Annotated in this window: 73 protein-coding genes and 1 CRISPR repeat array (2 of these 74 only partly in view); of the genes, 35 read left to right on the forward strand and 38 right to left on the reverse strand. The window is 49.8% G+C overall.

Going from position 1 to position 53,608, the window contains the following annotated elements; translation table 11 throughout:
• The 5 genes from cas1 to NG795_RS18615 all read left to right on the forward strand — a co-directional run.
• Positions 1 to 386 carry the end of a CRISPR-associated endonuclease Cas1 gene (gene cas1, locus NG795_RS18595; protein WP_367290139.1) on the forward strand. The gene continues 607 nt to the left of window position 1, outside the view, so the window shows 386 of its 993 coding nt (coding positions 608-993); its start codon lies beyond the left edge, outside the window; its stop codon occupies positions 384 to 386.
• A gap of 119 nt (positions 387 to 505) precedes the next feature.
• On the forward strand, positions 506 to 787 hold the full coding sequence (gene cas2, locus NG795_RS18600; protein WP_367290140.1) for a CRISPR-associated endonuclease Cas2: 282 nt from the start codon (positions 506 to 508) through the stop codon (positions 785 to 787).
• A 244-nt stretch (positions 788 to 1,031) separates the two neighbouring features.
• A CRISPR array of direct repeats spans positions 1,032 to 4,173; the repeat unit is 36 nt; unit sequence CTCCCCACTCGCTGGGGAAACTAATTGAATGGAAAC.
• Positions 4,174 to 4,933: 760 nt separating this feature from the next.
• Positions 4,934 to 5,071: a hypothetical protein gene (locus NG795_RS18605; RefSeq protein ID WP_367290141.1), complete on the forward strand. Its 138-nt coding sequence runs from the start codon at positions 4,934 to 4,936 to the stop codon at positions 5,069 to 5,071.
• A 469-nt stretch (positions 5,072 to 5,540) separates the two neighbouring features.
• On the forward strand, positions 5,541 to 5,720 hold the full coding sequence (locus NG795_RS18610; RefSeq protein WP_367290142.1) for a hypothetical protein: 180 nt from the start codon (positions 5,541 to 5,543) through the stop codon (positions 5,718 to 5,720).
• A gap of 115 nt (positions 5,721 to 5,835) precedes the next feature.
• The gene (locus NG795_RS18615) at positions 5,836 to 6,348 is read left to right on the forward strand and encodes a hypothetical protein (RefSeq protein ID WP_367290143.1); all 513 of its coding nucleotides are present in this window, start codon (positions 5,836 to 5,838) and stop codon (positions 6,346 to 6,348) included.
• 207 nt (positions 6,349 to 6,555) lie between these two features.
• Here NG795_RS18615 and NG795_RS18620 read toward each other — a convergent pair whose 3' ends face one another.
• The 4 genes from NG795_RS18620 to NG795_RS18635 all read right to left on the reverse strand — a co-directional run bounded on the left by NG795_RS18620 (position 6,556) and on the right by NG795_RS18635 (position 9,348).
• Positions 6,556 to 6,699: a hypothetical protein gene (locus tag NG795_RS18620; RefSeq protein ID WP_367290144.1), complete on the reverse strand. Its 144-nt coding sequence runs from the start codon at positions 6,697 to 6,699 to the stop codon at positions 6,556 to 6,558.
• 147 nt (positions 6,700 to 6,846) lie between these two features.
• Positions 6,847 to 7,596, reverse strand: a complete 750-nt coding sequence (locus NG795_RS18625; RefSeq protein WP_367290145.1) for an SDR family oxidoreductase — start codon at positions 7,594 to 7,596, stop codon at positions 6,847 to 6,849.
• Between the two features lie 2 nt (positions 7,597 to 7,598).
• Complete coding sequence (locus NG795_RS18630) at positions 7,599 to 8,480, reverse strand: hypothetical protein (RefSeq protein WP_367290146.1); 882 nt, start codon at positions 8,478 to 8,480, stop codon at positions 7,599 to 7,601.
• Positions 8,458 to 9,348 carry a hypothetical protein gene (locus tag NG795_RS18635; protein WP_367290147.1) on the reverse strand — a complete coding sequence of 297 codons (891 nt, stop codon included), beginning with the start codon at positions 9,346 to 9,348 and terminating at the stop codon, positions 8,458 to 8,460. The genes NG795_RS18630 and NG795_RS18635 overlap by 23 nt, the downstream gene beginning before the upstream one ends.
• Positions 9,349 to 9,661: 313 nt before the next feature.
• Here NG795_RS18635 and NG795_RS18640 point away from each other — a divergent pair, with 313 nt between their 5' ends.
• The 9 genes from NG795_RS18640 to NG795_RS18680 all read left to right on the forward strand — a co-directional run bounded on the left by NG795_RS18640 (position 9,662) and on the right by NG795_RS18680 (position 15,809).
• Complete coding sequence (locus tag NG795_RS18640; RefSeq protein WP_367290148.1) at positions 9,662 to 11,500, forward strand: hypothetical protein; 1,839 nt, start codon at positions 9,662 to 9,664, stop codon at positions 11,498 to 11,500.
• A 94-nt stretch (positions 11,501 to 11,594) separates the two neighbouring features.
• The gene (locus NG795_RS18645) at positions 11,595 to 11,957 is read left to right on the forward strand and encodes a DUF6876 family protein (protein ID WP_367290149.1); all 363 of its coding nucleotides are present in this window, start codon (positions 11,595 to 11,597) and stop codon (positions 11,955 to 11,957) included.
• A 66-nt stretch (positions 11,958 to 12,023) separates the two neighbouring features.
• Entirely contained in the window at positions 12,024 to 12,746 is a 723-nt protein-coding gene (locus NG795_RS18650; RefSeq protein WP_367290150.1) for a hypothetical protein, read from the forward strand.
• Positions 12,747 to 12,885: 139 nt separating this feature from the next.
• A complete protein-coding gene (locus NG795_RS18655; RefSeq protein ID WP_367290151.1) occupies positions 12,886 to 13,185 on the forward strand; it encodes a hypothetical protein in 300 nt (99 codons plus the stop codon).
• Complete coding sequence (locus NG795_RS18660; protein ID WP_367290152.1) at positions 13,182 to 13,559, forward strand: DNA cytosine methyltransferase; 378 nt, start codon at positions 13,182 to 13,184, stop codon at positions 13,557 to 13,559. Before NG795_RS18655 ends, NG795_RS18660 begins: the two co-directional genes overlap by 4 nt.
• A 51-nt stretch (positions 13,560 to 13,610) precedes the next feature.
• The gene (locus tag NG795_RS18665; protein WP_367290241.1) at positions 13,611 to 14,036 is read left to right on the forward strand and encodes a DNA cytosine methyltransferase; all 426 of its coding nucleotides are present in this window, start codon (positions 13,611 to 13,613) and stop codon (positions 14,034 to 14,036) included.
• A gap of 83 nt (positions 14,037 to 14,119) precedes the next feature.
• Positions 14,120 to 14,476 (forward strand): hypothetical protein, encoded by a 357-nt coding sequence (locus NG795_RS18670; RefSeq protein WP_367290153.1) that lies wholly within the window; start codon positions 14,120 to 14,122, stop codon positions 14,474 to 14,476.
• 264 nt (positions 14,477 to 14,740) lie between these two features.
• The gene (locus NG795_RS18675) at positions 14,741 to 15,229 is read left to right on the forward strand and encodes a hypothetical protein (RefSeq protein ID WP_367290154.1); all 489 of its coding nucleotides are present in this window, start codon (positions 14,741 to 14,743) and stop codon (positions 15,227 to 15,229) included.
• Positions 15,174 to 15,809: a hypothetical protein gene (locus NG795_RS18680; protein WP_367290155.1), complete on the forward strand. Its 636-nt coding sequence runs from the start codon at positions 15,174 to 15,176 to the stop codon at positions 15,807 to 15,809. The genes NG795_RS18675 and NG795_RS18680 overlap by 56 nt, the downstream gene beginning before the upstream one ends.
• A gap of 40 nt (positions 15,810 to 15,849) precedes the next feature.
• On the opposite strand, the gene NG795_RS18685 is transcribed toward NG795_RS18680, so the two are convergent.
• On the reverse strand, positions 15,850 to 16,059 hold the full coding sequence (locus tag NG795_RS18685; RefSeq protein ID WP_367290156.1) for a hypothetical protein: 210 nt from the start codon (positions 16,057 to 16,059) through the stop codon (positions 15,850 to 15,852).
• A 33-nt stretch (positions 16,060 to 16,092) separates the two neighbouring features.
• Between NG795_RS18685 and NG795_RS18690 the strand changes: the two genes are divergently transcribed.
• From NG795_RS18690 to NG795_RS18735, 10 genes are all read left to right on the forward strand, one after another.
• A complete protein-coding gene (locus tag NG795_RS18690; protein ID WP_367290157.1) occupies positions 16,093 to 16,353 on the forward strand; it encodes a hypothetical protein in 261 nt (86 codons plus the stop codon).
• A 23-nt stretch (positions 16,354 to 16,376) separates the two neighbouring features.
• Positions 16,377 to 17,342 carry a hypothetical protein gene (locus NG795_RS18695; protein ID WP_367290158.1) on the forward strand — a complete coding sequence of 322 codons (966 nt, stop codon included), beginning with the start codon at positions 16,377 to 16,379 and terminating at the stop codon, positions 17,340 to 17,342.
• Entirely contained in the window at positions 17,342 to 18,850 is a 1,509-nt protein-coding gene (locus NG795_RS18700; protein WP_367290159.1) for a P-loop NTPase family protein, read from the forward strand. Before NG795_RS18695 ends, NG795_RS18700 begins: the two co-directional genes overlap by 1 nt.
• A gap of 72 nt (positions 18,851 to 18,922) precedes the next feature.
• On the forward strand, positions 18,923 to 19,501 hold the full coding sequence (locus NG795_RS18705) for a hypothetical protein (RefSeq protein WP_367290160.1): 579 nt from the start codon (positions 18,923 to 18,925) through the stop codon (positions 19,499 to 19,501).
• A 70-nt stretch (positions 19,502 to 19,571) separates the two neighbouring features.
• Entirely contained in the window at positions 19,572 to 19,862 is a 291-nt protein-coding gene (locus NG795_RS18710; RefSeq protein WP_367290161.1) for a hypothetical protein, read from the forward strand.
• The gene (locus NG795_RS18715; RefSeq protein WP_367290162.1) at positions 19,859 to 20,764 is read left to right on the forward strand and encodes a M23 family metallopeptidase; all 906 of its coding nucleotides are present in this window, start codon (positions 19,859 to 19,861) and stop codon (positions 20,762 to 20,764) included. The genes NG795_RS18710 and NG795_RS18715 overlap by 4 nt, the downstream gene beginning before the upstream one ends.
• Positions 20,761 to 21,894 carry a hypothetical protein gene (locus tag NG795_RS18720; RefSeq protein ID WP_367290163.1) on the forward strand — a complete coding sequence of 378 codons (1,134 nt, stop codon included), beginning with the start codon at positions 20,761 to 20,763 and terminating at the stop codon, positions 21,892 to 21,894. The genes NG795_RS18715 and NG795_RS18720 overlap by 4 nt, the downstream gene beginning before the upstream one ends.
• The gene (locus NG795_RS18725; RefSeq protein ID WP_367290164.1) at positions 21,891 to 22,157 is read left to right on the forward strand and encodes a hypothetical protein; all 267 of its coding nucleotides are present in this window, start codon (positions 21,891 to 21,893) and stop codon (positions 22,155 to 22,157) included. The genes NG795_RS18720 and NG795_RS18725 overlap by 4 nt, the downstream gene beginning before the upstream one ends.
• A gap of 35 nt (positions 22,158 to 22,192) precedes the next feature.
• The gene (locus NG795_RS18730; protein WP_367290165.1) at positions 22,193 to 22,543 is read left to right on the forward strand and encodes a hypothetical protein; all 351 of its coding nucleotides are present in this window, start codon (positions 22,193 to 22,195) and stop codon (positions 22,541 to 22,543) included.
• Between the two features lie 93 nt (positions 22,544 to 22,636).
• Complete coding sequence (locus tag NG795_RS18735) at positions 22,637 to 23,527, forward strand: hypothetical protein (RefSeq protein ID WP_367290166.1); 891 nt, start codon at positions 22,637 to 22,639, stop codon at positions 23,525 to 23,527.
• A gap of 55 nt (positions 23,528 to 23,582) precedes the next feature.
• Here the strand turns inward: NG795_RS18735 and NG795_RS18740 are convergent, their stop codons facing one another.
• Both NG795_RS18740 and NG795_RS18745 read right to left on the reverse strand, forming a co-directional pair.
• Entirely contained in the window at positions 23,583 to 25,052 is a 1,470-nt protein-coding gene (locus NG795_RS18740) for a WD40 repeat domain-containing protein (RefSeq protein ID WP_367290167.1), read from the reverse strand.
• Positions 25,053 to 25,238: 186 nt separating this feature from the next.
• Positions 25,239 to 25,568, reverse strand: coding sequence for an ArsR family transcriptional regulator (locus tag NG795_RS18745; RefSeq protein ID WP_367290168.1), 330 nt, complete (start codon positions 25,566 to 25,568; stop codon positions 25,239 to 25,241).
• A 63-nt stretch (positions 25,569 to 25,631) separates the two neighbouring features.
• Here NG795_RS18745 and NG795_RS18750 point away from each other — a divergent pair, with 63 nt between their 5' ends.
• The gene (locus NG795_RS18750; RefSeq protein ID WP_367290169.1) at positions 25,632 to 25,817 is read left to right on the forward strand and encodes a hypothetical protein; all 186 of its coding nucleotides are present in this window, start codon (positions 25,632 to 25,634) and stop codon (positions 25,815 to 25,817) included.
• 358 nt (positions 25,818 to 26,175) lie between these two features.
• Here the strand turns inward: NG795_RS18750 and NG795_RS18755 are convergent, their stop codons facing one another.
• Positions 26,176 to 26,565 (reverse strand): tautomerase family protein, encoded by a 390-nt coding sequence (locus NG795_RS18755; protein ID WP_367290170.1) that lies wholly within the window; start codon positions 26,563 to 26,565, stop codon positions 26,176 to 26,178.
• A gap of 143 nt (positions 26,566 to 26,708) precedes the next feature.
• Here NG795_RS18755 and NG795_RS18760 point away from each other — a divergent pair, with 143 nt between their 5' ends.
• Positions 26,709 to 26,948, forward strand: coding sequence for a hypothetical protein (locus NG795_RS18760; RefSeq protein ID WP_367290171.1), 240 nt, complete (start codon positions 26,709 to 26,711; stop codon positions 26,946 to 26,948).
• On the opposite strand, the gene NG795_RS18765 is transcribed toward NG795_RS18760, so the two are convergent.
• The 17 genes from NG795_RS18765 to NG795_RS18845 form a co-directional block, all read right to left on the reverse strand.
• Complete coding sequence (locus tag NG795_RS18765) at positions 26,927 to 27,505, reverse strand: hypothetical protein (protein ID WP_367290172.1); 579 nt, start codon at positions 27,503 to 27,505, stop codon at positions 26,927 to 26,929. The two genes, NG795_RS18760 and NG795_RS18765, sit on opposite strands and share 22 nt — an antisense overlap.
• Before the next feature lie 11 nt (positions 27,506 to 27,516).
• The gene (locus NG795_RS18770) at positions 27,517 to 27,729 is read right to left on the reverse strand and encodes a hypothetical protein (protein ID WP_367290173.1); all 213 of its coding nucleotides are present in this window, start codon (positions 27,727 to 27,729) and stop codon (positions 27,517 to 27,519) included.
• Between the two features lie 47 nt (positions 27,730 to 27,776).
• Positions 27,777 to 28,217 carry a hypothetical protein gene (locus NG795_RS18775; protein ID WP_367290174.1) on the reverse strand — a complete coding sequence of 147 codons (441 nt, stop codon included), beginning with the start codon at positions 28,215 to 28,217 and terminating at the stop codon, positions 27,777 to 27,779.
• A 57-nt stretch (positions 28,218 to 28,274) separates the two neighbouring features.
• Positions 28,275 to 28,826: an HD domain-containing protein gene (locus NG795_RS18780; RefSeq protein WP_367290175.1), complete on the reverse strand. Its 552-nt coding sequence runs from the start codon at positions 28,824 to 28,826 to the stop codon at positions 28,275 to 28,277.
• A gap of 99 nt (positions 28,827 to 28,925) precedes the next feature.
• The gene (locus NG795_RS18785; RefSeq protein ID WP_367290176.1) at positions 28,926 to 29,309 is read right to left on the reverse strand and encodes a hypothetical protein; all 384 of its coding nucleotides are present in this window, start codon (positions 29,307 to 29,309) and stop codon (positions 28,926 to 28,928) included.
• 93 nt (positions 29,310 to 29,402) lie between these two features.
• Complete coding sequence (locus NG795_RS18790; RefSeq protein ID WP_367290177.1) at positions 29,403 to 29,861, reverse strand: hypothetical protein; 459 nt, start codon at positions 29,859 to 29,861, stop codon at positions 29,403 to 29,405.
• A gap of 24 nt (positions 29,862 to 29,885) precedes the next feature.
• Positions 29,886 to 30,254 (reverse strand): hypothetical protein, encoded by a 369-nt coding sequence (locus tag NG795_RS18795; protein WP_367290178.1) that lies wholly within the window; start codon positions 30,252 to 30,254, stop codon positions 29,886 to 29,888.
• Between the two features lie 143 nt (positions 30,255 to 30,397).
• Positions 30,398 to 30,616: a hypothetical protein gene (locus tag NG795_RS18800; protein ID WP_367290179.1), complete on the reverse strand. Its 219-nt coding sequence runs from the start codon at positions 30,614 to 30,616 to the stop codon at positions 30,398 to 30,400.
• A gap of 13 nt (positions 30,617 to 30,629) precedes the next feature.
• On the reverse strand, positions 30,630 to 31,295 hold the full coding sequence (locus tag NG795_RS18805) for a hypothetical protein (protein ID WP_367290180.1): 666 nt from the start codon (positions 31,293 to 31,295) through the stop codon (positions 30,630 to 30,632).
• A 113-nt stretch (positions 31,296 to 31,408) separates the two neighbouring features.
• A complete protein-coding gene (locus NG795_RS18810) occupies positions 31,409 to 32,881 on the reverse strand; it encodes a hypothetical protein (protein WP_367290181.1) in 1,473 nt (490 codons plus the stop codon).
• A 343-nt stretch (positions 32,882 to 33,224) separates the two neighbouring features.
• On the reverse strand, positions 33,225 to 33,548 hold the full coding sequence (locus NG795_RS18815) for a hypothetical protein (protein ID WP_367290182.1): 324 nt from the start codon (positions 33,546 to 33,548) through the stop codon (positions 33,225 to 33,227).
• 164 nt (positions 33,549 to 33,712) lie between these two features.
• Positions 33,713 to 33,841 (reverse strand): hypothetical protein, encoded by a 129-nt coding sequence (locus NG795_RS18820; RefSeq protein ID WP_367290183.1) that lies wholly within the window; start codon positions 33,839 to 33,841, stop codon positions 33,713 to 33,715.
• 32 nt (positions 33,842 to 33,873) lie between these two features.
• Positions 33,874 to 34,134: a hypothetical protein gene (locus tag NG795_RS18825; RefSeq protein WP_367290184.1), complete on the reverse strand. Its 261-nt coding sequence runs from the start codon at positions 34,132 to 34,134 to the stop codon at positions 33,874 to 33,876.
• Between the two features lie 162 nt (positions 34,135 to 34,296).
• On the reverse strand, positions 34,297 to 34,461 hold the full coding sequence (locus tag NG795_RS18830; protein WP_367290185.1) for a hypothetical protein: 165 nt from the start codon (positions 34,459 to 34,461) through the stop codon (positions 34,297 to 34,299).
• Between the two features lie 49 nt (positions 34,462 to 34,510).
• Positions 34,511 to 35,005, reverse strand: a complete 495-nt coding sequence (locus NG795_RS18835; RefSeq protein ID WP_367290186.1) for a prepilin-type N-terminal cleavage/methylation domain-containing protein — start codon at positions 35,003 to 35,005, stop codon at positions 34,511 to 34,513.
• 183 nt (positions 35,006 to 35,188) lie between these two features.
• Positions 35,189 to 35,719, reverse strand: coding sequence for an SLOG family protein (locus NG795_RS18840; protein ID WP_367290242.1), 531 nt, complete (start codon positions 35,717 to 35,719; stop codon positions 35,189 to 35,191).
• Positions 35,720 to 35,766: 47 nt separating this feature from the next.
• Positions 35,767 to 37,062 carry a DUF4326 domain-containing protein gene (locus NG795_RS18845; RefSeq protein WP_367290187.1) on the reverse strand — a complete coding sequence of 432 codons (1,296 nt, stop codon included), beginning with the start codon at positions 37,060 to 37,062 and terminating at the stop codon, positions 35,767 to 35,769.
• Positions 37,063 to 38,489: 1,427 nt separating this feature from the next.
• Here NG795_RS18845 and NG795_RS18850 point away from each other — a divergent pair.
• The 3 genes from NG795_RS18850 (at position 38,490) to NG795_RS18860 (ending at position 40,781) form a co-directional block, all read left to right on the forward strand.
• Complete coding sequence (locus NG795_RS18850) at positions 38,490 to 39,116, forward strand: DUF4417 domain-containing protein (RefSeq protein WP_367290188.1); 627 nt, start codon at positions 38,490 to 38,492, stop codon at positions 39,114 to 39,116.
• A 25-nt stretch (positions 39,117 to 39,141) separates the two neighbouring features.
• Positions 39,142 to 40,128: a hypothetical protein gene (locus tag NG795_RS18855; protein WP_367290189.1), complete on the forward strand. Its 987-nt coding sequence runs from the start codon at positions 39,142 to 39,144 to the stop codon at positions 40,126 to 40,128.
• A 131-nt stretch (positions 40,129 to 40,259) separates the two neighbouring features.
• The gene (locus NG795_RS18860) at positions 40,260 to 40,781 is read left to right on the forward strand and encodes a class I SAM-dependent methyltransferase (protein ID WP_367290190.1); all 522 of its coding nucleotides are present in this window, start codon (positions 40,260 to 40,262) and stop codon (positions 40,779 to 40,781) included.
• Here NG795_RS18860 and NG795_RS18865 read toward each other — a convergent pair.
• The 13 genes from NG795_RS18865 to NG795_RS18925 form a co-directional block, all read right to left on the reverse strand.
• Positions 40,745 to 40,945 (reverse strand): hypothetical protein, encoded by a 201-nt coding sequence (locus NG795_RS18865; RefSeq protein ID WP_367290191.1) that lies wholly within the window; start codon positions 40,943 to 40,945, stop codon positions 40,745 to 40,747. The two genes, NG795_RS18860 and NG795_RS18865, sit on opposite strands and share 37 nt — an antisense overlap.
• A gap of 27 nt (positions 40,946 to 40,972) precedes the next feature.
• Entirely contained in the window at positions 40,973 to 41,890 is a 918-nt protein-coding gene (locus tag NG795_RS18870; RefSeq protein ID WP_367290192.1) for a methyltransferase domain-containing protein, read from the reverse strand.
• Positions 41,865 to 42,065: a hypothetical protein gene (locus NG795_RS18875; RefSeq protein WP_367290193.1), complete on the reverse strand. Its 201-nt coding sequence runs from the start codon at positions 42,063 to 42,065 to the stop codon at positions 41,865 to 41,867. The genes NG795_RS18870 and NG795_RS18875 overlap by 26 nt, the downstream gene beginning before the upstream one ends.
• Positions 42,066 to 42,147: 82 nt before the next feature.
• On the reverse strand, positions 42,148 to 42,534 hold the full coding sequence (locus NG795_RS18880; RefSeq protein ID WP_367290194.1) for a hypothetical protein: 387 nt from the start codon (positions 42,532 to 42,534) through the stop codon (positions 42,148 to 42,150).
• A 114-nt stretch (positions 42,535 to 42,648) separates the two neighbouring features.
• Positions 42,649 to 43,584 (reverse strand): hypothetical protein, encoded by a 936-nt coding sequence (locus NG795_RS18885; RefSeq protein ID WP_367290195.1) that lies wholly within the window; start codon positions 43,582 to 43,584, stop codon positions 42,649 to 42,651.
• 66 nt (positions 43,585 to 43,650) lie between these two features.
• A complete protein-coding gene (locus NG795_RS18890) occupies positions 43,651 to 44,121 on the reverse strand; it encodes a hypothetical protein (protein ID WP_367290196.1) in 471 nt (156 codons plus the stop codon).
• 86 nt (positions 44,122 to 44,207) lie between these two features.
• Complete coding sequence (locus tag NG795_RS18895) at positions 44,208 to 44,732, reverse strand: hypothetical protein (RefSeq protein WP_367290197.1); 525 nt, start codon at positions 44,730 to 44,732, stop codon at positions 44,208 to 44,210.
• A gap of 130 nt (positions 44,733 to 44,862) precedes the next feature.
• On the reverse strand, positions 44,863 to 45,207 hold the full coding sequence (locus tag NG795_RS18900; RefSeq protein WP_367290198.1) for a hypothetical protein: 345 nt from the start codon (positions 45,205 to 45,207) through the stop codon (positions 44,863 to 44,865).
• Entirely contained in the window at positions 45,204 to 45,854 is a 651-nt protein-coding gene (locus tag NG795_RS18905; RefSeq protein ID WP_367290199.1) for a hypothetical protein, read from the reverse strand. The genes NG795_RS18900 and NG795_RS18905 overlap by 4 nt, the downstream gene beginning before the upstream one ends.
• Before the next feature lie 131 nt (positions 45,855 to 45,985).
• Positions 45,986 to 46,333, reverse strand: a complete 348-nt coding sequence (locus NG795_RS18910) for a GIY-YIG nuclease family protein (protein WP_367290200.1) — start codon at positions 46,331 to 46,333, stop codon at positions 45,986 to 45,988.
• Between the two features lie 181 nt (positions 46,334 to 46,514).
• Positions 46,515 to 46,949, reverse strand: coding sequence for a hypothetical protein (locus NG795_RS18915; RefSeq protein ID WP_367290201.1), 435 nt, complete (start codon positions 46,947 to 46,949; stop codon positions 46,515 to 46,517).
• A 302-nt stretch (positions 46,950 to 47,251) separates the two neighbouring features.
• Entirely contained in the window at positions 47,252 to 47,515 is a 264-nt protein-coding gene (locus NG795_RS18920) for a hypothetical protein (RefSeq protein ID WP_367290202.1), read from the reverse strand.
• Between the two features lie 47 nt (positions 47,516 to 47,562).
• Entirely contained in the window at positions 47,563 to 47,913 is a 351-nt protein-coding gene (locus NG795_RS18925; RefSeq protein WP_367290203.1) for a hypothetical protein, read from the reverse strand.
• A gap of 185 nt (positions 47,914 to 48,098) precedes the next feature.
• Here NG795_RS18925 and NG795_RS18930 point away from each other — a divergent pair, with 185 nt between their 5' ends.
• From NG795_RS18930 to NG795_RS18955, 6 genes are all read left to right on the forward strand, one after another.
• Entirely contained in the window at positions 48,099 to 49,139 is a 1,041-nt protein-coding gene (locus NG795_RS18930) for a hypothetical protein (RefSeq protein WP_367290204.1), read from the forward strand.
• The gene (locus NG795_RS18935; protein ID WP_367290205.1) at positions 49,126 to 49,554 is read left to right on the forward strand and encodes a hypothetical protein; all 429 of its coding nucleotides are present in this window, start codon (positions 49,126 to 49,128) and stop codon (positions 49,552 to 49,554) included. Before NG795_RS18930 ends, NG795_RS18935 begins: the two co-directional genes overlap by 14 nt.
• A complete protein-coding gene (locus NG795_RS18940; protein WP_367290206.1) occupies positions 49,541 to 49,879 on the forward strand; it encodes a hypothetical protein in 339 nt (112 codons plus the stop codon). Before NG795_RS18935 ends, NG795_RS18940 begins: the two co-directional genes overlap by 14 nt.
• Before the next feature lies 1 nt (position 49,880).
• A complete protein-coding gene (locus NG795_RS18945) occupies positions 49,881 to 52,481 on the forward strand; it encodes a hypothetical protein (RefSeq protein ID WP_367290207.1) in 2,601 nt (866 codons plus the stop codon).
• 58 nt (positions 52,482 to 52,539) lie between these two features.
• Positions 52,540 to 53,091 (forward strand): HAD-IIIA family hydrolase, encoded by a 552-nt coding sequence (locus NG795_RS18950; RefSeq protein ID WP_367290208.1) that lies wholly within the window; start codon positions 52,540 to 52,542, stop codon positions 53,089 to 53,091.
• A gap of 87 nt (positions 53,092 to 53,178) precedes the next feature.
• Positions 53,179 to 53,608, forward strand: partial view of a 3'-5' exonuclease gene (locus NG795_RS18955; protein WP_367290209.1) — the 5' portion only. It continues 371 nt past the right edge of the window; 430 of the gene's 801 nt are visible here — the first part of the coding sequence; the start codon lies at positions 53,179 to 53,181; the stop codon falls past the right edge of the window.

Genomic DNA, 53,608 nt, shown 5'->3' on the forward strand with positions numbered 1-53,608 from the left:
ATCATCTGCTGACGCTGATTGAACTGCAAGGACTTGACCCATATTCCGGTTGTCTACATGAGGGCAGCTACCGTCATGCGGCCCTAGCTTCGGACTTGATTGAAGAGTTTCGCGCCCCTTTGGTGGATTCGCTGGTTTTATATCTGGTAAATCGGAATATCATGGATGTGCGGGATGATTTTGTTTACAAAAATGGCGGCTGTTACCTGAATGAGTCCGGACGACCCAAATTTTTGAAAGCGTTTTTGCAACGTATGGAAGAGACGATTACCGATGATTTTGGGGAAACTCAACCGAAATGGGATTTGCTTCATCAACAAGTTAAGGAATACAAGCAATTTGTTTATGAACCTGTCAACGGATATTCCCCTTATCAGATTCGCTAAATTTTTGCCAAAGTCATAAATTGTGTTCCCCTTTTATCATAGAATGGGAATAGAGGTAGTCGGGAAACGAGGGGTCTTATATTTTCAATGGAAAACTCTGGATTTAAGCCAAATCGCTGATGTTGTTTTATGTGGTGGTTTACGATATTCCTGACAACAAACGCCGTAAAAAAGTCCATGATTTGCTGGAAGGCTACGGAAAATGGGTGCAGTATTCCACTTTTGAATGCGTCCTGACTCGTTCTAAATTTGATGAACTCAAGAAACGACTGGGCGAGCGGCTCAACTTACAGGAAGACAGCATCCGGTTTTATCCGCTTTCCCGGCATACCTCCGCCCGAGTTGAAACCTGGGGAGTGGGTCCAGTGATTACCGAATATCCCAGTTCCGTAATTGTTTAATGGGCGGAGTCCGTTCATTGGCTCCAGTCCTTCGACAGTTGGCTCCTTCCGTTTTGGCAATTTCTGCGAGGCTCAGTCAAAACCGCTGAAATGACCCAAACTCGTCCGGAGCCTCGCAGCCTTACTGGGCAAGACTTTCAGGTTTTAAGTGGAGGTGTTATCTTGACCCCTGTAGCAACAATTTTCCTGAGCCTCGCAAATTGCCTCTGGACTTCCCAGCCGGTGAGGGTTACAATCGGGGTACCTCCCCACTCGCTGGGGAAACTAATTGAATGGAAACTCGTAGCTCTGGTTATTGTAGAGAAATCTTTCCACTATCTCTCCCCACTCGCTGGGGAAACTAATTGAATGGAAACTAGTTTGAACATTGGTTTGAATTGAAGTTGATGAAATAAACTCCCCACTCGCTGGGGAAACTAATTGAATGGAAACCCAAAGCTGACCGCAGTAAGCCGGAGTTTACTCCTAACTCCCCACTCGCTGGGGAAACTAATTGAATGGAAACAACAGGACGGACAGGCTTATTGACTAAAGTTGTAGTAGCTCCCCACTCGCTGGGGAAACTAATTGAATGGAAACTTTTAGTTTCTTATCTTTTAGTTAAGAACAAGTTCTCCCCACTCGCTGGGGAAACTAATTGAATGGAAACAGGAAGTTCTTGAGAGAGGGCTTGATTTGGGCGAGTTTCCTCCCCACTCGCTGGGGAAACTAATTGAATGGAAACTTAGAAGTTTTACCTTCCAGTATTTGCTACCCTCTTTCTTCTCCCCACTCGCTGGGGAAACTAATTGAATGGAAACGGTAGTACCAAGAACCCCAACAAACGGTTGTAGAGTCTCCACTCCCCACTCGCTGGGGAAACTAATTGAATGGAAACTAACGTAGGCTTTCCATTTGTTATTAACCAAGGACTCCCCACTCGCTGGGGAAACTAATTGAATGGAAACACTGTCCATTCACTGGGGTCATACCGAATGGCATAGACTCCCCACTCGCTGGGGAAACTAATTGAATGGAAACGTAAACCTTCCTCCTTTAGTTAATACTTCTTGAGTACCTCCCCACTCGCTGGGGAAACTAATTGAATGGAAACTCATGGAGGATAGGAACTTGAGCTTTTTTCTCCACTAACTCCCCACTCGCTGGGGAAACTAATTGAATGGAAACTCTCAAGTATCCGGAGTGGTCCCCAGTGTCAGCAGAAAGGTCTCCCCACTCGCTGGGGAAACTAATTGAATGGAAACGGTGAGCCTGGAGCGGGCCAATATGCCGTCCGGGGCCTCCCCACTCGCTGGGGAAACTAATTGAATGGAAACTGATAGGTTTTAGGGTAAGGAAGTGGGAGCAATTCCTCCCCACTCGCTGGGGAAACTAATTGAATGGAAACGGTTATTCGTAATGGCGAGGACATTGGTATTCCCATTACTCCCCACTCGCTGGGGAAACTAATTGAATGGAAACACCTCACGCCGGGTTAGGTCGGCAATGTGGAATGTAAACTCCCCACTCGCTGGGGAAACTAATTGAATGGAAACATGGCGTTATATGCAGTCTCCATTTTCTTGTGGATAACTGCACTACTCCCCACTCGCTGGGGAAACTAATTGAATGGAAACACCTAAAAGGTTAGGAAGTATTTCAATTGCTTGAGTAGAAAACTCCCCACTCGCTGGGGAAACTAATTGAATGGAAACAATATGTTACATTATAAATGTAGTTCAAAATAACTAAAGAAATCTCCCCACTCGCTGGGGAAACTAATTGAATGGAAACAGGTAACGCTGCTCCAGAGAACTGAACGCTTCGTTTACTCCCCACTCGCTGGGGAAACTAATTGAATGGAAACCTAAAGAAGAAGCGAAGGCCATAGCTACTCTATTGATCCTCCCCACTCGCTGGGGAAACTAATTGAATGGAAACTAAGCATCTTGAGGTGAATAGATATTGATAATCAATCAGGTTTGCGCTCCCCACTCGCTGGGGAAACTAATTGAATGGAAACGAGTAATGACCTCTTCCATCTCGATATATACCGAGACTCCCCACCTCCCCACTCGCTGGGGAAACTAATTGAATGGAAACGCGGTGAAACTGTCCTCGACTGCATTCCTACAAGACTCGTGAGCTCCCCACTCGCTGGGGAAACTAATTGAATGGAAACGTATTCATGACCTTGATTCTCCTAAGTATTTACACTCAGACTCCCCACTCGCTGGGGAAACTAATTGAATGGAAACAGGTAGATAAGAAAGTAAAGCTTTAACTTCTTCTCCAGACTCCCCACTCGCTGGGGAAACTAATTGAATGGAAACAAGCCTTTGCTAAGTAGTTTAGCCATGATAGTTTCCTCTCCCCACTCGCTGGGGAAACTAATTGAATGGAAACATAGTTTTGACAATCTGGAAGAGTTTTCCTATAGGTAATCTCCCCACTCGCTGGGGAAACTAATTGAATGGAAACTCTTGAGTAATCACATAGTCACTTAGAGACTGAAACCCTACTCCCCACTCGCTGGGGAAACTAATTGAATGGAAACGGGGTAGACTGTGCATTGGGATACACTACATGATAAGCCCTCCCCACTCGCTGGGGAAACTAATTGAATGGAAACCTTAAGATTGTTCCACTGGCAAACCAGAACTGATACTCCTCCCCACTCGCTGGGGAAACTAATTGAATGGAAACGTGGAGGTGGTGAGACTCGTAAGGGTATTAATACCCGTCAGGCATGGCTCCCCACTCGCTGGGGAAACTAATTGAATGGAAACACCACGTTTAGCAGGAGTTCTACAGCTAATTTCACAGCCTCCCCACTCGCTGGGGAAACTAATTGAATGGAAACTTTCGCCGACGCCGAGGCGGACCACGCCCGCCTGCGCGCCGCCGTCTCCCCACTCGCTGGGGAAACTAATTGAATGGAAACTGAAGTGTTTGAACTGCATCAGGACGGACGGGCTTGTTGACTAAAGTCTCCCCACTCGCTGGGGAAACTAATTGAATGGAAACGTATCTATAAATCTATTGAGATTAATAAAGAACGACTCCCCACTCGCTGGGGAAACTAATTGAATGGAAACAATGACCTCTACCAAAGAAGCACCTGTATTCTCCAGACTCCCCACTCGCTGGGGAAACTAATTGAATGGAAACTGGAAGTCTAGTGTGGCAGCGCCGGAGTTGGATGAGCACTTAAAGCTCCCCACTCGCTGGGGAAACTAATTGAATGGAAACGAACGCCATAGTTGGTGCTATTTCCGTAGTAGCGCGGGAAAGCTCCCCACTCGCTGGGGAAACTAATTGAATGGAAACGGTATTATGAAGCCGAGGCTCATTGGTATATGTTTCGATATCTCCCCACTCGCTGGGGAAACTAATTGAATGGAAACGTTAAGACAAAGTTCTGTCGAAGTCTTAGATTAATGTGAGACCTAACTGAGAGCATCTCAATTTGTTCAAGAGACCTCACCTCCTTCCTTCTTATCGAAGAGGGAAGGAGGGGCAAGAGGTTGAGGAAGAGAGAGAGAATAATCCAAATTTTTTATTGCTGTACGGGAGAAAAAGAAGTCAAATCGGTATTTTAGGCAAAATGGAGATACTGCCAACGTAACTATTGACAAAAGAGGAGATTTCGAGTAATATAACTTTGGGGGACACCTCTACCGCATAGACTACGGTCCCCAGCCTGATACTCTAGTAGTAAAGGCATTCCCCCCGCCGAAGGGTTACGGCAAAATCTGTTATCGTGACCTAGACTTGGGTCATTAAAACAAAGTTCTTTAGTCGAAGTCTTAGATTAATGCGGAACCGAAAAGACTTCGGCTCCCCCTCGACTTCGTAGATAAGAACTTGAAAGAATTAGGAGTTCGGTAGCGACAAAAGGTCTAAGTCTTCACCTTTTAGAAAACTCCAAAGACACTTTTTTAAAACTCAAACTTATACAACAGGCTTACTTTCCCCACTCGCTGGGGATATTAATTGATTGGAAACTTTTCAATGATGGTGGTCGCCTCAAAAATTCTGGCTAAATCCAGATGACTCTCGCCACTCGCTGGAGGAATTAGTTGATTGGAAACAACAGCAGTTTTTAGAAATTTAATGCATCCTCCGGATGCATTATGATAGAAATATATGGGCAGGTATAAACTCATGACTTGGAAAACAAAGGTCTTAGCAGGAATTTTACTGCTACTACTGGCAGGGGTATTTGGCAACATTTACGAAACTGCCACCATTGGCAAAGGCAGTGATTTGGAGCGTTTAGCGGACGAGTTAAATAACAAATGAGTAACCCGTCCGTCCCTAGCTGGGGAAATTAATTGATTGGAAACTTCAACGATTATGTTAGTTAGTAGAACCCGCTTATTATGGCTGCTCTCTACTCGTTTCGGAAAGTAGCCAATTCCACTACTGCTTGTACTGTTAATAAGGTATCGTTCCGTGAAATATAAAGCCGTCAAGTACCTATTTTCGTTAGGATTAACAATCGCCCTTCTAATAGTAGGCTTGTATCCTCTAGCTGTCGCGTGGGTTAGCTTTGAAGTTCAAATTCCCTTAATTGATTATTATCATCAAGAGGGTAAAAAAAGAGCTTACTTCGTGATGATATTAGGTTCTATACTAGCTATCCTGTGTTACATGATGGGGTGGAAATTAGCGCTAATTATATGGTGTCTTAGTGTAATTGGAACTGGAATGTTTCTTTTTTCCTTCTAAAATTAGTTTTTTCTCACTTTCTTTTCTCTATTATGTACCAGTGGCGAGAGAGGAAAAGCTGTCTGTGCGATCGCCCACGGTTGACGAAATTGGCCGCATTGCGATCGCACCTGAAGAAAGATGCGGTGCGACGGATGCTGCTGCCCTCGTTATTCGGCTTCAACCCAAGGGGGCTGATCCAGGATGGAAGCCACGGCCAACCTACGGCAAAACCAACTAGGTCTTTGCCACCAAGCGCATCCAACATGAGCCGATCTAGTGCTTGAACCTTGCCCCTATTTCATCGGTGGAATGTAGCGATGGTAAAATTAAGCTCAAGCGATGGAGGAGATTTTATGGCGAGAAAATCTAAAGGCTTTGGTAAAATTTCCCAACCACAAAGGGCAGACAAGATTCAGCAAAAAAGACTGAAGAAGTTGCACAGGAAAATCCAGACAGGTCTTTTTAGTGACAAATTCGCAGGCATCGCAATGAATAAAGGCGAAGTCAAAATGTCCGAGGTGTTGGAGGCATTTGTTGAACCTTACCTAGACCTTGTCCCGAGTATGAGTCAGCGGCAGCAATTGTTAGACCTTGCAGTGATTGCCTGGAACTTAGCCTTTATGCCAGAGAATGAGTTGCCATCTACGCTGGACTATTTGCTCCAAGATATCTCGAAAGACGATGACCCGTTTTTTTACAAAGAGATTCGGAGTGTTATTAATGATTTAATTACGCGGAAAAAGGAAGTATTTGCCGAGCATAAACGGTATATTGTTGCTTGTGAACTGCAAGATGCAGGTAAGGAATTTCACCTTTCTGTTATATCAACCTTATTAAATCCTTTCGTTGCAAATTTGGCTGACTGACCGAATTAGTTCCACGGGTAGACATATTCCAAGGGTTCTCACGAGTGAATCGTCTCGCTCCGTCTATAGTCATGCCTCATCCGCTTCAACTCGCTCTATCCCTGACCATCTAGTTTCGGTTCAGTCTTGGAGCCATTCTGCCGCCGATAGTCCATGTTTGAGTCCGGGCAACTTCGTAAATCCCAGCTTGAGGTAGAATCCATTTCCTCAGAGAAGTGTTTCCCCCAACTGCCCCAGAACTCCAAAGTGGTCCGATTGGCGATGAAAAGAATGGCTCATTCCGTTAAGGCGATCGCTTAACTCCCACGACCGATCGCTTAATAAGAAGGACCCACCTAGCTGCTGTTGCATTGTCTGGCAATTCCCCCAAAACTGAGACAGTTGACTCAGCAAAATCGCTGAAGTTACTACGGGTCAAGAGTTTTGCAGGGTGAACACAAGTCCCGGTGAAAACGTTGCTCTTATAAATATGCCGACTTGTGTTCACCCCCGTTGCCCCTAGTTCACCTGTCCAGTCGGTCGCAGTAAAATCTCGTTCACATTGACCCGCTGCGGCTGAGACAACGCAAACCCAATCGCCCCCGCCACATCCTCCGGCAGCAGTGGCTCCCCAATACTTTCTTGCCAGCGCGCAATCCGCTCCTGCATCGCCCCACTCGCAATCTCGTCATAGAGTGGCGTCTCGACCCATCCAGGCTCCACCACCGTGACGCGCACCCCGCTCTGGCACAGTTCCTGCCGCAACGCTTCCGAGAACGCGCCCACGCCCCACTTGCTGGCATTGTACGCGGCCACCCCAGCCGAAGCCGTCCGACCCGCCACCGAGGAAATGTTCACGATATGGCCCTGCTGTTGTTTTTGCATCACCGGAGCAACGGCATGGCAGCAGTACATCGTCCCGAGCAAGTTCACCTGAATCAGTTCTTGCCAGCGCTCCACACTCGCTTCGACAGTCGGAGCCAGGTCAATCAGTCCCGCAGAGTTCACGAGGATATCGATGCGTCCAAACTTGTCCAGGACCGTTTGCACCATTGCTTGGACTTGTTGGCAATCGGTAATGTCCGTGGGAACTGTGATAGTTGTGCCGCCGCTGCTTCCAATTTGGTCACCAAGTTGTTGCAGTGAATCGCTATTTCTCGAAACCAAAGCGACCTGAACGCCAGATTCAGCCAGCAGCAGAGCAGTGGCCCGTCCGATGCCAGAAGAAGCGCCAGTGATGATAGCAGTTTTTTGGTCAAGGTTGGTCATAGTTAGGCAGCCGAGCGAGTTGGGTTCGGTTCAGGCAGCAGTTCCCAGTTATCGGGACGAGACACCACAATCCGCATAGGAATTCCCAGATGGTCTTCCACGAAATAGAAGTCAGCCCAGACGCCCGCGAACGAGCCATCCACGCGCCGGATTTTGTGGTAGAACTCGCCAATGAACTTGTCCCGGTGGAGCAGGCTATAAAGTTGTTCGTGATAGTCCCAAGAATCTCGCCACAGCGCCCGATTATCGAACGAACGCGGGTCAGTCATTTGGTGCGCTGGGACAATCACCCGAGCGCTCGAATACAAATCGTTGGTGTAGATTACCCGGTCATCGACCATGCTGGCTGCCATTACCGCATAACCATCGGCCCGTTTGGTCCGCATGAAGTCGATAACGCGCAGGTAGTTGGCATTAGCTAGGACTGAGTTATTTGGATTATCTTGTCGCATAAAATACCATCCTTGAGTTTTCAAAATTTCGAGCAAATGAGTCGCAGCGGGTTCAAACTCGTTCGGCGAGAAACAGCGGTTAAACGTCAGCAATTTGAGGGGGTCGAAAATCGGCGCGACGGGCTGGAGTTTGTGGCGGATGCAAACATGAGGAATCGGACGCAGCGATAAACAATTGGACACCATCACCACACAGACGCACAACTGTTCTACATTCGCCAGCAACCTATCCGCAACCGCTACTGAAGCACAATCGATGGATAACCCGCAACGAGCGCGAATCACCACATCCGCTTGATGTTCGACCAAACCCGAGCGCACCAGCAACTCAGAAAAAACTAGCTCCACCAACCGGCTGCGGAATTCGCGAGTCAGCCGCCAGGTGCTGCTGGCCGTGGTCCGTAACGCCTCAATCCAACGACTTGATTCCATTGTCCCCCTTGGCTTCCAAATCCCGATCGCATTCTAAAGCTGGCTCGTCTGGTTCCTCCTGTGAGCGATTGCCACTGAAGAAATCGACATTGCCCGCTCGAAGTGCCAACAACTCATCGTGGCTGTAAAACTCGCCTCGGTCATTCTTGAGCAAACAGCCCACCCACAAGACCTCGCCATTATCGGGCAGCAGCTTCCCCGCCGCAATTGCCGCCGCCGTCTGTTTATCGAAGCGCCCGCCAGACTTGAGGTAGAGTTGTTCGCTCAGTTGCTCCCGGGATAACCCCGCCTCCAGCCGGTATTCTTCGAGCTTGCGAAACAGTGGATTATGCTCAAACGGACGCGATTCGAGCAACCCCAACTCTTGCATTCGTCGGTCTAAAGCGCTGATGCGATCGCCTAACATCGTTTTCACCCGTTCAGTCATTTGCATCAACGAGTCGATGTCGAGCAACGATGCCAGAGCCTCGACCACCTCCACGATAGGCCGAGGTCCATGCAGACTCATTTCGGTCTGGAGTGTGGTCAGGCGCTTGACAATCGCCTGCAATGCTTCGACAGCTTCGAGCCAAGTCAGTTGGTCAATCCGTTTAAAAAAGCTTTCCTTCGAGGCGGCAGGTTCTTCCTGGTTCAACTCGTGAATTGACTCCGAGGAGCAGGTCGCCTCAAACTCATCCCAGGATAGCGCCCCACTCAAGAACTCCTCCAACGACGCTTGTGGACATCCTAGCAACGAGACGATGCGGGCTTTGGTTTCTTCCTTGAGCGTGTTCGTCTTGCCCTTGGTCCACTTGCTAATGGCAGCCGGAGTCAAGCCCAAAACCCGAGCTAGAGCCACATTAGACTGCTCTGGCAATAACTGCCTCATCTGGAAGACCAAGATTTTAATTTGTTGGGGATTGACTTGCGACAACGGACTACCTGCACAAACGCGCCAGTTAAATCTTAACTTTCCTCTACTCCTTAACTTGCTTGACACTTGGATTTATTAGTTGATATAGTTAATATCAACTATATCAACTATAGGGGAGCCAGCATGATTTCGCAACCTCGGGCATCAGTCCGACTCAGGAAGCACGGCGATGGCTCCCGATAGGTGCTTGCCTCGGGTCACCAGCCCAGACACAAAAAAAGCGGGTACCACCCCGCTCGAACAAATAAAAAACTACCTTCAACTTATCATGAGCGCCCAACAACTTGCCACGGCTAATGCGTTTAGCCAACTCTCGTTAGACCTGCGGTTCGATTACGATTACACCGCATTCGGCTCCGAAGCCCTGCAACGTCAAGCCAAAGCAACCCTCTCCCAGTTCTTCGGATTCGTCCAGCACACTTTCACCAGTGGTCTAGAAATCGGTCGCAGCTTCCGCCGACTGATGCATGAACTCTGCCTCGAACATGGACTCAGCGAAGGAGAGCAGCGATTTGAAGACTGGCTGCGTTCGTCTGACTTTGGGGCTTCCACTTGGATGGCCCGGTCCCTGATTCAAGTTTCGGAATGGTTCGATTCGCAACGCAACCGCATCCAGAAGCTCATTCTCAAGTCGGTCCAGTCCTGGAGCATCAGCGCCCTCAAGGAACTCACGAAAGTCAGCGATGAGCATTTACTGGTGAAACTGCTCAAAGCGGGCAAACAGACCGTCAGCAGCATCCGCCAAGCTCGTCACAGCAGTATTACGCTAGGGCAACCCGTCACCTCTGCCGATTGGGAACTGGTTGCGGATAGATTCGGAGCCGATGATGATGCGATCGCCACGTTGCAAGCTGAAGCCCAGCGGTTGGCGCATACGCAAAAATCGGAGGTGTTCACGGACCATCTGATTGAAGCGATTGAGACTTTGACCGAGTGGGACGTTGCTAAGTTGCTGGCTCCTCGCAAGACCAAAGCCACCCCCGCCATCGCCTCGTTCATCGCCAATGCTGGGGAACCAGATGAAGTCATCGAGGAGGCGCAACTGACTTGGATAGAACGCGGTCTAGGGCTGGATGAAGCAGCTTTAGACCAATTTCGCTCCTGTGTTCGTAACCTAGCCCGAGAAGACTCAGGGGAAGATGGCGTAATCGTTACTCGTCACGGCCATGTCCAACAAGCACTGCAACTGCAAAAACTCGCGCCGGTGGTTCCGCAACCGCAGCAGTCGGAACGGATGAGCGAACTGGAACGGCAAGTCCGGGACCTCTCCGCCCAACTAAAGGAAGCCGACAAAGCAGCGGCCCTCATCCACGGACTGCAAGCTCAACGCGATCGCCTCGAACAAGAAAACCTGCAACTCCAGGCGCTCGTCCAAGAAAACGCCCAGAAAGACTTAGAGATTCACTTACTCGAACAACAACTGGCTGAATTTGAAACCAGCCGGTCGGATGCGGTCTTGGAGCAACTCGTCGAGCAGAACCAACAACTGGTGATTCAGCTTGAGGAGATGCAGCAACGGTACGAAGCCCTCGCCTCGGAAATGGCGGCATCCAAGCGCACGATGAAGTACAGCGACAATTCGACCCTGACGGCCAAGGTGATGGCGCTGGAGACTCAACTCGCCGAGGAAAAAGCACGGTTAGAGCAAGAAAAGCAGAAGCCGCAGCCTCCCGCCTCCAATCCCCAGGTGGAAACCTACAAGGTGCTTCTAGCGCAAATGGCCGCAGCCATTCCAGTAAGTCCCATCCAACAAGGCGATCGCGTGTTGGTCGCTAAACCTTACCATCCAGCCACCGGCGAATTCGTGACGGTGGTGAGTGAGCGAGATTCGTCCAATTTCGTCAACATCCAGACCGACGCGGGTGCGACCTGGCATATTTGCGCGGAAGACTTGCGATTGGAGTCGATGTTAGGAGACCAGGGACTTGATTTGATTTCCGCCACCTTTGCTGCCGCCGCCTCGAAACAACAGCTTTCGGGCTGGACTGAAAAGGGATACCGCAGTCCCTATGGCTTGTTCTATCAAGGTTGGGATGCGATCGCTCAGTTTGCTAAATGGTCCTTGCAAGATTCGGAGCTAGAAAAGACTAACTCGTTTATCCAGTAAGGCTTTGGAAGAAAAGAAAGTAAGAAAAAATTAGAAAGTGAGAAACAAATAGAAGGCTATCGCATTGGGTGAAATTAATCGTGAGGAACAACTCATGACAACAATCACCCAAGCAGACCTAGCTCGTTTTCGCGGGACTGACCACTACTACAAACATGGGTTCGGAGGTTTCAACTACACCGATGGGGTCAAGTATTTGGCTGATGCAGCCCAGGCTTACTGGCTGATTGATGCGATCGCTTCGTATCAACCAGATAAGCGAGTTCGGGGTGACGAGATGTTGCGGCACTTCCAAATCTGGCAATTGGCAGTGCAGGACCATTCGGCAGTTCTCACACTGTTGCGCGATACTGACCAGCCGGTTCTGACCCAAGAAATCGAACACACCGACTTTCCGTTGCCCGAAGTCAAGCTCTTTCTGAACGAGAAGGTGCTGATGTTGCCCAGCGAATACTAAGCGTTCCCTAGTTTCTAAGCGGTTGCCATTCGCGGCAATCGCTGCATCTATCACAAGAATCTTGCCATGAACCAACAACAAATCGAATGCAAAATGGGCTGTTGGGAACATCATCCCGCACCTACTCCTAAAATCGAAATTCCAAGCGTTTACCTGCTTCCTGTGGGCATTCCCCCGAAACTGTTGAGTGTGTTGCAAGTCGAGAATGAACCCGTCAAACGCTACATTGTCCTGACTTACCAAGCTACGAACTGCTACGTCGAAGACACTCACGGCGGACACACGGATTCCTACCGGGTGTATTCCGCATTCGTGAACCATTTCGCAGTTGCTATCCATCTGATTGGCTGCGACTTGGGTTCCGATGATACTCACCCGGTCTACGGACTACTACTTGACCAACAGGATAATCAAATTTGGTTAGGACAGTATCGCCACCTCAAAAAGTTCTTAAAAACTTGGCAAGATTACGCCTATCCTCAGCCCATCTTGACCCCAGAGCAACGGGAACAAATCGAGCAAAATGTGCATAAACTCTGGCAAGAACTTGTCCAGGATAATGTTCAATTTCCTGAACTTTCACCGCAAGAATTAGGCCAGACAATCCAGGTGCAAATGAAGCTAGAACAGGAAGCGATTTGCGCGATTACCGAGTACCTAGACCAACATCTCCCCGACGCGCTCAGTTTGGCAGAACGTCGGCTGAACGCGGCCAAAAATAATCAAGACCATCAAATCAGGCGGTACTTGAATGCGTTGATTTACCGGCTCAAACACCGACAAAACTAGGCTTTATCTATGTTCACTCTGGCCCTGATTGGCGGGTTGACTGGCGCTCCGATGATGCCACCACCCGAACTCAATCCGCCCATCATTCTTGTTCATACGAAAACACGCTCAAACATTCACCGAGGAGGAACCAGACGCGATGAGAATTACCAAGGAAAGATACTCGAAACCCAGTTTGCGGCGATGGACCACGTTCGTGGTGCGTGATGGCGAGACGGGCTGCATTTATTTGCGGGAACTGGTTGATTGCCAGATGGGAGCAATTTTTTTGAAAATCTCTGGGTTTCATTCGATTCACAAAGCCCATCGCTATGCCCGCACACTTAGAGCCGAATATGGCAAGAAAAATGCAAACGAAGTGCTGGATATATTGACCAGCAAAATTGGTAATTCCAGCAAAAACTCTCGCAAAAACTCTCGCAAAAAAGTCAGCAAATGATACCAAACTTTCATCTTGAGTTGGACTCAAATTTAGTCATACCCACTCCAAATTTTGTCCCATCTCCGTCGGGCTTGCTCTTACCGCGACAGTCTGCTACTCCCAAAGCCTATCCGCTTGCCATCGATTTGTTCTGTGGTGCAGGAGGATTTAGTTTGGGCTTTATGCAAGCTGGATTCCAGGTAGTTGCTGCGGCGGATAGTAACGTCCATGCCGCGCTCACTTATATGCACAACCTCGGAGCCTATCCCTGTGAGTTCCACTATGGCAACGACACAGAAGAAACCAAACTGGAAAAAGCATTAATCAGCCAATGTCACGAAATTCAATCGGATAGTGCAGTGCAAATCCCATTCGTCAGTGGTGGCGGATGACGCAAGGCTCACCCCAATGTTCCCGGTTGTCCCCATTTTTATCTAGGTGATATTTGCCAACTCAACGGTGAAGAATTGCTCGGCTGGCTGGGGCTAGAACGCGGTCAAATTGATGTAATTATAGGTGGGCCACCCTGCCAAGGATTCAGCCGGATGAACCGCAACCGCAACCCGAACGATCCGCGCAACAGCTTGATTTTCGAGTTTGCTCGGCTTGTTGGCGAAATCAACCCCAAGTTTTTCGTACTCGAAAACGTGCCGGAGTTGGCAAAGATGACTACCCCCGAAGGAATTCCGGTGTTAGATGCGTTTTGCCAGTGTTTAGACGAGCACGGTTATAGCAGTTACAACGCGCTCAAATCCTCACTAATAACTCAGCACAATTGGATGTCCGCTCAATCCATTCCCAAAGCCAAATCTGCATCCAAATCCCGCAATAACGCCAGTTCAGAATACGAACAACTCGACTTATTCTAACGCTGAGAATCGGTTGCAAGTCCAAATGGAGGATAGTTCTCAGCATTCAATCCACGAAATCCCCACGAATAGGAGTCACGTTTATGTACGCATTACAACCGAATTCAAGCCAACGCAATCGCCACCATTCACCGCGCCAAACTACCCACCATTCATGCGAGGCAGTCGCCCTGACTCCCGAACAATTCTGTGACAAATTCTTGTCATTGCGATACCCCGGAGAAAAGCTCGATTACAAATCTGGCAGACGAGCGCGGTGCATCCGGTTTCTAAGAGCCGTCCTGGAACAGTACACGACTCAACAGATTCAAGAGTCGAGAGTCAAGCAATGGGGAAGTGGTCTATCTTTCGAGAAAATGCCAAGTCCATTTCCCGAGTTTTTGTCCTTACTAGCCGCACAGTACCCCGACGCTCTCCATGCCCTCGGTCGGCGATTCTAGCGATTCTTGCTGCTTAACATTTCATCGCCATCTAGCCCTCGCAATCCGAGGGCTTTTTGCTGGCTTTTTAGAAACAATCGAAAAGTGGTGGTCTAATATTTCGCCTATCTATTGCCTCCCTTCAACGGAGTGGTTAGCTTGGGATTATCACTTAAAAGAGATTAGAAATTCAATGGAATCAAGATTAGATGGATTTTCAGTTAAGTTGAGCCGAAGCTGGAATCTTTCAGAAACCGAAAGGATGTTAGATGCAGGCAGAACAAGATGATGGCAAAAGCAATGAAGTCGGTTCTGATTTTGGGCGAGTTTTCTCCGTACACCAAAGGCAATCTTATCCGGCTCTATGGCATCAGCTACCCGACCTTGACGAACTATGCCGTCAAGACCGGCTTAGTCAAAGCGGGGTTGCAGGTTCCGGTTGGTCCGAACGAAGATTTTGATTTTGACCATGTTCTCATGCTGCATTTTGCTTGGTTGGCAATCAACAAGCTGGGTTACACCTACAGGTCTTATCAGACCAAAGTGGTGCAGCGTGGCAAAGCGAAACGGTTCTGGGAGGTGTACCGGAAAAGGAGTGGGGGAGGCTCGTTAGTGGACTGTTTGGAAACCACACTCCTTCCCGAAACTGAGCATGAAGGACAGCGACAAGTTCTCGAATTTTTGATTGATTACATCCGCAATAAAGAGGAACCAAAACATGGCGAACATTCTCGAACTAGCAACTCAACTGGAACTCGAACCCGAGCAAATTGAAGTCTGCTGCGCTATCTTCGGATTGGCGGTGGATGGCGAAGGAACTATCAACCCGCATTCGAGCCAACTCAACCAGTCCTTGCAGGTTGAATCGTTTTTAGAGCGGTTAGTTCAGCAGTCTCAAATGAGCAACATTCCCCTGGAAGTATTGGCTCAAAACGTGCTAGACGAGATGGTGTTAGCCGCCTCGAATCAAGCTCAAAAACGGCAACAAAAAACGCCTGAAAAATTTGATTTAGATGCGTATTTCCAAGCGCGTTATGGTGTTGCTCCGCAGCAATTAGCCAAGGGTAGCATCCCGCATTTTATCTACGAAATGCTACGGACCACCTACCAGCCAATGAGCGACCAAATCACGGCGATGGGTTACGAGTTCCTAACGCTGCAAATCCAGGCCAATCTGACCCAAGGCTGGCAGAGCGACGAACTGGGGAAGTGCGACGAAGCGATCGCCAGCGCGTTGGACTCGTTCCAAACTGGGATGGTCAACTTGCTGGACTGGCAGAAACCCACCAACGTACCAGCCCTGGGTTCGTCACCGTCCCGCAAGCAAATCACGCCTTCCTCGTCGAACGAGTAACCGAACGCGCCCAGGCAGATACTTTAGATGCGATCGCTACTTACGAGCGCCAACTCCAAACGCAATCCCAAGAACGGTTAGAGGTAGCCCGGTGGTGTGCCGTCGCCTCGGTGGGAATCAATGCGATCGCCACGGTTACCACGACCACGATAGCCGTAGCAGCCCAGCCAGCCAAACCGTTGCATGAGCGGGTACTGGCTGGCGGAATCACCGGGGTTTGCTTGGGTGCGATCGCCTCGGTTGCGTTCATCCAGTACAGCTTCAACCAAATTCGGAAACACACATGAAAAATCTAATCAACACTCTTGCAACGCGCGCTCGACATTTGGCAATCGGGGTCACTTGGTCGAGCCTAGTTGGCGCAGCAGTCGGCTGTGTGACCCAGGGAAGTATAGCGCTGGCCTTCACCCCGGCAATGCTGGCAGGGGGATTGCTCGTTGGTGCGTTTGCCGTGCCCGTTATCGAATACTTGTTGTTTCTGCAAGAGCAAAGTGCGTTGAATCCACACTGTATCGACAGCACTGGCAACATCGTCCACTACTAATTTTTTCTAAGGAGAGCAAACCCATGACCCTTGCGAATCCAGGATTTGATACACCCTATCTTGACGAGTTAGCAGATGATTCAGCTAACTCAAACTCACGGTTGCCTCAGTTTGGCCAAATCAAAGCCAATCTACTTCAACTCTTGCTCAATCGTTGGTTAGCCGCAGGACTTGCCGCAGCGCTTGCCACCTTGATGCTTTCGGTGATTGCGATTGTTCACAGCGAAGGGACCATCAGCCAGAGTGCAACGACTATCGCCCAAGTCGATCCGGCCAACTGTAATGCGACTGAAGTTAGCTGCTTGGAGGCGATTCGAGCATCTAGCCAAAACCAACTGCAAAACCGGCGCATCAGCGAAACTGCCAAAATCACCCAGTTCGACCTCAACCCGAACAATCCCGAGGCGATGGGCTATCTCCAAATGGCAATTACCAACGAGGCCAACGCATTCAATAACCGGGTCCAAGAATCCAGGGGCGATCGCAACAACCCGAACTTTGGCAAACACCCTGCTGCCATCAAATATGCCAGTGCCATTGAAGCGATGAAAAAGGTCAACCTCGGTGCGGGTGGCGAAGGGTCTACGTTAGTTTGGCCTGACCCGGCTGGGGTGAAAACTGATTCTACGGGCAAGCCTGTCCTCGATGAAAATGGCAAACCTCAGCGCAAAGTTATCTACGAAAAGCTGTCACCGCACCTGACTCAAGCGCTCGGTATGGTGCAATTGCTGGCGAACATCATCAGCGAAAACCCCACCCTGCCGCAGTCGGACGCGGTAGCGATCGCCCTCGACATGATGAACGGGCAAGAAGACCTCAAAACTGCACTGGTCCCTTTATTGCGCTTGCAAGGACTAGACGCGGTGGCCGAAGAACTCGAACGGCGGGATATGTACGGGCGCTCGGTGGTGCCAAACGTTCCCGAGGACGCCGCCCCGGGGCAAGTCAACCCAGTGGACTACTACAACCCTTTCCCTGGAGGATTCTGATGCCAACAAACTTAAGATGGCTGGCACTGGCTCCTGTTTCCTGGCTGATTGGGGGGACGATGTTCGCCTCATCCTTCGAGCGAGTGGAACGGGTGCCAGTGCTGACCAACGCTTACAACAACCAGACCCAGGAAGTCTCATTTGGCGTGCCCACTACAGCCAGAATGATTCTGCAATTCGGTGGTGGTGCGATCGCTATTGGGGGAACTGCCGCCGCTGCTTTTTTGGCGGTGGGTTCTGGTTCGGACTCAAAGCGCGATTCTCGTTCCCCGAACCCGATACCGGGAAGCAATCGGGAACGGACAGAGGAACATCGAGAACTCATTGCCCGAACGAGCGGTAAGCGGAGCTATCCCGTAGGGAATCGCAAACACTTGACACCACCAACCGCACCAAAGCCCGCAACAACCACGCACCGAACGCAGCCGATTGATGACGAGGTGTTTGAATCGGATTTATGGCAATCGCACCCAGAATCGGGCAATAATTCCGCACCTGTCCCAACACCCGAGCCAATCGTGCTATCGGGATACGGCAACAAAACCCAGGCTCAAGGCGAACAACCGGAAATCAATCTCGTGCAGCAAGCGGCAGTGTTTGGCTGTGGTCAAAACTCCGACAACATCAAAGTTCACTTGCTCATTCCCGCCATCACTCAGTCCGGCAAAACCAGCACATTGTGCGGGATGATTCGGGAAGTGTCGCAAATTTGTCCCGATGTCATCTGGCATGGCGTGGACCCGAAAGGCTCTGTTTTCCTCGGACTCGAACGGCTTTGTCATAGCGATGGATTCCCGGTGATTGTGGGTATCGACCTGGACAAACCGAACGTTGGTGTGTCGATGACCGTTGAGTTGCTGCGTCGTGCCCTGAGTGAGCAAACCCAACGCAAAAAAGCACGGCAAAGGGCGATGCAGACTGGGCAAGTATATGACCCATCGCCCTACATCGTCATCCTGGACGAATGGCCCGCCATACTTAAAGCTGCGAAAGATTGTGACCTAACCAGCGGGACGAAGCATCGCTCCACGATTGTCCAACTAGCAGAAACCCTGGCGTTCGTTGGGTTGGAAGACAAGATTTTCCTCTGGATTGTCTCCCAATCTCCCTACGTCTCTCAGCTTGGCTTTGATGGTTCGGTTAGCGCCCAATTCTGCACTTTTGCGATTGGTCGGGGCTACAACATGAAATCGATTGAAGTGTGCAAGAAAGCCATCGAAAGGTCAACGTCTGACGAAGCCCAAAAAGCTCAACTTTTTGCCAAGCTCAAGAAACTCAGCGAGGCTCGTCCCTCTCACCCCGTCTGCTTTTCTAGCGCTGGCGGGTTGATTGCCTACGCCCCAGACCTCAAAGATATTCAACGGCAACAACTGTTTCGGGCTGCTGACTCGACCGATGACGAGGATATCGCTCACTTACGTTCGTTGTCGCCTCACGCGATTGCGTTGGAATTTAACCAGTTTCTTGAACAGAATCGCCCAGACGAAACCGAGGATGAGGAATTGTAATTTGCTGGGCAGACCTCCACCAAAACACGAAATGAACTAGATTTTTTAGCTTTCATTTACTGAGGTAAAAACATGAATTCTTATCCAACGGAACCGGACCCGCAAACTCAAATTCAGCAAGCTCAAACCCAACTTCAACACGCTCAACGGATTACCCAAGATGCCCTCAACGCCATCCAACGGGCTTCGGCTAGTGCGAACAATCGGCTGGCGGGTGCGCCGGATGCGATGAAGTCAGGGGCGGGGACTGCGATTGACACCATCGGCAACGCGGTGGGCAACACGCTCAAACACTCGAATCCTCGCCATCCTTGGCGCTCTGTTGCTTATTGGTCGATGGGCATTGGCTTGTTTGTCATTGTCAGTAGCCTGTTCAGTGCTTGCCAAGGTGCAATTTCGGGGGTCGCGAGTAACGAACCACTGCCATACAATGCCCCTGCTGCTGCCCGGACCGGAAACGCCACGGTGCGCGGACTCAAGCTAGTGACCAACATGGGTACTCCGTTGCTAGAAGAGAGCGATCGCATCTACCGGACCCAACTCGTCCGTCAGCAAGGCGGGCCAGTTCCCAGCAACGCACCCATTCCATCGGACCGCAGTCGAATCCTGAACGTGCGGACCAACGTGGAACGGTATCAACACTCTCGATAAAAACACAGCAGGCGACAGTAATTTCAACACTGTTCGCTTGCTGCCCTTTCTTCAGTTTTAGAGCAAATTAATGAAACGCTGGATAATCATTCCTCGGGTCCCAGGCTTGCTCGTTCTGCTCATGTTGGTACTTTTCGCCCTCGACATGGCAAAACCTGGAATCGGACAATTTGCCATCATTCCCAATTTAAGAAAATCAGCACAACAATCCATTCAATCGATTCCCAAACCTGGAATTATCCCGCACTTACCCGTCACTGAAACGCCACAACCTGAACCCCCTCAGCCACCTCAACCGCCGCCACAACGAGCCGACTGTACGGCAATTGAATCTTACGCGAACCAATGCACCCAGCTATGAACCAAACCTCACTTGATGTACTCCAACGACTACCCGACGATTTCCAATACCGGGAACTCAAAGGACGCGAACTGCGAACCGAGCGCCAACTCCAAGAACAACGCGATCGCACCGAAGCCGAAAACCAAGAATTCCTTGCTCGTCTCGAATCCCAAGCATTAGACAAAGAACGAGCGAGGGCCGCCTACAATGCAGCGGTGAGTCGGGGTCAGGCTTTGTGTGCGATCACCTCGGTGACTTTGCTCTCGTTCATGCTGATTCCAGACCTGAACCGATTTGCTGAGTCACGCCTCAAACTTTACGAATGGACTACCACCGCAGCAACGACGACTGGGACCACAACAAGCACTGCTTCCAACGTGACTCAGCAAGAACCCGCCAAGACCACAAACGCCGCTGCTCAGACCAAAGTGGTCCCGTTTCGTCCGCTTGTTCAACATCGCGGTCCTCACTTTATCGACAATTCGCCACCGGGCAGCTACGACCCAGTTTATGTTTTCCAGGACGCACCAAAAAACACCGCTACCCCACTGCCTTCTCCTTGTCATGCCAAGGTTCTCGTGAGCGAATTTCAAGGCAAAAATGGCGGACTCCAAACCGGCAACGGCTATGGCAACGTGGTGATTCTCCAGTGCCTCGACCGCACAATCCAGGACAAACCCTTGGTCTGGCTGACGGGACACTTGGCGAATCGCAGTGTCAAGGTTGGCGATGTTATCCAAAAAGGTCAAACCTTTGGCGACCAAGGCACGACCGGACGCTCCTCTGGTGTTCACGCGCACCACGGAATTATGGCGGGTTTTGGTCCAGGATTGTGGCGAAACTATCAAATCACTGACCGAACCATCACTCTTCCTTTGATGGACGAATATCGCGATTTTGTAGCCAGTGGAGGTCAATGAAACTTAAACTTTTTCATAAGATTTTGATAGGAGCCAGTTTAGGTGCGATCGCCATTGGTGGAATCAACCATAAAATCAACACAATGCCCTGTATTCTTTTGTCCCCCGGCGCAAAACAGATGTGCGAGTTAGGGGCGATTCCTGACACTTTGGCAGCAGCGTGGAGTGGATTCACAATATTTGGTACTATCACCGCTCTATTCTTGGGACTGACAGCATTTCTGAAGCCCAAACCGCCACTCACTCGCAATCCTCACCTGAACACAGACTTGAACACAGATTCGTTCGGCAGTGCAGGCGAACTCTACGGCAACCAACTGATACAACGACTCGCCCAACCGTTACCCCAGACTGCTGAATTTAATTGGAACTGGTTGCTGTATGCCGCTCTGGGTTTGGTACTGGCGATCGCTTTGAACAGTCCTGTACAAACCATGAACGATAATCCACTGGTTCGTCCTGTTGCTCAAGCCATCAATCAAGTCACCTACCAGACTCCTCCAGCCATTCGTGATGTTGCCAAGGATATGGACTCGATTGCGGTGTATGCGATCGGTCACGCTGAGGGAAACATGACAGTCTCAGGACAAGAAACCCCTCTAATTCACGGTCATGTTGACCCGAGCTTGATTGGTGGTCGAAAAGTCATCAACCGAGGCTGGTGCAGCAATTACGGCAAAGGTGGAACGCTTGAACAAGCCAATAAAGGATGTTTGGAGCGCACACAATCACGCATTCCATTAATTTCTTCCCGAATGGAAAAACACGGTCTACCACCTGACCAAAACTTTGAACTATTCCTAAACATTCTGGACCTGTGGAATCAGGCATCACCCAGAGTCAGCGATGTTGCTCCTAAAGTAGCTGGAGATTTACACAAAAAAGGATTACGGGGAGAAGACTTGATTTTGACTACCCGGGTTGAATCTTTTCGTGATGAAGCAACCGGCCAACTCAGCGCTGGCGGCTTGTTCAACATTTGCGCTAATCCCGCAAACCAAGCACATGATTTCGTCAAGTCTCACGCTTATAAATCTGAACAATGGCGGGCCGCTTGCATTAGATGGGACCAAAGACGACGCGCAACAGCCATTAGAAACGTACTCAAATATCGAGGTTATCTGCAATGAAAGACTTTATCTTAGGCACAATCTTCGGCAGTGGCATGGTCTGCGGCATCTATTTCGGTTGGGTTCAGTTTGAGTTTGAACTGTTCGGGGTTAGCATCAATAGCAGCCAACTCGAAAATGCCAGTGCCACCCGGTGTCGAGCCGAAATCAAACGCGCCAATCAACGAGCTTTTGCCGCCGATAGAATGGCTCAGTCCATGCGGAATCGGGCGTTAGTGGCGGAACAAAAACTCAATCAGCAAGAAAATAGCCGTCGTCGATAGGTCTTATAATTGTTGAAAAAATTAGAGAAACACAAATGAAAATTCTAACGGGCTGGGCTATCTTTGGGACGTTCTTAGGTTTATATTTGTTGGCAATCCGGTTTATTTTAGGTTGGCTGGCTCAATTTTCCGGCTATCCTATCTTGCTCAACTTAACCCTGGTGAGCCTGGTTGTGGTGATTCTAGCGGGTGGCTTGTTCTGTTGGACAGATGACCTGGACGAACGCAGGGGGGTGGCTGATATTGCGGTAGTCTTTGCTCGTCCGTTCGTTTTCTACCTGGGTGCGGTGGGTTGTTGCTTGTATGCGATCGCCTTCGTGGTGGGGGCTATCCTGCTGCTGCCTTTTTCGTTGTTTTGGCCCCAGAAACGGGCTGGACTCAATTAAAAATAAACTAGAAAAATAATGGATAGTCAAGAAAAACTAAAACTGATTAAAGGAAAGCTATCGCGGAGTGCGAAATGAATCAGGAAAAAGAAAATGAAAGTTTTCGAGTATCAGAAAAAGGACCATAAAGAATTTACCTCATTCTTTAGTTATGTGAGCGTATTCAACGAAACCCGTTGCATAGAAAACCATTACCATGCTGCAAAGGTCTTTAAATCGCCTAATGGAGAGGTAATATTTCCCGAAAACTGGAAAGAATCCAGGAAATGGGCTAAAGCCGGAATCCGACAAATAGGCTGGAAAATAGGCAATTTTATCTTGCCGGTGAGGATGAATAACCAAGGATATCAACTAGAGGATTTCGGGATACAGTGGTATATCCTACTCTGGTACAAACACTTGTATCAAAATCCCTGGAAAGTAGAATACCTTCAGCAGTTTGACAAATTCAATGACCAATATAAAAGCAAAAATTTTCCGTTCGGGCAATCCGATGTCTTGCTAAAAGTCAAGCAAGATGGGCTGGATGGGTTACGCTCAATGGCAATAGAACTGTGGAATTTGCTAAGTTATAAGTCACTAATGATTGACTATAATTTGCTAAAGATTAAGTATGGATTTATCTGCCATGAGGTTAATCTTAATGGAGAAATGACGGAGCTATCCCAACAAATATACGAGTGTTATCCTGGGGTGTACGAGTCTTATCGAGATAGTTTGCTATCCTGTTGTTTAGGAGATATTCGTGTCATTCCTGTTTCTAATAGCCTATCGGTGGTCAACTTATTCACCCAGATTAATGCGCGAACTGATGTAGCCTCCTTGAGGAAATGCGTAATCAAATCGGCTAGTTTGCAAGAAACTTCTCATTCTGCGCCAATTTATTTGCCTGAAACTATCTTCGATGGAATTGCTGATGACGACGCTTCTCAAGTTTTATCGTTGATTGAGAACCACTTAATGCCCGTAGCAATTTGTCGCTAACCTTTAGGGAGGATGACGCTAAATTTTAGTATCTTCCCCGATTTTTTTACCCATTCTAACGATCCAAACTCGTTAAACGCCAGACCCGGGCGGTGTTATCCAAGGAGGCGGTGACGAGGCTTTCCCCATCCGGGCTGAAACTCGCACTGATGAGGCTATCTTGATGGCCCGTTAATTCGCCGATAAGTTGACCACTGATATTCCAAACCCGGGCGGTGTTGTCCGTGGAGGCCGTGACGATGCTCTCCCCATCTGGGCTGAAACTGGCTGTGTAGACCCGACCCTGATGGCCGGTGAGTTCGGCAAGCAATTCGCCACGGATGTTCCAGACCCGGGCGGTATTGTCCCCGGAGGCGGTGAGTATGCTGTCCCCATCTGGACTGAAACTAGCGCTGCTGACCCCACCCCGATGACCAGTGAGTTCGGTAAGCAGTTGACCACGCAAGTCCCAAACCCGAGCGGTTTTGTCTATGGAAGCGGTGAGGATATGTTCTCCGTCTGGGCTGAAACTGGCACTGATGACCCAACCCTGATGGCCGGTGAGTTCAGCAACAAGTTGACCACGCCGGTCCCAGACTCGGGCGGTTTTGTCCAACGAGGCGGTGAGGATATATTCTCCGTCTGGGCTGAAACTAGCGCTGATGACTGAATGCTGGTGGCCGCTGAGTTCGGTGACGGGCTGACCCCGCCGGTTCCAGACTCGGGCTGTGTCCCCGGAGGCCGTGACGATACTCTCCCCGTCTGGGCTGAAACTGGCACTAACGACCCCATCTTGATGGCCGGTTAGTTCAGCGACAAGTTCACCACTGCGGTCCCAGATTCGGGCGGTGTTGTCCGTGGAGGCGGTGACGATGCTCTCTCCGTCCGGACTGAAACTGGCGCTGATGACGCTATCTTGATGGCCGGTGAGTTCAGCGATAAGCTGACCCCGGATGTTCCAGACCCGGGCGGTGTTCCCAGAAGCCGTGAGGATGTGTTCCCCGTCCGGGCTGAAACTGGCACTAACAACCGCCTCTTGATGCTGAAGTTGATTGTGTTCTAAGAGCGTGGTGATGGTGGGGTGTAAGGCCAGCATCAGGGTTCCTTTGGGATAATCCGCTAAGTTTTGCCCAACGCTCATGGTTAAGACTAATCCATCCATTGGGTGCATTTCAAATGGTGGTAAAGCATTTAAGTCTGGGCGTTCAAATCTGGTTTTTTCTGGGGCTTTCTCCCAGGCTTGAGTGGCTTTGATAGTGAATCCTCCGGTGACTGCGGAGGCGATTAAGGAGGCGGCAAACATTCCAGTCCCCCAGACAATTCGCTGTTTTGTTTTCGGATTCACCTGCGCTAATATGTGATGATAATTTTTTCCCAGGGGTTTTAACGGGTTACCTTTCTCCCAAAATTTCGTTGCCTGTTGATTAGGTACTACCGCCGCATCAGTTTGACGCAGGATGAATCTAATTTGACCCCTTAGAGTATCTAAAGTGGCTGTGAGTTTTGCATCTAATCCAGCTTGATTCTCAATTAAATCTTTTGGCACAGCTTGTAATTCTCCTGACGATTTTAAAGCGGATATGCGACTGAGTTGCAAGGGTCCCGTGGCTAGTCAGTGGTATCTTGTCAATGCTGCACAGCAGCAGCTATGCCTACTTGCGATCGCCTTCTCAACCAGTCTACAGCCCGATGCTGCCTTGTTCCGTGTTTTGGCCGCGTAAACGAGCTTGATTCAATTTAAAGTTTTCTTAGCCAGACGTCGCATTCTTCCGCCTTTTTTACTCGGAGGCGCATAAGCCGTATTCGTTCCCAGTTCAATATAAAAAGATTCACTCAGTGCGTTTAGTTTTTGGCTGACAGTATTGGGATGAAGCTGAATAATGGCGGCGAGTTCGGCATAGGTTCGAGGTTGGTCACTAATCGCCTCTAGCAATTCGATAGTGGATTGCACGCTTTTATTTAGCAACGGCCAGAGCTTCGTTTGCTCATCTGGATGCAAACTTTGGAAGTAGGCAATCGACTTAGCCAGTTCTTTCAGTTTTTCAACGGTTTCTTGGTTCATAGTAGTTTCTCAAGTTTCCCCCTTTTAGGGATTGTAACTCAAAAGGTGCTATCAGGACAAGTTGTGAGCATGACTGGCGAAGGGCGAAAGGGTCCAGTGTACAGCCGGTGGTATCTTGTTAAAGCGATCGCCTTCTCAAGCAGTCTACAGCCCGATGCTGCTAAATCGGTCCGGCTGAATCTGGCTCAGGGCAAGAGTTGGCAAGGGTATGGTTTTAAATCGTCCCCTTTGGAAGCGATCGCCAAGTAGCCAGATTCAATCGTTGAGGACACTACCTTAGTCACACCCAAACGCAATCCGTGGCGATCGCTCACGAGCCGATCGCCTCTGGTTGTTCAGGGATATGAACCACACTGATTCCAATCTGCCACATAGGGTTGGACGCGGGGCATTTAGGGACGGGAGTAACCTAATTCGCGGCCTAGGATTGCCAGCCGCGCCCATTCTTGAGGGATTCCACCTGTGGCCTGGAATTTGCGGAAAAGTTGTTATCTGCTGATAGTAAGTCCGATTCTTAGAACTGCCTCGGTCGCGTGAGGTTGAGTGGTACGATCGCCCAAGACTGGATCGGTTACAAGAGAAACCATTATATGGTTTCTTCATTCCGCTACTGTTCCACTTTGTAGTCTAAGTTTAACTCATCTCCTGCCACACCCCGGATTCCCCAATTATGTTTTGGAGTCTCTGTGATCGTAATTTCTAAATCCACAGGTCTAATTCCGACTTGCACTGACAACCGGGAAAATAGCAAATAAATGAGCTTCTTCTTTGTCTCAACTGTGCGTCCCTCGAACATACTGACCTCGATAATTACATATTTCTCTGAGCGGTCAGACGGATAAATGAAATCTCCCTTCTCAAGGGGTAAGAAGCGATGAAACCGTTTGTCTTGAGGAAGAGCAAGCGCGTCCACAACGCAAGAATGTATTACGTCAGAAATTAAGTTCCGAGATTCAGCGAAAAATGCTGCGTTTCCGTAAATTTTGAGCTGTGCCATTTGAGATTTTTTCACTCTAAACAAGTTCGACTAGCTTACCAACCCACGTTCCGCAGATAAAATAGGACAGTCAGAATATTTTTTTAACTCTGACAGGGATAGCATCTGACGTTAGCGTACAAGACCTTGACCACTTGGGTATAGTGCGGCGAGAGTTAGCAAGGGTGCGGTTTCAAATCGTCCCCCTTGATAGTGATCGCCAAGTAAGTAGCCGAAACCAACCGGACACCATCGCCTCACTCGCACCTGACCGCAATCCGTGGCACATTGCCTTGATGAGTCGTGCATCCGTGGCGATCGGCAAGAACCAACCGCCGAATCCGCAATGGCGATCGCTCACTAGCCGAACGCTTCCAGTTGTTCAGGAACTTGCACCACACTGATTCCAAGCAGCGAGATAAGGTGGGACCCGAGGCATTTGGGGGCGAGTGCAGCCCGATTCGCGGTCTAGGATTGCCAGTCTCGCCCATTCTTGCGGCGTTCCACCTTTGGCTTGGAGTTTGCGAAAAAGTTGCTCACGGCTGGCAGTAAGACTATTTCCCAAGACTGCATCGGTCGATTTAGGTTGAGTTCCCCTACCGCCTAAGACTGCATCGGTGGGTCTGGGCTGGTCCTTGGCCCTGAGCTTGGGTTTGGGTTTGGGCCGGTGGGTTCCTGTAGGTTTAGCACAGAATGCTTGATGTTCCTTGGCAAAATCTTGAGCTTGTTCTTGACTCAGAAAGATAGCCGGACTGCCATCGGGTTGGCTGAGGATTGACCGGGCATATCCGAGCAACCCATCCGTTTCAGGGCAGGACACCTCGACCGATTCGTACAGCACATAATAACCTTGTTTCTGGTAGTTTTGAATCTCGCTATCGTCGAACACACCATCCCGAGTATATTCCTCTCGCCACGCATTCGAGACTTGCCTCGCCCATTCACCAAACCCTAGAGACATAAGATGCTCCTTTACTTGCTTTCTTCATCAATAAATTCGCAATTAGCGACTACCCCCAATTCCTCATCAACTTGAAATGATTTGATAAGGTAACTAGATTCACCATCAGTAATGATGTCATTGACATCAAATATGTCGTTGGCGTCATACCCTAACTTATCCGAATATTCTCGTAACGAATCTCCCACGAAAAGCAGGATTCCTTTGTATTGGCTGATGAGCATTGTTAATCTCCAACTAGACTTTCACCAAATGGACTCTCTGGTAATCATTATAAACTAGATTTTGTTTGAGTTACAACCCGCACTTGCATCAAGTATTCTGCTAGATATAATTCTTTATTAGCTAAGTTGTGACATACTTTTTTGGTCAAAGTTTGCACGAACTCGTCCTCACCCATTTCAATACAAGATTCTAGCGAAATCGATTCAACTCTTTCTGGAATATTACCATAAAAATACCCGGGTTTTCTTTGCAGTCCGACGCTATTTGACATGAATCCAGCCGCTTGCACTACTCCTCTAATACAATTGATTTTCCAGGACAATTTAGGGTCTTTGGGAGGTAATCCTTTTCGAGTAAAATTCCACGCTGATTTTTCCTGAAGATACTGGGTTGAGGCAGTCCAGTCTTCGTACCAAGGGCAAGGAATTTTCGAGGTTTTGATTGACAAGACTTTGCTTTGTTTTTGCATTTTAGTGGGTTTTTTCAAGGTTGTATTTTGGCTCGTCTGACAAGGCTTTATCTAGTATCGCCTACGCTTCGTAGATTATCCAGTTACTTTCTCAAAAGATTCAACCAACATACTAAGATAAAATCGAGCAACCTGATTATGGAGACGTTGCTCAAAAACTGGAATCAGTTGTTGATAGAACTCAATCACCGATTTATCGACCAGTTCCGGCTGACGAGCATAACCATTCACCCAATTGTGAAATTTGTCTGCGAATGAGACGTAAACCACCTCAAGGGGACTATCTTTGACTTGTTGGATATAGGCTAGTTTCCGTTCTGGTTTGGGTAACTCTTTTTGCTCAGTCACGCCCAAGACGATTTCTAGGACATACTTCCCAAATTTTTCTTGAATGAGACTAATCGTTTCTGTGGGATTTTCTAGGTCTTCAATAGCATCATGAAAGAGCGCCGCAATTGCTGTTTCTTCAGTACAGCTCATTTCCATGACCAAAGCAGAAACAGAAAGCAAATGTCCCAGGTATGGCGTGGCATCTTTCCTTATCTGATATTGGTGCATCGTTGCTACCAGAGACAGAGCCAGTTGATACTGTACTGAAACGACTGGGAATTGACTAAAACTAGCCATGTTTAGTTTACCTCGTTAATTGTTGAAACTGAGAAACATCAAATTAAGGGCTTGCATTTGCTATTTTGTCCCTTTTTTTGAATGATTAGTAACCCCTATCTAATTTTCACTAAATAATTGCAATTGTTCGTAGGGCAAAAATTCCTGACGAGCTTGGGCCGCACGTTCTAGGAGCCATTGGGCTAGGTTAATCCAGTGAGTCGAGGAAAGCTGAATTTCTAGCAGCGGATTCCAGTTGGACTCGTAAAACCACCAAAAATCTAGCTCATCAAGTTGAGATTGAGCCGCATCTTGGAAATGACAAAAGTCTTCCTGTTGCAGTGAGTAATCTGCATGACTGACAACTTTCGGGTCGCACCCTTCATCATCGCTGCTTGCCAAAAACGCAGCATGATTTGCCACTTTAGCCAAGGCTAGGTAATCCCTCAACGATAAATGTTCGCTCTGGCTGTCCAAAAACATTTTGATTTGCTCAAGATTCATCCGATTTTCCTCCGTTTGATTAGGAACAATTGTCAAGACTACAATTTGATTTTGGCAGGCGATCGCCTTTTGGGGAAGCGATTACCTACTTTCTCACTGACCCCGCTGGACTGCGCGCCAAATCATCCGGGCAGCCCGAGCGAGTTGGTCTTGAGTATGCTGCAATCTGTTGGCTTCGACCCGCTCCTCCCAGTCCCAGTCTCTCATCTTAGGATGAGGGCTGAAACGGCAAACCCTCGCATAAATCTGGCCCGGTTCTTGTTCACAGAGCGAGGGCCAAGCGGCGTGCCAGTTGCCGTCAGGGGCAGGAAATACTCGCAGGTCCATCGCTGGTGTTTGTTGTTGCGCTAACACCGTAGTGAGAAAGGTGGCCTCGTCTAGTTCGGTGAGCCAGTCTTCCAGCGCAGGGACGGTCCAGCCGTGATAGCGATCGCTCACCGGATAAGGTGGTCTGACATGGGGCGCAATTATCAGGCAATCCCCCACGATTTCCCTGTGATGCTGGAATTGACAGAGCCAACCGTTGCGGCTCCAGAAGTCGGTAAATTCCATAGTAGATACTCCTCAATTTAATGTTTACGAAAGCGATTCCCCAATCAGTTGCTCAATCTCTTGTTTGCTCCGAGGTTTCCAGTCTGGTTCTGCTAATTGGTCTCCCTCTCTTTGCAACAAAACTTCGCTAAAACTTTCTCCCAGAGAGGAGTCTGAGGGATAATGTTCAATCCAAATGGTGCGATAAAGGTCAAGGTTGTAACTCTTAGCGACCAAGGGCACCAAGAACTCCACGCAGTTAGTGATACTCGTTCCAGCGGCGGAGCCACAGTCGGTGGCGATCGCAATTATCGTTTGGTCTTTTTCATAAATTTGGAGGCGACACCAACTCTCCCAATCCCCGAATCCGTTACCAAATCCCTGCCATTTGAAAATTTCGTCAATGCGTTTCATAGTTTTGCCTCCTAAAAGCGTGATTCCTCACCTCCTCACGCTGCTAGTTGATGCCGGGTGAGCGGCTGTTAATATTAACAGTTAACAAAAAAGACTAAATAAGTCTTTTGAAGGGAAATGGGGGCTAGAAAACCCCCAGTTTTTCACTTGATTTTTTGGAGTTGATGACGAGGACAACTGATGAGTTTATTTCCGGGCAACCGAATCAAATAGTCGAACCAGTCATAACCTGCCCAATAGCGAGGAACACTGACTCGTCCTGTTCTCCCGGCGTATTGGCCGCTCAAAATCAAAACTCTATCATCGCTCTCTAACCGGAGTCCTCGAACGTTGATGTCCAGAACAAGTTGATAGCCTTCCATGAGAATTTTTGAGTTAGCTACCGACCAAAAGTTTTACGTTGGGTTCGCTAGGTTGGCTCGAATCGGTGAGGTGAGCCGCCATCAAGTTAGCAATCTCATTCGGCGGCAAGTTGTCCAGGCAAATCATCTCACGAGTACCGTCCAAGTCAATCATTCGCGATAAATTGTATGGATCAGCTAACACCGCAGCAGCCTTCTCAATCATATCCCAGTTCGAGCGTTCAATCCAGTCCCATTTTAGGCTGTAATAGTTAATCGGTTTCATCACGCCAATCTCGTCTGGTTTTTGCCCTGAATGCTTGACAAAGCTGGGAACGAACAGACCTTCAGCCGGTTCAATCCCTCGCGCTTGGACGGTGGCAACCAAACGATTGAAGTCGCTCAGGCTGCGGCCTTTGATGTAGGTGACCATCACGACATCGTGAGGTAATTCACCCGCTTCAGGGATGAACCAAATTTGCCCCCAAAGGGTATGCTTCGTTTGACCTAGGCTGCCGAAGAATTTGCTAAATTTCAAGATGGTCATGGCTAGTTTCGAGCCATAGTCTTCATCGCCTAGCACCCACTGTCCACTTTGGCAATTGTTCCGTGCGCGAATCGGTAATTCTGGCACAACCAGCGCATCTTCTTCCTTGAATCCAAATACCGAAATAGTTGGTTTTGGGTCTGTCTGAGTCATAACAAATTTTCAATTATTTCACCCTATCCGAAAGGCTTTTATTTGAATCTTATTTTTTCCTTTTTCTATCTATCTGACCTCCATCTGATAGCAAACAGAGGCCAAATGGGATATTAAGCTAAGACCAAAGCCCGTTGTGCCGAACTAACAGGAACCCATTTCTGGTTTTTGTAGACGTACCATTTGCCCTTAGTTTGGTCAAATGTTTCAACAAGACATCCAAGCAAAATAAACTGTTGAGCACGGTAATTTACTAGGTCTTTCGGGTAGCTATCACCACAGAATTGGTTCGTGTTCATATCGCGGAACCAGTAGAGTCCCGTGTCTTCGTTCTTCTCGACCCGAATCGTCCGAGTCTGCGGCTGTTTTGGCGAGGACTTCATAGGTTGTTTCGCCGGTGTCTGTTGCGTGGGTGTTAGTTGCGGAGTTGTCGGTTGAGTGGGTGCAGGTTGTTTCGCCGGTGTCGATCGCCCCGGTGTCGGTTGCAGGGTTGCAGGTTGCGTGAATGTCGATCGCCCCGATGTCAATTGCCCCGGTACAGCTTGCGTGGATGTCGGTTGTTTCGCCGCCGGTGTCAGTTGCTCCGGTGTCGGTCGTGTGGTGGCCGAGTTAGCGATCGGTTTGATGCGGCTCCAGTTGATGCTTGCACTCGCTAGTTCCTGAAGGTCCACTTCGTCGTCACCCGATTTTGCTGGTGCAGGTTGGGGTGCAGGCTGCGGGGTTGCCCGGTTAGGACTGAGTTTGATGTGCGTCCAGTTGATAGCTGCACTCGCCAATTCGTTGAGGTCCACTTGGTCCTCGTCTTTGGCGTTCGAGTTAAATACTTGCCAATCGCTATACATCGAACGCTGATGCAACTCTTGGCACATCACCCGCAAGTTGGTGGCCGTGGCAGTCACTCGTTTTCCAAAAGTACCACGCGGATTCGAGTAACGGAGCCACTCGCCCTGCTGCTCCACGGTCCCCAGGATTTTGGCTTGCTCCCGTCCCATGCGATCGCGCAAATCTGCCACCACACGATATCCGTCGGCAGTGCGGACCAACCGGAACCCAGGCGCTAGGATTAAACCGGGTTGGAGTTGGACTGTTTCGGGGGGTGCGGATTCCGGCTGCTCTTGTCGTTGCTGGAAAGGATAGACATAGAGCGGTTTTTCCAGCCAAGGCGACTGGTTGAGTTCGGGGGCAGCCATTCGTAAATGCTTGCACTTGCCCTCGACTAAGCCAGACTGGAACTGGAACGAACGGCAGGTGCAACTGGCTTCGGCAAGCTCATACCCACGCAACTCCCGACCATCCCAACTGTGGACTCGCACCTGATTGTCCTCGCGGGTAATGCCATAGACGCTCCAGCCTTGAGACGAACAGCGGCGCGTCTGAATCTTGCCATCCACGGTCTGGTAGGTCACCAGAGCTTTGAATTTGAGTTCGTGGTGGACGATATGGCCCCGGTGCCATATCGGTTTACGATACGGCTCGAAGCGCACACTAATCGCACGGGACACATTCTGGTAATGCTTGATATGGTCCCAAATCGCCTCGTCTAGCAATTCGGGCGATTTGTAGTAGGCAATGACTACGGTTGTCATCTAAAATCTCCTTAGATATATGTTGGTTCGGAACGGTTGCCTCCGTTCCTTTTTTTTTGGGTCAGACTCTATCTCGTCTGTCTCACCCACTGCGAAAGCTTTGTGTTGACTTTTTCATCATTATATCTTATAATACCCGGTTTACTCTGGGTTTTATGCATTAGAATTGCTGATGAATTTGGCATATTTGTGGGGGCTAACTTGAGGGGTGTTGAGAGCAAGACTGTCGGCGAATGGGTGAGTCAGCGGATGGCCGAAGTGCTCCAGTCTTACGAGCTAGATTCGGCCTCCAAAAGTTGAGCTGCATAACCCGCCTGTTGCTGGTGATTTATGCATTCAGGGGTCAATTGTTTCTTAAAATTCTGGCTTTATGTTCAGCGATTTCCGGGCAAATTTCCCATTCGCTTTTCCAAACATATTTTAGTTCGACCTTGGGATTGTTATTGATGGCTCGGATTTCGGTTCTAATCTGTTCACAAACCTGCTCTAATGTTTCCGTGGTCAGGTACTGATATACCCCGTAGAGCGGATTGAGTAGGATAATCCAAAGTATCACTGCGTAAGTAATCCACTCTAGGCCAGTAGCTATCTTATCCCAGCAAGTTTCTTTCTCAGTGGGCGGAAAGATTGCAATAAATTCGGCTTCACTCATTCCTAATTTTTTCATGATTTTTTCTCCTTTATTTCACCCCCTGCGATAGCTTTTTTATTTACTTTTGGTTTTTTTTATTCCTGAAATTGTCCTGAGTTTCTGCTAAGTCCATCCATTTGGGCGTTGTGGTCCCGTCGCGAATCAACCCACCTCATCATGAAGACTGCCAACGCGATGAGTCAGGCTCGAACCAACTGGACATTACCCTGGGCGATCGCAACACTTGAAGCAACCGACCCAATGACAATGAGTGCCGATGCGATCGCAATACTGAAGTAATCACCGAGATTGCCGAGGCGATCGCTCATGCGTGAACCAGCCTACCCAATCACGCAGGCTGCTAAGGCGATCGCATGAATGCAACACTAGCCCAATCATTCAGTCTGCCCTTGGCGATTGCTTGTGCGCGAATCAACCGGCCCATTCGCAGAGACTGCCCTTGGCGATCGCATGATGCACCAGCTATACAGCCTGCCCGGGGCGCGACACGAATGCGGTACAACTGGCTGACTCGAAAACGGACAGGCACCAACTCAGGTGACATTCCTGACAAGCGCGGGACACGAACGCGGGACAACTGGCTGAAGCGAGGACCTGCCACGATGATGGACTCAGTAACGTACCCAGCCGGAGCGCGACACGAACGGGGGACAATTGGCTGAGGCGAGAACTGACAGGCACCAACTCAGGTAACGTACCCAGCCGGAGCGCGACACGAACGGCGAGAAACTGGCTCGGGTTTTCCCAAGCCAGCGCATGAACTCTAGCGGTAAATCGTCAGGTCAGTGGGGGCGAACGCTATCGGTTGACCGAGTTGGGAGGTCCATGTGCCGATGAGTTGGGCTTGGTTGGTGGTGACCTTGACCCAGCGACCGCCGCCGTAGCGGAAGGTGCTGCCGATAGTTAGTTGTTGGAATCGGATGAGCATAGCAAACTCTCGCAATAACTTCACTCATTGCGAGAGCTTTGCTATCATTTTATCGACTACAATTTTGTCCTTTGGCTTTACGTTGAGCGCCAAGTAAAGTGGACAAATAGGTGCAAGAGCGGTGGTTTCCCGACATGAGCGTAATCCGTCCTAATCGTCCGTTTGTTACTCCTAAATGGTTGAACTGGACACGGTAGATGTTGTTACGATGATAAAAGGTGGTATTTTCTGCATCAATCTGGACCTGGGCTACACCGAGACTCTGCCAGTCCGCATTTGTGCAGGTTCCACCCCATCGACGATGATGCACGGAATATTCGATGTTGCCTTGATGTTCGCGGAAACAGGCTTCGTGGGTTTCTTTAGTTTGCCGCGCTGTGGATTTGGCATTGAGTAGGACTTGATAGGCATTATCTCGTGCTGAACGAGTGCGATAGTCCTGCAAAAATGAGAGCCAAGAAGGAATGGCAATTGCTGCGATAATGGCGATAATCAAGGCGGTGATGAGCAGTTCAACGAGCGTAATTCCTTTCTGAGTTTGCATCGTTTGATACCGATAACTTCACCCCCGGCGATAGCTTGCTCGTTGTTGTTAGTTTTTACTCGGTGTTCTAGTTTATCCATCCGCCCCGGAGCGCGACACGAACAAGCGAGGACAGACCCCGCTCATCCATCCGCCCCGGAGCGCGACACGAACGAGCGAGGAAAGGCCCCGCTCATCCAGGCGCTATCGGCTACGGACCGGGTGGAGGCGTTTGTAGGAGGCACTTACCGGATCGAAGTTCACGACGGTAATCCCTTGGTCGAGCGCATATTCCACGGCATGACAGGTTCCGCCACTGCGTCCATCCCACACGGACAGAACCAAGCTGCATCGGTCTACCATCCATTTGTTGCGGTCGTTCATGCAGCCTGGAAAATAAGTGCGATGGGAAAGGTAATGGACACTATCGGCTTTTTCTAGCAAGTGGAAATAGTAGCGTTGACTAGATTTAGGCCATTTCTTATATTGTTCTTTACAGGGAATTGCCGCAATTAACCGTAAGTCCGGGTCATCAGCCACCATACCTGCTGCCCACTGGTCCACGCCGATTGCCATGCCCGAGATGAAACTGTCAAACCCTCGTTCTTTGGCTCGGTCAATCATCCGTTGTAATGCAATTTGGACGGGAAATATATCGGTTGCTGCAAATTGACGATGGCCGGTGAATGCTGCGGTTTTTTCTCGAATGAGTTCCATGATGTTCCTCCAAAACAGGGCTAATAAAAGAGAGTGACGTTGCCGCCACCCTCTCGAAAGACTACCTACATTTCAATCGGTTCTGTCGCAGCTTTCTCCAGCTTTTCTGCATTGACTGCACTGACTCCCAGACTCGCATCCACGTTATCGGCAAACTCTGGATTTTGAGCCAACCACGCCTGGGCCTCCGCTTGCTGGCGCTTGCGAATCGCGACAATCTCTAGCTTGTTCGATTTTGCCGGTTGATTGCGTTTCGGCTGCGACTTCTGCACAGGTTTTTCGACTGCTTCAACTGGCTGACTATCTGAAACTTGGCTCCGCAATTGTTGAGGTTGCTTTTGATAGGACTTGCGCTTTTCTAGCTGGGCTTTGTTAATCTCTAGCAATGCGGCCTTGATTTGGTCTAGCTCTGGCACCTCGCTGTTTGCATTGATGAGCTGATCGCCAAAATAAGCCTTGGCCGTAGACAACAACATGGAAGTCCGGTGATTGAGGGATTTGACCGTATTTGCCTTGGCAATCTCGCTCAAGAAGAACTCCGCCTCGAACTCTTCATAGAACTGGTTGCGATAAGTAGCCCATAAGCCATCTTTCCAATCGTTAATCCGGTCCCAGTCATATTCGGCTTGACTGTAGCTACCGTCTGGATTACGCCGCCCTGGAGCTATCAAGTAAACATCGAGTTGACCCATTTCATACGCATTCCGCCAAATCTCTTTCTTGCTAATCGACTGCCACCAGAAGTGCCGCAATCCATAATAAAGCTGCTTGAAAATGTACTGCAAATGCTTGATTTCGTACTCAGCTTCACGATTCAGTTTCGCTTGCTCGATATGCGCTGGATTGAAGATGTTCGAGATTGAATTAAGTTGCATAGCTGACTCCAAAACTAGATTTTCTTTCACTTCCAGCGATAGCCCTTTATTTTTTACTCGCTTCTTTTTGCTTACTTCTTGCTCTTTCTTCTCTTTCTTCACTTGCTTTTTCCCTTCGACTAGATTTTCCTGAATCAACCAATGAATGGCCTTGACAATCACATCGCCATGACAAGCCAACGGAGCGCAATAACAAGCCAACTCCAGAGCTTCGCCCCGCATCGTCCGTTTTGCTAACATAATCAACTCAGCAAAAGCCGCATTGGACTCGCCCCGCAGACCCGCTTTAATTTGCGCCCAGAGCCAATGACGATACTTCTCAACGACCATTTCGCGATTGCCATCTTTGCCAATATGGAACGGATTCGCCAATGCAGATTGTGCCAACTTGTAACGTGCATTGAAACGCCCAATGTAGTGCCGGTTTACTCCCCGGAATTGGACTGCTGTGCCGTTGACCACCGAGAGATTGATGTGTGTATTCATGATGTTGTCCTCCTAAGTTAACTGTGCGAGGCTCTTCTTCCCCCGCCCCCTTGAGGGTTATAGGGGTGCGAGGAAAGCTTAGAAGTCGTTAGGCGGGGGTTGCCGCAGACGGTGTACGCAATGAACAGTCAACTGCCACCGCCTTACGAATTCTTAGCTAGGTCAAGGCTTACGGAGACTTAGCGATCCCCGTCGGGCTTGCAAGAACTTAGGGATTCTACCCAATACTTTGGTAGCCCGACGGGGATCGCTTACGTCGGAGTTACTTGCTCGGAGTCGCTTAGAATCTCTTGCCAAATACGCTACCTGGTAGGATTTCTTAGCGACGCCAGGAGCTTAGAAATCCTTCAGGTAGCCTATTTGGTTAGAGATTGTTTGCGAGTCTGAGGCCTTTACCGATTCCGACCACCCCTATAGACTAGAATTGCTGGGGGGGGCTGGCCCAGCGGCCATGAGCGCTCCCTTGGGGGCGGGGGGGGCGCGAATGAGGGAGCGGGGAGGGGATGATGGGCGATGTCTCAACTTGTTGAGGCCAGAACATCACCCCTCCCCCGACCGAATGAGCACTCAATGTTTGTGCGATCGCCAAGATTTGACTGAACCTCCCCTGGGGGTCGGGGGGCGCGAGTGAGGGAGTGGGGAGGGGCTGACGGGCAATGCCTCGTAGGCCAGCGCGTCACCCCTCCCCCGACCGAATGAGCACTCTAGTTTTGGATGCGATCGCGAAGCGTCTCCTGAAGGAGAATCGCGAAGCGTCTCCTGAAGGAGAATCGGCAAACGTCTCTTGAAGAATCGCCAAGTCTGGATGAACGGTTAGCACTTCATTGGGTTGCACTCGGACTCACTCGGTTCAGTTTGAAGAATCCTCATTGAATCAAGATTAGACTGATGTCCCGCAACTCACTTGCAAGTTCTTTGAGTTTAGGCGCGGTGTTTCCAAACATTAACCTGCAACATTATCAAGAGTTTGAACTTAACAAGATTTATCGAAATTGAGCCGGATAGAACAACATCAACGAGCTACAGGCCCAGTTTTAATGTGCTAAATGCTGAAGTATGTCCGCTATTTTAGCATAGCGAAACCCTACTAACCAAAAACTATTTCATCGAATTTGGCTGCATCGACTTTCGACGAGCTTCGATGACTATTCGTGATTATTATCACCATTTAGTCCGTTCCGAATTGCCAGAATTATGACGCACCTTATCCGGTAAACTTGAAACTAACCCATTCACTTTCAGCTTTTTTCTTGAGCCGATGACCTGCCTAAAATTATCGCTAACACCAGCCCCGAACAGCACCAACCTAGCCAACCCGACCGCCAACCAACTAGACAAAGCTGCATCTGATATGCTACCAGTCGAACCGTTCCGAGTCTAAAAGGGAGTATTAATTTCCCCGGGGAAATTAGAGAGAGAGGAGGCGGATGAGAGTGTATGGCGGTGGTGCATTGCCCACAGACAATGAGTGGGACATTCCGGTGCTAGATGAGCAGCGGTGTGCGGGGATGATGGCGATGCCGGTAACGCCGTGGGGGACCACGAACGTGCAGGTGGTCCGGGGTGGAACCTGGCATTTTTACATTTGGGATGACAAGTTTGAGGGACTCTGGAAGAAGCCGGACAGAGTGCCCGAGGGTGAGCCGTTCGGTTGCGTGGAGGTCAATTTCAGCATTGACCCAGACGGACCGGCTGCGGTGGCGTTGTACCAGATTTATCGGAAACGCTGGCTAAGTCGGTATTGGCAAAGTCGGGGGCTTAACATTGTCGTGGACTTGAACGTGCCGATGCGATTTGAGCGGTTGAATTTGTTAGGTGTGCCCCGGGGCTGGAGTGCGTATGCGACCCGAGGCAGTTGGGACCTAGAGAAGTTGCTCCATCAGTATGCGTTGGCGCAGGAGCATTCGGGGCGGTCTAATCCGTTGTTCTGGGTGTACGCTGGGGGCGAGCAAGTCCGAGCTTTGGCCCAGGCGAATCGGTGGCTGTACTGTGACACTTACCGAGGACCGTTGGTTTACAAGGGGCGATATCAAGCAGATGGTAGCAAAGGGTAAATCGTCTGGGTGTTTAGTCGGGTTCATGAATTCGCTGGCAACGAGCGCGGTCACGGGCATAGTCGTTAGTGGGGGCATCGACCCGAGTGGGGCGCTCTCGCAAGCTGTTGAATCGTTCGTCGAGTGCAAAGCGGAAGGGGCCGCCAAAATCGGCGTGGAATCCACCCTGCAAAAGACGGGCAATCAGCGATTTGGCAAAGTACCCACCGGCGTGACCAAAGCGGGGGAGACCGTGGTAGGCCGTTACGGAGAGCGCACGAACCGTCGAGAAGTCAAGTATGTCACCATCAATGGCACCCGCGAAAATTTGCGTGCAGCTTCCCGAGAGCGCAACAGCGAGTTGTTCACTAAGATGCCTGGGGATTCTCAGCAACGTCAGCAATACCTAGACAATGCCTGGATACAGCAAGAACGAGCGATCCAAGACCTGCGGACCCAGTATGACCTGTATGGACACAATTCCCGGGAAGGCCGGTTGATTGAGCAAGAACTGACCAGCCGCACCTGGGAGATGAGCCAGATTGAACGGGCCGCAGGGGTGCGCGACGGCTGGGCAGGGAACGCGACCAAACAAAGTGGGAACACGCGAGATTTTGGTTACGTTCCGGACTCCTATGCAGGACAAGGGGGCTTTGGGGAGCGCGTCCGACGCGGGGAGATGGGCGAGGGTTTACGAACGCAACTCCAGCACTTTTCAAATTTGAACCAAGACTGGCGCAGTGACTTTTGGGATAACGAGTTTTTGGCATTGGGAAACAACAACACCGAGGGGTTGCAAGCCAACCGGAGCAACTACATCAATCGGTTGCAAAATAAAGTTGAATATACGGTTTACCAACTCGACCTGTATCGGGGGACAGCGCAGGAGCGTTATTTGCAAACAGAAATCTTGCGCGATATGCGGCTGATGCGCGATATTTCTATCAGGGACACCAGCTACCAAAGTAACTTTAATTCGACTTATGAACGTTTTGGTTCGGTCCTACCCAATTCGATGCGAAATCAGCTTTAACCACCAAAACCGTGCAAATCAACCGACATCTGGCTGCCCGGGCCAAGAACAAACTAGCTCCACTCTTCCGCCAAGCCATTGCCCAAGGAATTCTTACTCGTGATGATTACCTACTTGATATTGGCTGCGGAGTGGGTGCCGACTTCAATCAGTTGCGGCAGATGGGCTATCGGGCTTCGGGCTGGGATTTGTACTACTATCCGCTCTGTTGTGGTTGTTGCCATCGTCCCGATATTGTTAGCCTTAATTATGTCTTAAATGTCATCGAGAATCCCCAAGAACGACGCGAGTTATTGACGAATTCTTGGCAGCTTTGCACGAAATCGTTGCTCATCGCATTACCTCGTTGTATCAAGCAGACCGGGACAGCTTACGCGGACGGACGACTCAACTCTTATCGCTGCTTCAATCGCGCCTTTGGGACGGACGAATTCTACGAACTCCTCGAAAGCGTTACGGGCCGACTCCCTCGACGGTTGGGCGACGATTTGGCCTGCTGTTTCAAGGATGACCCAGCCATCGAACTGGATAATTACTATCAACTCATCAGTTTGCTGCATAACGAAAAGCAGCGGTTATCGCTCGTACAAAAACGACGATTACGAGCGCTCATCCGTCAATCTTCCGGCTGCAAGACCATCGGCGGCAAGTGAGCCAGGGCTGCATCCAATTTAGCCAAGACAAGCTGGCTCTGCTGCAAGGCAATCCGAGTGTGGCCGCGCTCCAAGGCGGTGCAAACGGTCTGCACTTCTCGGCGAGTTAATAGCAGCAATTGACGGGCTTTTTCAGCAGTTTCTAAGGCGGTTGGGTCGGTCATTGCACTAAAATAAAATCTAGTTTGCGGTTATTGTATCGCACTCAGGTACTCGATTCGTGCCGCTATAATCCGCATCTGGTCACGACGGGCCAGAGCCGCTTCAATCCATTGCCGTCGCGGTGAACCGACTGCCCCTGCGTGTAAACTTTTGTTGAGCTTGCCCGTGCTGGGATTGGGGATGTCAGGCAAGGGCGATCGCAGTCTAGGATAACGATAGCCTTTAGCGAGGATGCTATCCCAGCGGACTTGTTCGGACGGAACCCAGCCAGAAGCAAGGAGGTGAGTCCGCTCGTCTTGATAGCGCTTGAGGAGTTGACGGCGTTGGGTGCGAGTTAGGGCGTGAGGTTGCAGGGTATCAACGCGGTCATCTTTGGCGAACAAATACGCACCGGTCGCGCCCAATAACGGTGTCGGAAACAGCCCCAGAATCGCACATAAAAACGTCTGGATTTCCGCTGCATCATAGAATTTGCAGAAGGTGTTCCATTGGGTGCGGTAACCATCGCCATCCACTCGCCAATGGGAATGCGGCTCACCCCAGCTAATCGCCACGACTAGCTGCTCTTGCGCTAGATGGTACGCTTCCACTAGGACCGCCTCTCGTTCTATCGGGTCACGAATCACATTCAGCACGAACAACAACGTCACAACATCCGCTGATTGTTTGCGCTGTGGTCGGTGGTACGGGTCATAGCCAGTCGAGCGGATTCCTTGTTCTTGCAGGTAATCCACATCGAAGCCGTAACCGCAGCCATAGTCAAAATGAGTGCGGTCTGGGGTGAGGATGCCTGTTTCCAGGCACTGGCGGATTGGGACACTAGGAGCGCGGCGGATGGGGGCGCTGCGTCTTGGGGTAGGCGCGAAAATGGCGGTAGACCTCCAATACGACGCTGTTATGATACCCCAAGACTGAGCCAGATTAGCCTTGGTAGTAGTCGCGCTCATCTAGCCAGCGTTGTTCGGCTGCGGTTGTGGCTTCATCCACGGGCATGGACTCGTCGTATTCTTCAAGCCAGTCGGGCAGGTCAAATTCGGACGATGTTTCAGCTACGTTCAGTTTAGGGATGAACAGGTCAGAAATAGCCATGATTTGGTAAGATTGATTCGGTTGGTTTTCCATGAGAATGACCTCGTTAATTGATAGATTGCATGAGTTTCAAACCAGGCGAGAGCTTGTGATACTCCCACCTGGTTCAAGCGGTTTAGTGAGGAATTTCGTCTAGTTCTTCTTCATCTTGGTGGAAACGGTTTTGATAATCTTGATAACGTTGGCACGATTTGCGGTTGGTTTCGAGGAGTTGTTCTAGGTTTTTGCCGAGTTTAACTTGGGCATATTCTAGGAGTTGCTTGAGGGTGTACTTGCGGTTCTCAGGCGTTCCAAACGTTTTGGCGAAGTTTTGCTTGTACTGTTTCCAGTCAAATTTCTCTTTGCTTCCAACTTTGGCAATAAATCCGACTTCTTCACGAAGTGCGTAATAAACTTGGCGATACAACCGTTCCGAATAATCGGAGACTTGATAACCTAGTGCAGAATCGTCAATGATGTTGTTTTTCACGGTTTTGTTGTTGGTTTCAGTTGCTTGAGTCATGATTCAATTCCTCGTTAATTCCACCCTACGCGAGAGCCTTTTTGTTAGTTTTTGTTGGTTTCTGTTCATGAATAATTCTTTCTCGTTCACTTAATTTTGCTCTGAATTATTCATTTAGTTATGCTGTCTTTTCATCGTTTTCATTGTCTTTCCTAGACTTTCGCTCCCACGGACTCCGGTGTTTTCGGGCCAGTCGCACAGAATCGCACCGGGGCAGTTTGTGGCGATCGCATCGGTAGGCAGCGGTGGCAGGTAAACGCTCAGATGCCGTTGGGTGGCGAACTGATGGAGTTTGGTCAAGCAGTCCTGCAAGGCGATCGCTGCGCCTACCGCATCATCGGCCAGAGCCAGATGAGCCAGGAACAACGGCGGATTGTCTAGGATGCGAATCAGTTGGAGTTTGCCCGGGGTGAACGAGTCACGGTGCTGACAGTATTTGGCGTAGGCAGTGGGGAAAGCCTGGGCAATGGCTTGAGGATAGTGGCGATCGATGATTACTGCGATGATGCCGGTGTAGATGTCACAATCTAGCCTTGCTCGAATCTCCAGCATCGGCAGGGGTTTAGTTAGTTGAACCATTGGCTGACACCGATGGCGCAAAAACAACGGACCGTCACTGACTAAAATTTGCCAGATGTGAGCGGTGGAAAACTGGATGGATTCGTCTTCGTCTTGGAATTGGTCGAACTGGGCCGCGTACTCAATCAGTGCTTGGTGGTCTCGCACATACTTGAGCCACAGGGCAATATGGTACTGTTCTCCCCAGTCGAGAGAGTCCGGTTCGTGACAAATCGGCAGCGTCCAATCGCCCAAACGCCAACCAATATGCGCCAACCCTAGATTCGCCCAATCCTTTGACTCTAGGGCATTCTGCGGTGTCTTGCCATTCCCGAATAGTTTGGCCCGATGATAATGGTTGGCAATCGTGTCCACTCGACCGAACGAGCGCACCCGACAATGATGGCTCGAAAAACGCCGGTCTCCTCGATGATGACATTGCAAAACCCGTTTCCCTTGCTGTTCAACCCAGGGTGCTTGAATCAGTTGCATCTTTTTTCCTCGATGACTTCACCCTGGGCGAACGCTTATCTCATTAAATTGCTGATTATTGATTTGCTATTCCAATCGAACTAAGAAGCTGGGTTTTTTGCAAGTCAGGGCAGCTTCACGAGCGGCATATTCCGCTTGGAGTTGGCGGCCTGCGTCGGTTTGCGAGAGTTGGTCGCGTTTGGCTTGCAAGGTGGCGATCGCCGCGTCGATGGACTGGAGCGCGTCGGCATTGTGGTACTCGGCTTTGCGCTGTTCGAGTGCGATGGCTTCGGCGAGACTTTCGAGGTCTTGGTCGTCGCTAGGCTTGGGCTTGACCGTGCGAAATTGCAGGGTGATACTGCAAGGATAGTCGTTGTGGCTTTCGTAAACTTTGCGTTTACCGTTGATAGTTTCGCCCTGGCAGAGGACCTCAAAGGCTTGTTGAATGGCCTGGGGTTCGAGTTCTTTGATTTGTTGTTCAAGGATATACTTTTGCCAGCGGAGTTTGCCGTAAGTTTCGAGCAAGGATTCGGTCTGTTGGATGCGTTCAGTGGTCATGATATTTGCCTTACGTTAATTGGATTGATTCAGTTTGAGCGAGAGCTTGCTCAATTAATCTGGGGATTGTTCATCCCCAATTGGTCCTAGAACGTTAGGTAATCGTCTGGTTCTGGCGGAGTTCGGTCGAGGCGAGTTGGGTCAACCTGGGGCTGGATAGACTTGATTCGTTGATAGTTTTGTTCGTTCCACAAGCCATCGGATAAGCCCGAATGAAACAGGTAGCTGAGTCCTTCTAGCAGAGTCGGCTCCCACTGCATTCGCTCCCATTCTTCCTCCGTCCATTCGGTGGTAATGTCGTAGTCTATGTTCGGTTCGTCCAAAACTTTTTTCTGGTAGGAATAGCCTTCCACGAATCCATCGGCTCCATCGTAGAGTTCTTTCGAGATGAGGATGTCTCCTGACAAATTCACCTCGATATGGTCCTCTATCGGCAACTGACATTGTTGAGCCATTTTTGCCCAAGCTAGGACACACTCGACCATCGTCCAGTTCTGAGCTTGCCGTCCTAGTTCGTTCAGTTTCCGGTTCGGTTTGATGCTGCCAATGAGTATGCGATAGCGGGGTTGGCGCGTTGTAGCAGATTCGGTTATTTTAGCTTGTGGCTTCATCGTTTTTTCCGATAATTTCACCCCCTGCGATAGCTTGCTTTTTTTACTTTTTGTTACTCTTTTTATTTAGCTCAAACTCGGAGGAAAGCCAGCTAATACTGACTACCTCCGAAACAGCCCAGACTTGCGCTTACTCAGCGATTAAGGCTTCCAAGTCGAGGATGCGTTCTAATGCTCGATAATTCGCTTGAAGCATTTTCAGTTGCGGAATGTCGCATAACTCTTGCGCCACCAGCCAGCGTTCATGCAGGGAGTCGGGCGCTTTGACGCAGTAGTACCATTGAGGCGGATAACGTAGCGTATCCAGGGGCAAAGGCCAGCGGGCATAGTCGAGTTTGACGCCGGTCACTTCCACGACATCCCATTCGGTCGGCGGCGTATTGTTGCGGATGGCGACGGACTGAGCAAGTTGAAATTGTAAGCTAGGAAATTCGTATTCGTCGTCAATGTTAGTCGCAAAACCAAATTTGTTCATTGCTGTTCCTCCCTTGTTTCAACCAACGCGAATGCTTGCTCAATTTTTGCTTGTTCTTGTGCTTGGAGATTCCATACTTTCAACTCCCAAGGACAAACTGTGCGCTGCCCACGGCGTAATTGGGCGTAACTGGCGAGTTGATTTTCTAGTAATTGAGCTTGATAATTTTGTGCCGTTTCCCGACAATCAAAACCCAAGTTGGTGGTCCAAACTGACTCAAGATTGTCCCCATCTAAGCGATAATTGCACCGGACTAACCTTGGCGAAATCACCCGCTCATAAAACTGGCAATACCGACGAGAAGGAGCCGCCAAAGCACACAGGTCAGCTTTAGCGAGAAACACTGGAGCCAGCCGCAAATCATCAGCGAACATCACCCGCAGACTGTGGCGCAGGGGCTGGATATGCTGGATATCGCCATATTGCGGGTAACGTTTTAGTTGGCGGGCAAAATGGGGCGCGGCGATGGCACGTTCGGGGGCGACATAATTGAGGTAGTTTTCTAGGGAAGTCACACCAATCCCTTGCCGAAAACAATCTCGCCAGAGCCAACGCTTAATTTGTCGGGCTAATAACTGGACAGAAAACCAGTGGATTTCGTTGTCACAAAAGCCAGATATCAGACTAGAAGAAACTCGTTTTAGCATAGTATTCTATCGATTATTTCACCCTAATGCGATAGCCTAAACGATTGCCTTTATTATCAAAATTGCCACACTTCCAATTAACCATTGACCGAACAAAATGGTCAGCAACCACCGGGATTGTGCAGTGTTCATCAAGTTTTTCCTACGACTTCACCTCGCGCTGGTGGCCGTTTTTTCGACTGTGGTTTGTCCCAGTGTTGCAGTTGAGGATTGCAAATTGGACAGAGTTGCGGATGGTTGTGACGCCGTTTGAGTTGACGTTCGAGACTGCGGGTCCCACCTTTCCAGATTCGGACACACTCGAACGGAATTCCTTGCTCGGCAAAGGCGGCGGTTAACTTGGCTCCCTTCCCCTGGGCATGGTCTTGTAGTCGCTGGCTTAAGTTGCGCGTGTAGCCGAGATAATGCTGGGCGAGTCCGTGAGCTTGATGCGGGTTGCCGATCGCTTGCTCGTAATGCAGCAGATAAACAAAAGACATGGGACAGACCTCGAATGAATCTGCCCCATGCGCAAGCTAGTGAGATTGTTGTTGCCAATGTGCGATGGCAGGGATGAGCCAGAACGCAACGAGGACGAACGAGAATTCGAGCATGATGGTTACTCCAATTATTTCGCCCGTTGCGAACGCTTCTTTTATTTTTCTTTACTTTTCTTTTCTTCTACAGCTTGCGGCGTTCTCGTTCGAGTTGGTCAATCCAGTCGCACAAGGATTCTAGCTGCCTCGGGTCGTCCAAACGCTCAAACCGTTGCACCTCGTTCGTCAGGGGGTCATGTAGCAGGAACTCATCCTGACGGCACTCAATCGCCCAGTCGCGGTAGAGCTTGTCTCGCTCCGGGTCAATCAGCGCAAAACTAGCCAGCAACCAAGGCGGGCAACTTTCCCAGGTGCGGTAAGCGGAGCTATGCCCTAGGCTATCGCCACAGTCTCGTTCGAGGTCACGGCCATACTCGGTGGCTTCAGCTTCGGAGTCAAAACTCAAACAGCACCAGCCCAATCGGTCGAGGCTATCCCACAGGAGCAAACGATAGCGTCCGTCCACTAGAGCCTTGACCTCGTAACGCCAAGATTGAGCCATTTGATTCGTTCCTTGCATCTGCTTCTCCTTGCGGTAGGCTGTAGCGGTCCAATTCTATTTTAGCCTAGTAACCCAATACGGTCACGCCATCAACCTGCATTTTGACAAGATAAAGGGAACAATTGAGCAACTCTTCAGCAGAACAAAACCATCTCGACAATGTTGAACTCAAACTGAAAACATTACAGTTTATGGCGAGTCAAACTTAAGATTTCAGACGAGATGAAACTGAAAACCTTTACAGTTTAATAACCGTCTAATCCCCAGCAAAGCACAAGCAATTCGGTTGAGGGGGTTGTGCTTTACCGGCGAGTTTTGAACTATTTGTCGGGCATGATGCACATTGCAACGGCCTGGAGCAACTTCTGCCAAACTATCTTGGGCAAGCCTTGAAGTTGGCAGCTAATTTCGTCAACACTCTTGTTGACGTGGATAATAAAGCTACCGTTTCTCATGTCCGACGCATTTTTGCTAATGAGCTGCCGCGTAAGTTCTAATCGTTGCTCCACCGAAAGCCCTTGAATTTGATTGACTATCTCTTCAACCTGAATTTGTTTAACCCCATAATGGTGGTTTTGGTCCATGACACCTGCGTTGTAAATCGACCCTCTAATTATGCCTACAATCAGGCTCAAAATCTCTTGTTTTTCGCAGGAGTTGCATCTTTCGCGTCTAAGTTGACAGCCAGCGACATGAGCAGCATCGACTTTTGCTCTTGAGAGAGCTCGGAAATAATCTGGTCTAGCGAGTCACTGCTAAAAAGAACATTCCCGCTTACTTCTTGACAAAATCGGTTCACAAACCCAGGACGCGCCTGCTCGGCTACCTCTAGCAACTCACCAAAGGTGTGAATGCTTGTGTTCGTTTTTCCTAGCCGAATCTCACTAATGTTATTTTTCGAGCGTTTTGAAAGTCGAGCCAGTTCCGCCACCCCCAACTCCATTACATCCATCGTTTCTTGAAACTTTTTAGACAAATCCATAACTTAATAAAGTTTAACATATTGTACATCTGGCAGATGTATAATATGGACTAACGTACATCTGCCAGATGTACGAGGCAAGTTTTTCACTAGAAATAGATTATGGCACGGAAATCAAGTTTTAACCAGGCCAAAGAGGTGGTCAGAGCTTGCAACGAGTGGGCAGATTCACCGGAGGCGGTGCGATGAGTAGCGCGCAACCTCACCCAAACCAGCATTATCGGCTATCTATCGAAATGACCCGGCGAGATTATGCGGATGGACTCATCACCGCAGCAGGCTTGCTCTACTACTGCGTCGGCGTCTTGCGAAAACGGGGCCAGCGTGTGGCGATGCCGGTCCGAGACTGGCTGGACCTCACGGGTCTAAAGGAAAGAACCTTCTACAAGGCCAAGGCCAAGCTGATTGCCACCGGCAGGCTGGAGGAGCGCATCACCGGCAGCGTTGAGCTTTGGATGTCCAGTGCGATCGCCGGAATTATCGAGCCCCAATCTAGCCCCACGGTCCAAGACTGCCCAAGCCTGCCCGAAGACTCAATGGACCCCGACTGCCCAACTGTTCAGGAGGACTGCCCAATCGTTCCGGTCCCCACCCAGTCAACTGTTCAAGCTGACTGCCCCATCGTTCTGGCTCCTAACTGCCCGACTGTTCAGCAGGACTGCCCAATCGTTCAGTCAGACTGCCCAAATGGGCAGGTGGTCAGCCCAAATGGGCATCTTCCCGGCCCAATCGTTCGGAACCAACAAGCAAAAGCCAGCACTAACAAACGTTTCAGCGATTCCCCAGATAAATCAAATAGAACAAATAAACCAACCCTCCAGAAGAAGATGGCGGGTGTGAAATCTGTTATCCGAAAACTAGAACGGCCCCCAGAAATTCCCAGGGACCTCAGATGCCAATTAGAGCAGTTAGAAATCTTGGATGGCAGTGCTAGAGATGCGGGGGTATTGCGGGCGATCGCATCGGAGGACATCTCCAAGGCTTACGGAGCAGCGCGGCAGGTCGAAGGCTCGTTGGAGTCTTGCACCAATCCTCCCGGTCTGTTCTTGTTCAAACTCGCAAACCAGCCTGTTGAGAGACTCGGACCCATTCAGCCGGTGCGGACGGCTGCCGAATTCAAGTTGCCCATTGCCGCGCTCAAGCAGCGGTATCCACCGGGAGTCTGGCAGGATGCGGCTCTGGCCTATGGATATAGCGAGGAGGAAATCAACGATGCCGATGGATAGAAGACTGTACCCCAAGAATTGGGACGACATTGCCCGGACCCTCAAAGACGAAGCGGACTGGACCTGTCAACGCTGTGGCAAACCTTGCCGCAGACCCGGGGTGAGTTGGCCGGAATTTGTCCTCGAACTCCTCACAGCCGATAGTCCGTGGTACGAGCTAACTTTCGAGGAAATCCCGGACGCTTCAGGTGCATCCACCCCTATCGAGAAGCAGCAGCGGTTTACTTTGACCGTGGCGCACCTCAACCACGACCCATCCGATTGTAGACCTGAAAATTTGCAAGCGTTATGTGCGGTCTGTCATCTGCAACATGATGTGATTTCCCATGTCCAGACTCGCAAGCGTAACCGCTATCAACAACTAGAAAAACAAGGACAACTTAATCTATTTGGAGGAGAAAATGCAGGAGATTGACAATACCTTCACCTTAGTTTTCAAGCGGATAGAACCGCAAGATTGCTTTCATAATCCTAGCGCTAGTTCAATGTTAAATCGTTACCCCGGCTGGGCGATTGCAGTGGTGGATTTGCCAAGCAGCCAGACCGAAAAGATTTATCTGGTTCGCAATCGCTTGGGAGAAACGTGCTGGGTTGATAGCCGTTGCGTGTGGTTTCGTGGGAATTGTCCAGAGTTTGACTCGTTTATCGGACGTAACTTTGACTGGAGTCAAATCGAACAACTGAAAGAGTTGCCGATTGATTACAAATTAGCCAGCGTTTGTTTACCGGAGGAATTTTAAAATGGTGCCATTCAAAGCAGGAGATTGGGTTAGGTGTCCCTGGGGCATTGCTCTAGTGTCGGAAGTCAAAGGCGAAATGGTCGAAGTGCTGACAGGTGATGGACTTTTGACGGTCAAATCGAGCATTGTCCAAATCGCGCCACCCCGTAAAGTCGAGACGAGTTGGGGACAATTTGAGTTTAGTTATGACTGCCAGGTGTGGGCAATTCCTGACAAAGACCGCATTTATGTTGAAGGTCAAGAATATTTAGTGCTGCTCCAAAATGCTGGAGAATCCTTAGTGATTCCCTACGGCAAGCTGCCCAACAATGCCGATGGTTCCGCTCCAATTCCGGGTGAATCTTCCTACAAACCGTTTTGGATATCCACTCAATCAAAAGACAAATCAATGGGAACTTTCAAGTTTGCTAAAGGTGATAAAGTCGTCTATAATACTGCAAAAGTAACGGGAGTTATCGTCAAATTATCCCAGAAAAAATGCTGGATTCAACCGACCAACACCGTTGGACCGGAAGACATTATCAAAGGAGTTCCGTTAGACGAGATTGAACTCTATTCGAGCCAACCGGGACCGATTGAAATTGCCCTCGCCCAGCTAGAAAAATCTAAACCCTTGCCCGGTGAGCCAACACCGAAACAGGCAGACAAGGGCCACGAATCTATCGGAGTCAGGCGCAGTGAATCAGCCGATCGCCGCAAGCCAGCCGAACCCACTAAAGTAGGCAAACATGGTGAACAAGGCGATCGTCACCAGCCAACCAAACCCGCTAAAGTAGGCGATTGCACTGAACCCACCAAGCACACCCACCAACTCGATCGCCGCGACCGAACCAAACCCGCTCAACAAGGCAAGCAGGCTGAACAAGGCGATCGTCACCAGTCACCCAAACCCGCTCAACAAGGCAAACAGGCTGAACAAGGCGATCGTCACGAACCAGCCAAGTCTGCTCACCCAACCGATCGCACTGAACAAGGTGATCGTCACGAACTAGCCAAGCCTGCTAAAGTAGGCGATCGCATCGAACAAGGCGATCGTCACCAGTCAGTCAAACTCGCCCACGAAGCCGATCGCCATGAACAAGCCGATCGCACTGAGCAGGTCCAACGCCCTGAACCAGCCACGGGTAACGAACAAACGGCAACCTTCTGGTTGCCGTTGGATGCGATTATGGAGCGTCCCGAGTTCCAGCCGCGAGGACAACAGCAGCAGCTAGAAAAAGGCATCGATGCCGAGGCGGTCGCGCAGTATTACGATTTACTGGAATATACGGAACCCCCACCGCTTGAAGTCTGGTTTGGTCAAGCGCCAGGGGACGATGAGGAAAAATACTACCTCATCTCTGGACATCACCGGATTCGGGCGCTCAGGAGAGCCGAACGAGAGCGGGTGGAATGCTTCCAAGAAGCGCGGTCTTATCATGAGGCCGTGTTTCACTCATCTATCAGCAACGCGGGAAATGGTCCCCAACGCCAACTGCTAAGGATGAGTACGGAAGAATGGGCGCAAGCCTGCAAGAATTTCTTGCGGGTGGCCGACCAACTAGCCCCGGATGTAATTGCCCAGTTTCTGGAGCGTGCCAAGCTCATCACCGGAACGAATACCTGGCCCACACTGAACAATTCGGCTATTGGGGCGGTGTTCGGGGTCACCCGGGTTTCCGTTGGCAACTACCGCAAAGAAATCGAGATAGAGCGGGAAGTTGAACGGTTTGCCCCAGGAACGCGGGTGCTGCTCGTTGAGTTCGAGAAGGAACGGTTTTTGCTAGAACAACGCGAACATCGCCTCGGCATCGTGGAAAAGTGCGACAAACGGCGGGGGCTGTACGTCCGGTTTGATTCTTGCCGCTGCGAGGATGGCTTCCATCTGCCCAAGGATTTGCTGGTGGTCGAGGATGCGCCAGCCGAAACGAAACTGTCCCAACTAGGCGATCGCTTATGGTCAATTCAAGGCGAGGGCGTGGTGGTCGCGGTCGAACCCGATGGTTTTGTCTGGTCTAGTTTGTATAATATTTCGCATCACACGCCTCTGGTCTGCTTGGATTCCGGGGAGCATCAAGTGTTGAGGAACTTCGACAACGATGGACCGGGTGAGCCACTTTCCGTTGAGCAACGACTGACCAAATTGCGACAGTTTGCCACGGATAATCCACTGACTCAACAAATCGTCCGCCAACAGATTGCTCACCTAGAATCTAGCCTAAACTGTAATCCGTTACAGGTTGATAGCTCGACAGTCCAAGACGAACGAGAGCAGCGCAAAGCGTTGATGGGCCGCGTCACCCCCGCCGGTGGCAATGATGCGGAGTTGCCCGACGCAACCGGCATCAACGGCAAACAGCCCGAAAATCCTGCCACCACTGCGGTGGGAGTGTTCGAGCGTCCGGTTCCAGCGCGGAATCTAGAGCAAGCGCAACTGCAAGCGCGACGGTCCGGGGCATTGACTGCGATCGCCAGCCTCAAGCTTGATTTGCCAGTGCTGGAGGATGACGAAATCAAGGACCTGCTCAAAGCTGGGGAAGCTGAGTTAACCCAACGTCACCGGCCTAGTCAAGAAGGCGACGCGCAGAGGCGACAGGACAATCTTCAGTCCGTTGCCAGTTAAAGTTTGTGGGGGCATCTTGTCCCCTTTTTCGTGTAGTTTCAGGAGCGTATGACAGCGTATGACAGGTATCGTGATTTTTGACAAAGATAATACGTTAGTGGAGCCGTTGAGTGGCAGCCAATTCGTGCAACATCCCCGGGACCAGAAGATTCTAGCGGGGGCGGATAAAGCGGTGCAAAGTCTGCATGAACGAGGCTATCAGTTGGCGATGGCTTACAATCAAGAAACGATTGAGGCAGGCCACAAGACGATTGAGGATGCACTGGCCGAATGCCGCTATGCCCTGGAGTTGTTTCCCGAGATTGAGTTAGGGATGTTCTGCCCGTCTTACCAAGGATTCACTTGTTGCATGGTTTGGCGCGACAAAGCCGCTGAGATTCGTCCCGAGGATGATTTCGAGGAATCCTTCCGTAAACCTGACCCGGGAATGCTCGTCTTGATTCATCGCTATTTCGGGAAACCGCGACTGAGTGACTGCTGGATGGTTGGCGATGCCCTCGAAGATGAACAGGCCAGTGAGGCGTTTGGTTGCAACTTTATGGCGAGTGACATCTTTCGCGACAGATATCTGCCCAGATTCAGCGAACTGCAAGTCAATGGAACAACTTGAGTTTTTAGAGCCTAGTTTAAAGGGGGTTTATATATGGGAGTAAAAGAATATTCTTGGTGGGGTGGAGATAATTCGCCCCCGGAAAACTTGAAAACTAAAAAGCAATTGAGTGAATTGGGATTAAGTCCCAAGAATCCAGTCGGGTTCATTTCAACTAGCAAATATAATTTGCATTTATATGACCCAGACAATCCTGAATCTGCTCGGCCAAAACGTCAGGTTTTTCAGAAGCGACTAGAGGTTTTAAAGAAAGGGCAAAGAAAGGCACAATATCAAAAATGGTATCGAGACGGTGGTTTCATGGAGTTCGACCGACTTGATGCTATCAAGTGGGCAGAGTCAATAATCGCTGAAGGAAATTTTTGCATTCTCGATACTGAAACAACTAGCTTAGAGGGGGAAGTTGTCGAGATTGCAATTATTGATTCTAAGGGTAATCCCGAGATTGACACGCTGATTAAACCTAGGGAAGCAATTTCCCCAGAAGCCCAAGCAGTCCACGGAATCACCCATGAAA

Origin of the sequence: Laspinema palackyanum D2c, from assembly GCF_025370875.1 — a bacterium.
GTDB classification, from domain to species: domain Bacteria; phylum Cyanobacteriota; class Cyanobacteriia; order Cyanobacteriales; family Laspinemataceae; genus Laspinema; species Laspinema palackyanum.

Bases quoted from the DNA above. Each gene is read 5' to 3' on its own strand.
- NG795_RS18905 (WP_367290199.1), bottom strand. From the start codon at position 45,854: ATGCTAAAACGAGTTTCTTCTAGTCTGATATCTGGCTTTTGTGACAAC.
- NG795_RS18625 (WP_367290145.1), bottom strand. From the start codon at position 7,596: ATGACCAACCTTGACCAAAAAACTGCTATCATCACTGGCGCTTCTTCT.
- NG795_RS18795 (WP_367290178.1), bottom strand. From the start codon at position 30,254: ATGAAACGCATTGACGAAATTTTCAAATGGCAGGGATTTGGTAACGGA.
- NG795_RS18935 (WP_367290205.1), top strand. From the start codon at position 49,126: ATGCCGATGGATAGAAGACTGTACCCCAAGAATTGGGACGACATTGCC.
- NG795_RS18730 (WP_367290165.1), top strand. From the start codon at position 22,193: ATGAAAATTCTAACGGGCTGGGCTATCTTTGGGACGTTCTTAGGTTTA.
- NG795_RS18700 (WP_367290159.1), top strand. From the start codon at position 17,342: ATGCCAACAAACTTAAGATGGCTGGCACTGGCTCCTGTTTCCTGGCTG.
- NG795_RS18710 (WP_367290161.1), top strand. From the start codon at position 19,572: ATGAAACGCTGGATAATCATTCCTCGGGTCCCAGGCTTGCTCGTTCTG.
- NG795_RS18705 (WP_367290160.1), top strand. From the start codon at position 18,923: ATGAATTCTTATCCAACGGAACCGGACCCGCAAACTCAAATTCAGCAA.
- NG795_RS18880 (WP_367290194.1), bottom strand. From the start codon at position 42,534: ATGACTCAAGCAACTGAAACCAACAACAAAACCGTGAAAAACAACATC.
- NG795_RS18845 (WP_367290187.1), bottom strand. From the start codon at position 37,062: ATGAATACACACATCAATCTCTCGGTGGTCAACGGCACAGCAGTCCAA.
- NG795_RS18770 (WP_367290173.1), bottom strand. From the start codon at position 27,729: ATGCTCATCAGCCAATACAAAGGAATCCTGCTTTTCGTGGGAGATTCG.
- NG795_RS18650 (WP_367290150.1), top strand. From the start codon at position 12,024: ATGAACCAACAACAAATCGAATGCAAAATGGGCTGTTGGGAACATCAT.
- NG795_RS18680 (WP_367290155.1), top strand. From the start codon at position 15,174: ATGGCGAACATTCTCGAACTAGCAACTCAACTGGAACTCGAACCCGAG.
- NG795_RS18915 (WP_367290201.1), bottom strand. From the start codon at position 46,949: ATGCAAGGAACGAATCAAATGGCTCAATCTTGGCGTTACGAGGTCAAG.
- NG795_RS18925 (WP_367290203.1), bottom strand. From the start codon at position 47,913: ATGGATTTGTCTAAAAAGTTTCAAGAAACGATGGATGTAATGGAGTTG.
- NG795_RS18805 (WP_367290180.1), bottom strand. From the start codon at position 31,295: ATGACTCAGACAGACCCAAAACCAACTATTTCGGTATTTGGATTCAAG.
- NG795_RS18670 (WP_367290153.1), top strand. From the start codon at position 14,120: ATGTACGCATTACAACCGAATTCAAGCCAACGCAATCGCCACCATTCA.
- NG795_RS18830 (WP_367290185.1), bottom strand. From the start codon at position 34,461: ATGCTCATCCGATTCCAACAACTAACTATCGGCAGCACCTTCCGCTAC.
- NG795_RS18930 (WP_367290204.1), top strand. From the start codon at position 48,099: ATGAGTAGCGCGCAACCTCACCCAAACCAGCATTATCGGCTATCTATC.
- NG795_RS18920 (WP_367290202.1), bottom strand. From the start codon at position 47,515: ATGGACCAAAACCACCATTATGGGGTTAAACAAATTCAGGTTGAAGAG.
- NG795_RS18870 (WP_367290192.1), bottom strand. From the start codon at position 41,890: ATGAGCGCGACTACTACCAAGGCTAATCTGGCTCAGTCTTGGGGTATC.
- NG795_RS18725 (WP_367290164.1), top strand. From the start codon at position 21,891: ATGAAAGACTTTATCTTAGGCACAATCTTCGGCAGTGGCATGGTCTGC.
- NG795_RS18645 (WP_367290149.1), top strand. From the start codon at position 11,595: ATGACAACAATCACCCAAGCAGACCTAGCTCGTTTTCGCGGGACTGAC.
- NG795_RS18950 (WP_367290208.1), top strand. From the start codon at position 52,540: ATGACAGGTATCGTGATTTTTGACAAAGATAATACGTTAGTGGAGCCG.
- NG795_RS18785 (WP_367290176.1), bottom strand. From the start codon at position 29,309: ATGAATCTTGAGCAAATCAAAATGTTTTTGGACAGCCAGAGCGAACAT.
- NG795_RS18655 (WP_367290151.1), top strand. From the start codon at position 12,886: ATGAGAATTACCAAGGAAAGATACTCGAAACCCAGTTTGCGGCGATGG.
- NG795_RS18695 (WP_367290158.1), top strand. From the start codon at position 16,377: ATGACCCTTGCGAATCCAGGATTTGATACACCCTATCTTGACGAGTTA.
- NG795_RS18835 (WP_367290186.1), bottom strand. From the start codon at position 35,005: ATGCAAACTCAGAAAGGAATTACGCTCGTTGAACTGCTCATCACCGCC.
- NG795_RS18940 (WP_367290206.1), top strand. From the start codon at position 49,541: ATGCAGGAGATTGACAATACCTTCACCTTAGTTTTCAAGCGGATAGAA.
- NG795_RS18635 (WP_367290147.1), bottom strand. From the start codon at position 9,348: ATGAGGCAGTTATTGCCAGAGCAGTCTAATGTGGCTCTAGCTCGGGTT.
- NG795_RS18945 (WP_367290207.1), top strand. From the start codon at position 49,881: ATGGTGCCATTCAAAGCAGGAGATTGGGTTAGGTGTCCCTGGGGCATT.
- NG795_RS18910 (WP_367290200.1), bottom strand. From the start codon at position 46,333: ATGTCTTTTGTTTATCTGCTGCATTACGAGCAAGCGATCGGCAACCCG.
- NG795_RS18810 (WP_367290181.1), bottom strand. From the start codon at position 32,881: ATGACAACCGTAGTCATTGCCTACTACAAATCGCCCGAATTGCTAGAC.
- NG795_RS18800 (WP_367290179.1), bottom strand. From the start codon at position 30,616: ATGGAAGGCTATCAACTTGTTCTGGACATCAACGTTCGAGGACTCCGG.
- NG795_RS18605 (WP_367290141.1), top strand. From the start codon at position 4,934: ATGACTTGGAAAACAAAGGTCTTAGCAGGAATTTTACTGCTACTACTG.
- NG795_RS18715 (WP_367290162.1), top strand. From the start codon at position 19,859: ATGAACCAAACCTCACTTGATGTACTCCAACGACTACCCGACGATTTC.
- NG795_RS18790 (WP_367290177.1), bottom strand. From the start codon at position 29,861: ATGGAATTTACCGACTTCTGGAGCCGCAACGGTTGGCTCTGTCAATTC.
- NG795_RS18720 (WP_367290163.1), top strand. From the start codon at position 20,761: ATGAAACTTAAACTTTTTCATAAGATTTTGATAGGAGCCAGTTTAGGT.
- NG795_RS18780 (WP_367290175.1), bottom strand. From the start codon at position 28,826: ATGGCTAGTTTTAGTCAATTCCCAGTCGTTTCAGTACAGTATCAACTG.
- NG795_RS18745 (WP_367290168.1), bottom strand. From the start codon at position 25,568: ATGAACCAAGAAACCGTTGAAAAACTGAAAGAACTGGCTAAGTCGATT.
- NG795_RS18640 (WP_367290148.1), top strand. From the start codon at position 9,662: ATGAGCGCCCAACAACTTGCCACGGCTAATGCGTTTAGCCAACTCTCG.
- NG795_RS18620 (WP_367290144.1), bottom strand. From the start codon at position 6,699: ATGCAACAGCAGCTAGGTGGGTCCTTCTTATTAAGCGATCGGTCGTGG.
- NG795_RS18820 (WP_367290183.1), bottom strand. From the start codon at position 33,841: ATGAGCGATCGCCTCGGCAATCTCGGTGATTACTTCAGTATTGCGATC.
- NG795_RS18630 (WP_367290146.1), bottom strand. From the start codon at position 8,480: ATGGAATCAAGTCGTTGGATTGAGGCGTTACGGACCACGGCCAGCAGC.
- NG795_RS18865 (WP_367290191.1), bottom strand. From the start codon at position 40,945: ATGACCGACCCAACCGCCTTAGAAACTGCTGAAAAAGCCCGTCAATTG.
- NG795_RS18895 (WP_367290197.1), bottom strand. From the start codon at position 44,732: ATGAAGCCACAAGCTAAAATAACCGAATCTGCTACAACGCGCCAACCC.
- NG795_RS18660 (WP_367290152.1), top strand. From the start codon at position 13,182: ATGATACCAAACTTTCATCTTGAGTTGGACTCAAATTTAGTCATACCC.
- NG795_RS18855 (WP_367290189.1), top strand. From the start codon at position 39,142: ATGAATTCGCTGGCAACGAGCGCGGTCACGGGCATAGTCGTTAGTGGG.
- NG795_RS18765 (WP_367290172.1), bottom strand. From the start codon at position 27,505: ATGTCTCTAGGGTTTGGTGAATGGGCGAGGCAAGTCTCGAATGCGTGG.
- NG795_RS18675 (WP_367290154.1), top strand. From the start codon at position 14,741: ATGATGGCAAAAGCAATGAAGTCGGTTCTGATTTTGGGCGAGTTTTCT.
- NG795_RS18875 (WP_367290193.1), bottom strand. From the start codon at position 42,065: ATGGAAAACCAACCGAATCAATCTTACCAAATCATGGCTATTTCTGAC.
- NG795_RS18900 (WP_367290198.1), bottom strand. From the start codon at position 45,207: ATGAACAAATTTGGTTTTGCGACTAACATTGACGACGAATACGAATTT.
- NG795_RS18850 (WP_367290188.1), top strand. From the start codon at position 38,490: ATGAGAGTGTATGGCGGTGGTGCATTGCCCACAGACAATGAGTGGGAC.
- NG795_RS18685 (WP_367290156.1), bottom strand. From the start codon at position 16,059: ATGAACGCAACCGAGGCGATCGCACCCAAGCAAACCCCGGTGATTCCG.
- NG795_RS18690 (WP_367290157.1), top strand. From the start codon at position 16,093: ATGAAAAATCTAATCAACACTCTTGCAACGCGCGCTCGACATTTGGCA.
- NG795_RS18890 (WP_367290196.1), bottom strand. From the start codon at position 44,121: ATGACCACTGAACGCATCCAACAGACCGAATCCTTGCTCGAAACTTAC.
- NG795_RS18615 (WP_367290143.1), top strand. From the start codon at position 5,836: ATGGCGAGAAAATCTAAAGGCTTTGGTAAAATTTCCCAACCACAAAGG.
- NG795_RS18885 (WP_367290195.1), bottom strand. From the start codon at position 43,584: ATGCAACTGATTCAAGCACCCTGGGTTGAACAGCAAGGGAAACGGGTT.
- NG795_RS18735 (WP_367290166.1), top strand. From the start codon at position 22,637: ATGAAAGTTTTCGAGTATCAGAAAAAGGACCATAAAGAATTTACCTCA.
- NG795_RS18815 (WP_367290182.1), bottom strand. From the start codon at position 33,548: ATGAAAAAATTAGGAATGAGTGAAGCCGAATTTATTGCAATCTTTCCG.
- NG795_RS18755 (WP_367290170.1), bottom strand. From the start codon at position 26,565: ATGGCACAGCTCAAAATTTACGGAAACGCAGCATTTTTCGCTGAATCT.
- cas2 (WP_367290140.1), top strand. From the start codon at position 506: ATGTTGTTTTATGTGGTGGTTTACGATATTCCTGACAACAAACGCCGT.